Source organism: Leptospira gomenensis (assembly GCF_004770155.1).
Taxonomy (GTDB): Bacteria; Spirochaetota; Leptospiria; order Leptospirales; family Leptospiraceae; genus Leptospira; species Leptospira gomenensis.
In genome coordinates, this window is the sequence record NZ_RQFA01000005.1 from 1 (window position 1) to 46481 (window position 46481).

The following is a 46481-nucleotide window of genomic DNA, read 5'->3' on the forward strand; positions in this document are numbered from 1 at the left end:
GTCCTAAATTGAAATGAGGAGGAAAATGAAACAACAAAGCAAAATATCGCGAAAGTTTACCGGGAATTAAGGCTCGGGGCGCCCGCGATCCATTCACTGGAAACGACGCAAACGAACGAGAGAACGGAAAAGAACTCGAATCGATCACGCTGGAAATATAAGGTGAGAGCGTCTTAACTTTGCGACTTTGCGGAAGGGAAACCAAAGACGAAAAAAGAATTCTCCAAAGACCTTCGTTATCAGGAACAGCAAAGAAGTGAAAATACGAACAAGTCGAAGGTTTTAGAAAATCCTGCAAAAAAGCGGACGTGTCAAAAATCCGATGAAGGAAAAAATCGAACTGAAACGAAAGGAAAGAATTTTCGAAAACATACGACGTGGATTCCGGACTTCGTTGAAAGTCGAAGTCGGAAGTCTCTCGTTTCAAAATCCCAGGAACGAAATTTTGAGCGGAAGACATTCCGAAAGAATCCTCGACGATCTGCAATTCGAAATTCTCCCATTCATATTCGAACTCCGCTTTTTCCATGGGGATATAATGCCTTCTCGATGAAATCGATTTCGCAGGAATCACTTCAGCCTGAAAAAAAGGAGCCGCTAAAACGACAAACCAAATCAGAGGAACGAACAAAACTCCCGCTCGACAAATATGTGGAAAAACATTCACCATTTCCGTTTGGTGGAAATTTTTTACACGATCCGCCTACGTCAAGCGTTCCTTTCACTACCCGATTCAAAATATGATCTCGATTTATATTTTGAAATACCTAGGACGCAAAAATACCGAACAAGAAACGGGCGCGCGCGTTTCGCCGGACGCAAGCGTGAATCGTTTTGTTTCTCAAAATATAGAACAGGGAAAAAAACAAACGGCTCTTCTCGGGAAGAAGAAAAAAAACTCTATCAAATCGATTCGTTTCGAATGAGCTGTACTTTTATTTCTTAAAATTTTTACATCATACGACCTTAGTTTTAATCTTCTTGTTTGTAAGCCATTCAGATCCAATGAATGAGGTTTCATATCGAATTCGAGTTTCCTTAGGTGTTTCATCCGATTGATCGGCAAAAGGCGTTCGCCGGTTAATTTTGGAACCGATCACTTCGATATCTTTTAGTTTCTCTGCAAGCCCGATCTCCTCCAATTCCGATTGTGTCGCAACGGATCGTATGGAAATACCGCTTCCGGAAATTCTTAGGAATTTCAGTTTAAGATATCGATCCATTTTTTCGATTTGATCGCTTTTGAACCTATAAAATGAAAGGGATTTAAAATTCGGCAATTGACTGAAACAATCCAAGTTATCGACCGCACCGAATCCATTGAATATCAGACTTAGAGAGTGAGTTTTCGGAATCGTCAATAATCGGCGATTGATCGGAGATCGGACCGAACGTTTTATCGCCCACATCAAATCGACGGCTGAATGAATACGATTAAGTTTACCTGACTTTAAAATAGTTTTGCGATCCGCATCAGTCAAGATATCGAAGATATTCACCACGCCGTGGATCAATAATGAAAAATTCGAAGAGTAAAGAATTGTTGAGGACAGAAGAAAGTGCGGACGAGAACCCAAGATTTCTTTCTTAATCTTTTTCATTCCATTTATAAGCGAAATTCGCGATCGGTCGTTTTTCAATCAATGACAATCAAGACGTTCGAATATTTTACGAAATCGGTAAAAAAATAAATCATCAAATCGGGAGCGAAGAAGTTAGACGATCATTCACACGTTTTATTTTATTTAAGATGGATCCGCTTTCGGTTGCTTCCGGCCGTTCCGGAGTTAGATTCGTTTATCTTGATATAATGCCGTCAAACTCGTTTTCACAACTCCGTTCATTCTAACTATTATCCCAAAAAGCAGAATCATATCCAAAACATGGATCGTCTCAAGGACAAAAAATACCATTCTCTGGTCGTATATAACCGTAAGAAACCGAGAAAGAATACTGAATCGATCGCCGAGTTACTTCAGCGACTTGCGTATGAATTCCATTCTCAGACCAACGATTTTTTCCCGTACGTTTCACTTCGTATCCTTAACCCTTTTAGAACGATCGATACTTCTAAAGTCCTTGTAGTATCGTTCCATCCAAGGAATGTATTCATCCGCAAATAAAGGAACGTTTTCAGGTAAAAAAATCGAACAAAGATTGAAGCGTTTCTTGTTTCTGATCCGGAACGGAACAACGGATCAACGGAATTTTTAGAGAATGTCCACGGTTAGGTAAGTAAGATCGTCGGGAATTTTGGATGAGGAAAACGATCGCACCGTGGAAAGGATCTCTTCGTTTAAATTCCGAGGGTTTCTGGAAAAATTATTCTTCAAAACTTCAAGCAGACGTTGTTCACCGAAAATTTCCCTTTCAGGACTCAGAGCTTCCGTAACCCCGTCCGTATAAAAGAAAAAACGATCCCCCGACTTGAGCGAAATCGTATACGTGGCCGGTTCGATTTTTTTCACCATTCCCAAAATCATCCCGCGACCCTTGAGAAATTCAGGTTCCGGAACGGATTCACGAAGCAGAACGGGAGGAGGATGGCCCGCGACGGAATAACGAAACTCGTCCTTTTCCAAATCGTATAAACATACGAATGCGGAAATAAAATTCTTTTCCAAAACCTGGAACATACGATCGTTCAACTCGGAAAGTATCTGGGAAGGTTCCTCCCACTTACGACTCAACTCTAAAAAAGAAACCTTCAACATGGAAGAAACCAAAGCGGAAGCCACACCGTGACCCAAAACGTCGCAGAGAATAAACATTATCTTTTTCTCATTTAGAATATGATAATCTAGAAAATCTCCGCCGACCTGGTCCACGGGAATATAAACCGAATTAACCGAAAGACGATGAATCGTACCGTCCAACCTCGGAATCAATCTGGTTTGAAGATTGGCGGCCATTTCCAATTCCTCGTGAAGGACTCGGTTTTGACGTTTCAACTCCTCGGTCCTCTGATCCACTTTCGCTTCCAAGGTCAGATTCAATTTTTTCAATTCGGAATGCGCTCGCGCGTTCTGATAGGAAATACTCACCGCGCCGGAAATCAAAAGCGCGAAAAAGCCGTATTGGGAAAGAAACATATTCCTGCCGGTCAAGTTGTCCAAAACGATGTCGATGATCGCGAAAACGGCGAGAAGACCGACGCCCCCGACCATGATCATCGCTTCCATGACCTTTCTTCTTAATTCCGTATAAAAAATCGGAACCAGAAGAATCCCCAAAAGAACGAGAATACCTTCCCAAACATAAACCAAAATCACTCGGTGGGTTCCGTTCAGTTCGAGAAGATGTAGAACGGCGACCGCGAGACTGGATTTGAGAATCAGCTTCGCGGTCCATCCGGTTTTCCTCCGGAACAACGCATACAAAAAATATAATATACAAGAGGGGAAAACCGTCTGCGAAAAAAAGAACGATCTCGATAGGAAACCGAACGGGATATCCACGTAATGAACCTTGTGTAAAAGAGGTAATCTCCAAAATACGAACAAAAACGCGGACAAGGAAAGGAAGATACTCGCTCTCGAATAACGGTTGAGGGAATATGAAATGGATTGTTGTAAAAAAACGCCCAGAAACAAAACGATCAAAACGAGTTGAAACGCGTCCTCTTGGATCAACATGTCCTTGAGTTCGTCGAAATCCCCCAACTTCGGAATCCCGCGAAATATACCGCAATGAAAACCGTATTCTTCGCAACGGATCTCAACGCGAATAACGTTGGTTTTACCCCGTTCGATCCACTCCAAAGGAATTTTATAAAGACGGCTTCGAAACCATGCGGGAGAATACGGATCGATTTCGCCAGTTCCGCCCAACAGCTTATCGTTGAAGTAGACCTTATCCGCGGATTGGATCCGATCCAGAAAAATCCCCTGCGAACCGGAAGGGAAGGATTCGGGATAAAGAACTTCTATTTTATAAAAACCTCGAATCGGAATTTCCAAACCTTGATTCGTTAAACCGACACCGATCAAAATCCCGGGCAATTTGGAGCCGCTCGCGTCGTAATACTCCCAACCTTCGTTTAACGATTCTATCCTTTGAGGATCGATCGGACCGGCAAAAACGTCGGATACGATCAGACATAATAGAAAAATTCCGGATACGATCGTCTTCATATGGGGAGGAATCAAAGTATTCGTTTCGCGAGTCGTGTAAAGTGAAATTCGAAATACGAAACCGAAAGAAAAGAAACTAACGTGGAAAAACGAAACCCTCCGTTCAAACCGGGGAAGAAAACTCGGTCTCGACCGAAGAAGAGGTTGGATCCAGAGCGGAAGCGGAAAGAACTTCCGCTGCTTCCATTAACAACGTCGAGGAATAATCCGAATACATACGTTCCGTGAGAATTCTACGAAAACGTTTTCCCCCCGGCTCTCCGTGAAACAGACCGAGAACCGCGCGCAACGCGTGATGCGGTTTGCCGATGCCCGGTTCCACGATTTGTTTTTCGACGTATTCACCCATACGAAATAAAATCTCGCGTCTACTTTTAGGAGAATCCTTTTCTCCGAAAAAGACGGAATCCACTTTCGAAAAAAGAAACGGAGTTTCGTACGCAGCCCTTCCGATCATAACCCCGTCGGTTGTCTTAAGGCGTTCGCACATTTGTGGAATCGTCCTGATCCCTCCGTTGATTTCGATCAGCAGATCGGGAAAGGAACGTTTGATCGATTCCACGTCCTCGTATCGTAACGGAGGAATTTCCCGATTTTCAGCGGGAGAAAGTCCGCCCAAAATCGCTATCCTAGCGTGGACAATAAATCGCCTAACGCCCGCTTGGCGGACACATTCGATGAATCGATACAAATCCTCGAGACGATCCTTTCCCGGAATACCGATCCTGCACTTTACGGTTACGGGAATCGAAACGGAGGCGTTCATTGCGTCCGTCAACTCCGCGACCTTCTCCGGAGTACGCATCAAACAGGCTCCGAAATTTCCCTCACGCACTCGATCGCTCGGACAACCCACATTCAGATTGATTTCGGAATAACCGTAATCTTCTCCGATCTTGGAACACTCCGCGAGGGAAGCCGGATCGTCTCCGCCTAGTTGCAGGGACAAAGGAAATTCGTCGGGATGAAACTGCAAAAACCGATGACGATCCCCTCGCAAAATCGCACCTGTATGAACCATCTCCGTATAAAGAAACGTATGTTTGGAGATCAATCTCAGAAAATAACGGAAATGACGATCGGTCCAATCCATCATCGGCGCGACGGACACGGGATATCGTTTCGGGAATTTGGGATCCGTTTCGGACATACGTATCTACAAGAATTTTTTTTCAACCTTGTTCAGTCAACAAACCTCCGTGCAAACGACAATTCCGACTTGGATTCGGGAAAGAATCCGGAAAGAATGTCCGTAAGACGGCATCGACATTGAACCCGAAAACTGTATATTCCGAACTTCGAAACCTCATACTAGTCGCGGCCATCATCGTTTGCGCGATACTTTTGTCTTCCTGCCGCACTTTGGAATCCTTCTTCGAAACGATCGTCTTGACGGGAGGCGTCGATTCCACGCGTCTTTCGTTTTCCACGAAGTACAGTCCCGTTCAGGAATTCATCCGGAGCAACGGAGGAACCAAGGAACCGGCCAATCCGGACCGGGCCGTAAATCAAGATCCGTTCAAATCGGTTCCGTTTTATACGTTAGGCTCCATACCGAGACGGCTTTCCTCGACGCCCTTCACCGGATATCTAAAGTTTTTGAACTTCGTCGCCTACGGATTCACCGTCACCGCTCCGAGAACCTTTCGCGGAAATTTGACCAACTTTCCGGACGACGGAAGAATTCCCTCGAACTTCACCGAACACGTGTTATACGGATTGTATCCCTTGCCCGAGCCGTTCGGAAGAAAGGCGGAATATCTCTACGTCGATTATCAGGTATATACTACCTTGTATCTTTTGTTTTTGGGACTTCAGAATTGGAATCTCGGTCTCGGTTTGAACTTCGGTTTCAGCGTCTACGACTTCGACGTTTTGGAACGGGAGCTCCGCGTTTCCTCCACACGGAACAAATCGAGGATGATCACCGGAGTGAAGTTTCTTTACGAATACAACATAGGACAATATTTCGAGGATTCCATCTTCTATAACACGTATTTGTATTTCGAATTTTCGAGTCTTGGAACCGTCGATCGTGATCCCATCAAACAGACCATACCGACCTCCGTGGGAAGCGTGCCCGATCTTTATCTAACGATGGATACGTTCCGCGTGGGAGTGAGAAAGGAAATTCAACTTTCCAGACCGACCTCGGAGGATCTACTTCGGGGAGACAGTTCTCCCGGAAATCCCTCCTCACCGTCCAAACAAACGGACCCGGTTCCGCCGAGACTCTGATGTTATCCTGGAAGGAAAACGGAACTCCCGTATCCGAAGAGTTCGACGACATATATTTTTCTCCGGAAGACGGATTGTCGGAAACCAAACACGTGTTTGTCGAAGGGAACAAACTACGCGAACGATGGAAAAACCCGGAGAAAAAAAGGTATTTCTCCGTACTCGAACTCGGCTTCGGAACCGGACTCAACTTCTTCGCGACGTGGAAGGAATACGCGGACGAAGAACGCGACTTCGAACTACATTACGTTTCCGTTGAAAAGTTTCCGATCAAAAAGGAGGAGATCGAAAAAGCCGTCTCCGTCTTTCCGGAACTCGGTCCATTTCTCTCGGAATTCGTCTTAGTTTACCGGAACCTTCTGCCAGGGATCAATCGTTTCACCTTTGCGGACGGGAAGGTCCGTTTTTCCCTGTTTTACGCCGACGCAGCGGATGCGTTAGACGAAATATCTGGTACGTTCGATGTTATCTACTTGGACGGATTCGCCCCTTCCAAAAATCCGGAGATGTGGAGCGAAACTCTGCTGCGTAAATTGGGGCCTGTTTCCCGAAACGGAACCACCTTCGCCACATTCACGGTCGCAAGATCGGTCCGAGATTCGATGACTTCCGCAGGATTTATTCCGGAGAAAAAGCCGGGTTTCGGTAGAAAGCGGGAAATGTTAACCGGGACTTTTGCCCCTAACGGGGAAACGGATGCGGACGTAGATCCATCGTCTTCTCCCGATAAAAAACCTTGGTGCCGAAGAGACTCGCTCCCGACAAAAGCGCATAACGTTGCGATCGTGGGAGCGGGGATCGCCGGATCCGCACTCGCCTATTCCCTCGCACAACGCGGAATTTCGGTCGTCCTATTGGATCCGAACGGAATCGCCGGCGGAGCCTCCGGAATACCGGGGGCGGTTTCCCATCCACATCCGACCAAGTATCCGAGTCCGATCAGCCTGTTCACGTTACGCGCCTTTGCATACGCCGTTCGATTTTTAACCGGTTTCGCGTCTCCGGAACAATTTTCGCCGGTCGGAGTTTTTCACGGAGTCACGGAGGAAATGGACTCGGAACGACTGCGGAATTCGATCCGAACGCATTCGTTGACGGAAGGGATCGCCTTTTGGTCCGAAACCGGAGTTCCCCAAACGCATCCGGATCGAGTTTCTCCGACCCAAGAAGGCGTTTTTTATCCCGAAGGATTCTGGAGCCAGCCGGGTTCCCTCGCACAAAAAGCAGTCCAACGAAACGGAATCCGTTTTTTACGGGAAAAAGCCGCTTCGATCAAACCCGAGGACCAAGGTTGGGAATTAACCCTTTCGGAATCCGATGAAAAAGTACATGCAAATTCCGTTATATTCTGTAATTCTTATTCCATCAACGAACTATTGTATCCTATCCTAGGCGAGGAATTTCTCCCGATCCGGAAAGTGCGCGGACAATTGATACGACTGCGGGAACCCCCCGCGTCCCCTACGATCCGAAACATACTCTGTGCGGAACACTATCTCACTCCCTCGATCGACGGAGCGCATATCCTCGGATCGACGTTCGACGAATTCGACCTGAATCCGAAACCCCGCAAAGAGGATACGGATCGACTACTCGCGTATGTACTGGAAAAATATCCGGCGATGAATTGGTCCGAACAAAACGTAGTTTCGGAAGTCGTAGGATTTAGGGCGCAGACCCCGGATCGATTTCCGGTGATCGGTCCCGTATTCGATCCAAAACGATTCCGAAAAGAATATTCGGGAATCGATCTACATAAGAACCGCGACAAAACGTATCCGTCCCTAAAAACGATCCCGGGGTTATATGTCTTCGGCGGATTGGGATCACGGGGAATCATCGGTTCTTTTTTGGGTGCGGAGATTCTCGCTTCCCTGATACTGGATGAACCGGCTCCCGTGGAGAAATCCCTTTTGGAAGCGCTCCATCCCGGTCGATTTTTATATCGTAAAATCAGAAAGGTTTCGGAAACGGAAAAACTTTCCTACGAAACGGATAAAAATCTGGAACGTTGATCGATGAATTCCGAACACGAAACCTATATTCAAAATTTAGAATCCGCCCTCAAGAACGTCTGGGGATTGTCCCGATTCAGACGGGGTCAAAAGGAAGCGATCGATTCAGTGCTCGCCGGGAAGGACACGTTAGTCGTCCTTCCGACCGGCGGGGGAAAATCTCTGATCTACCAACTTCCTTCCGTTTTGGAACAATCCTCACTGACTCTCGTCATATCTCCTTTGATCGCTTTGATGAAGGATCAGGTGGACTCACTCAAAGCCAAGGGAATCTCTGCGGAATATTGCAACTCCACACAGGACGATTTGGAACAGTTGAGAATTCTAAGCCGTGCCGCCACCGGAAAGATCAAAATCCTATATCTATCTCCCGAAAAGGCTTTGAGCCGACAGGTGATCGAAATCCTACCTAAACTTCCCTTACAACGGATTGCCGTGGACGAGGCGCACTGCGTATCCCAGTGGGGGCACGACTTTCGACCCGAATATCGGAAACTCTACGAACTCAGGGATCGATTCCCGAAAAAAATTCCGGTGATCGCGTTAACCGCCACCGCAACGGAACGTGTGGTCAAAGACATCTCCGATTCCCTGGGTTTAAAGGAACCCGCACTGATCAAAGGAAGTTTTTATAGGGAGAACCTTAGATTTTCCGTTCGATATCCGCAAAACGAAACTGCGAGAGAAAGCGACCTATTGGAAATTTTGATCCGCGGAAACTTTCAAAAAACCGCAAGCGGAAGAGCGATCGTATATTGCGCCACTAGACAAAAGGTGGAATCGGTCTACGAACTTCTTAGAAAAAACGGATTCAAAGCGGGAAAGTATCACGCGGGCAGAACCGATTCAAGTCGCGAAAAAACGCAGGACGGATATTCCACCGGAAAGACGAACGTACTCGTGGCGACTAACGCGTTCGGAATGGGATTGGACAGCCCCGACGTTCGTCTGGTAGTCCACTACCAGACCCCCGCCTCTTTGGAAAGTTATTATCAGGAAGCGGGACGCGCCGGAAGGGACGGAAAAAATTCCGACTGTATTCTATATTACCATCCGTCGGACTTGGTTACACAAAGTTTTATCATAGGGAAGGAATCGAATCGAAAAGGAGGGGAAACACTACTCTCATACGTGAAAGAATACGCGTTATCCGCTCATTGCAGACAAAAGACGTTATGCTCCTATTTCGGAGAGGAGATAAAAAACTGCGGAACCTGCGACGTATGTTCCGAAAACGATTCCGTCGTCTCGCGGTTTTCTGGACGCGAGGAATTTCTAAAACGCGAAGAAGAGAAAAAAAATAAAAAGGAACAAAAGGAAAAATACGATTTTTCGGACGAGCAAACCCAAACGATCGAACGTCTCCTCGAGTTGATTCCCGGAAAATTCGGCAAACGTATGATCGCCGGAATTCTACGCGGATCGCGTTCCAACGAAATCCTCCGGAAAAAATTGGATAAACTTCCCGTATACGGCGCGTTACGCGCCGTTCCCGAAGAAGCGATCCTCCGCATCTTGGACGAATGGATCGCCGAAAAAAAAGTGCGTATCGTAGGGGACAAATATCCCAGACTGATCCTCGCCTCTACCGTGATCGTACGCGCTCCGAGAAGAAAAAAAGAGCCCGGCGACGAAACGGAAAAAAAACAAATCCCCGGAAAAAACCTAATCCAAGAATTAAAAAATTTCCGAGACAGGGAAGCGAGACGGCGCAAGTGGAAGAAGTTTATGGTGCTTCAAAATCCTGTCATTCTTCAGATCGCAAAAGCGATGCCGGAAACTCCGGAGGATCTTGCGCTCGTAAAAGGAATGGGTTCCGCCAAGGTGGAGAAGTTCGGAAACGAAATCCTAAGAATCTTGGAAAAATGGAGATAACTCGGACGTATTATCCTTCTTCTCCAAACCCGCTTAAAACCTTTCTTCTCTGAACCCGTTAACACCCGTTTCGATCGACTCGTTTGTTTCCGAAAAACTCCGTTTCATCTTCTGCCAACGCCGCCGCTCCATCACGACTTTGATCCAACGGAAAAAACGACTTCCTTAAAATGGAAGGATATCAATTTCGTCTAACGTGAATTGCATACACCTCCCTCCGCGGAATAAAACCCCTTTTTCAAAACGTGAAAATCGTAAATTTTTGGTATTCTTTTGTCTCACTAAGATTCGATGAAGCGTATTTTTATCCGTACTTTTCAAAAATATCGTATGAAACGTTTCGGAAAAATCAATCAAGTCTTGTTGCTCGTTCTCGTAGTCGTTCAAGTCACGTATTATCTGATTCCTCGGTCTTCGTTCACGGCAGACAGTTTGATCAAAGTTCTTCAGGCAAAAGGTTGGATCGAATCCGATTACAAATCCGAAGAGATATTTTTTTTAGGGAAAAACGCGGATCCTAATTTCGAGTTCTTTCCGATTCGAACCGCAAGAGCGTCCGACGGATCGGTGATCGGCCCGTTTCCGTTCGCGAACACGTTGTTCACGGCTTTGTTCGTAAAAATCGGACGACCCGAACTTTTGATTTATTTTTGCGGTCTGCTTTTTTGCGCGTATATATTGTTATTGTACAGAATGAGCGATCGTGTTTTCGTTCCTACGTTAACCGCTCTTGCAACACCTTTGTATCACCATTTTATAGGATTTTCGGACGTAGCCATTGCCTCTTTGTCGATACTTTTATCTTTCTACTTGATTTCGGAGTCGCATTTTCCGAGGAACGCCGACCACAAAACGCCTGATCGGAAAACGAACGAGGGAACAGAGTTTCCGATCCCCGAAAACGAATCGTATGCCAGAGACGATCGGAAGACGTTCGGAGCGGGAATTCTATTCGGAACCGCCTGCTGGTTCCGCCCCGAAGCCTTTCTTTTGTTCGTTTCCTTGTGTGCCGGATTTTTTCTGATTCGAAAAAACGGAAACTTTGGTTTTGATTCTATAAGAAAAAAATTTTTGATACGATTGATATTCGGATTTTCGATCCCTTTTCTTCTTTTTATGATTTTCAACAATATTCAATACGGATCCGTATTGGGATCAAGGATCACTTCCGAATCCAATCGGACGATATTCGAATTCGACGCGCTCAAAAAATTATCGGACGTAAAAAGTCTTTTGTTTTTCGGAAACCAAAGGATCGGCTTTTTCGGATTCAGTCCTTGGTATTTATTTATGATCCTTTTTTTCCCGTTACGATGGTCCTACGTCCGTTTTTTCGATAAGGTGTTGTTCGTAACGTTCTGTCTTAATTTGGTCGCGGTCTGCGTTTTGACGCCTAACGATTCCAACATAGACTGGGGCTCGAGATATTTAACGTGCGGAACAACCGTGCTCTTTCTTCTTTTGGCAAAATGGAACGACGTCCTATATAAAACGCCGAAGACGAGATTTGCGATCCGTATGTTGTTCGCGATTTTGATTATCTATTCCGTGATCGTAAACGTAAAAGCAGTTCGAACGTTACGCGAAATATCGATCCGACTCGCGCGGATACAATCCGAAATACCCTGGAACAATTACGACGTGATCGTAACGGGTCAGCTTCAAATCGCCAATACGTTCGGACTTTTTTATCTGACTCATTCCATCTTCTACGTCCAAAACGGACAGGATCTGAAAAAAATCGCACAAAGTATCAACGAAAAGAAAATCCTATTGGTCGAGGACGTTCGTAATCCCGTTCTCACGAATCAAATCGACGGAATTTTAGGCGGCCCGTCCAAGATCGTCGTATTAAAACGCAAACCGGGACGCCTACTTCGTTTATCGGAATTAATCCCTTAAACGGAAACGCGATCGGCGTCTTCCCGATTCGGACAATCAAAACCTTCCTCTCCAATCGCAGCCGTAATTCGTAATCTTAAGATCGCTGCAAATTCAAAGTCGAACCGGCTCGAACCTGCCTTTGTCTTGCCACACAAACGAACCGAATTTTCCCCGAATCAAACGCGTAAAAATCGTTTTTTTCGAAAGAACCTGTCTGAGTTTCCCTCCGGCCGAGGAATATTGTCTCCGTATTTCATTGGAGGTTACGATGAAACAAAACGAAACAAAAGGAAAGGCCCTCAAAGCGATTTCCTTGTTGATGATGACTTTTTTTCTTATGATCGACTGCGGTTCCAAGAAAAAAGACGAAACGGTAAATAATTTATTGCTTGCACTTGGGATGTTCGGAGGACCTGGCTCCACAGCCGAATTCCGTCTTACGAATACGGTCGGTCTCAATAACGCGCGTATGGCTCGATCCCAAGCGTATCGTATGATACCGCGCGGAGCGACTCAGTTGACCGACTTAGGCGGGGAAGATCCGGAAAACTACGGAGACGGAGCGGGAGACGGATTTACCGATAACTTTCTTACTCCGGCCGCGGTTTCGATGGAAGTATGTCAATTGGTGGCGTACAAATCCGAAGCGAACGGAGGCCCTGCGAGAGGAGCGGAAACATTAGAAAATGCTAATTTTACTCTGATGAAACTTTCTTCTCCGTATATGGAAGTAAGCGATATCTGTTCCGGATTTACGCCCGTAGCGCTCAAGGGAGGAGATTCGACCAAATCCAGTTATCAGCTCCCGATCTTAGCTCTCCCCGAGGAAGGAATGGAAGAATACGATCGAATCGGAATCGTACTGAGAAGTTTTTCCTATTACTTCGATCCGGCGGACCTCCCCGAAAACTCGTATCGTTACGTGGATCTGATTTTAAATCATCCTCAAACTCCGGTCGTTCAAAATATGATGGTAAAACGCGGAGACGTTGCGGTTAAACTTTTCAGCATGAATTCAAACCCGCTGTATGCGACCACGCCCGCCATGTTCTTTCCAGATCTTTATCTGAATCCGGGAGAAATGTCCAGCTTCGGGTTTTCGGTCCAACTGATAGACATCGTGACCGGCGGATTCTTATACGATAACGGGGACGCAAACGTCGGATTTAACGGAATCAATGCGTTCGAAATTCCGGGCACCGGATTTAACTCCGAAATGCAAAAGCTCAAGTTCAAAGGCCCGGCCACTTTGGAGGCACAGGACGAAAAAACTCCGTATGTTCTCGTGGTGGACTTTACGCCCGGAACTTCCGGAGAAAACGGATCTTCCGCTAAACTCGGCTTCGACGTCTCCGTGGACAACGTATTGTTCTGGGATTCGAACGACGGAAACGGAGTTTATTCTCCGCAAAGGAACGTAGCGGACAGAACCAACGCAGTTTCAGGAACGGATAATCTCACGAACGCCGCAAGACAAAACGTGATCTTTCATCTTCCGACCATGTTGGGAAATTCTGAATGACGAGTTTTCTGAGATAAACGATTCGGAACGGGCTCGAAAGATCCCGATAAGAATCGATTCGATCCCTAAAACACGGAAGCAACGAAAGTTTTTTCCGTGTTTTTATACTTGTAGGCGCTCGGAGGAAAGTTATTTTTACGGATTATAATTTGAACCGTGTCATTCGTAAAATTTTCTGTTCTCAGAAATACGGAAAATTTAAACGGATAAAGCACAAAAAAAGAGAAATAAGGGAATCGCCCCAATCGTCGAATGGATTGCCTTCTCAAAAGACTTTCATGAAATTAGAACACGATCACGGCTTTTCCGTCTTTTACGAGAAATATAAGGATTCGATCTACAAGGTAATCCGATTTATATCGATGAATTCGGAAGACGTAGACGACATCGCACAAGAGGTTTTTTTAAACATATATCGCTCTTTTCCGAAATATTCGCAAGAAAGGGGAAGTTTCTACACCTGGGCGGCGGCGATCGCAAAAAATACGTATTATACTTATAGAAAGAATCGTATGAAAGAGCGGGAAAGGATATTCGAAGGCGAAACCGGTTTTGAAACGTTCAGCGCCAAGGACGACTTTATCGAGACCCTGGAAAACAAAGTCGTAGAACAGGAACTCAGAGAAGCGATCGAAACCCTACCCGAACCGGAAAAAAGCATAATACTACTCAAGGAAATAGACAATTATACTTTGGAAAAGACTTCTCAAGTCTTGAACATATCTTCGAGGACCGTAAGTAGAAAACTTTTAAAGGCTTTGGATCTTTTGCGGGAAGAATTAGAAAGAAGGAAAGTGATTTTGTAATCATGGATAACAAGGATCTACAGGAAGAATTCGAAGAGTTAATGGGTCCGTATCTGTACGGAGAATCCTCTCCCGAGGAAACCAAACGACTTATCGAAATTACGGAATCGGAACCCGCGCTCAAACGAAGATACGAAAACTACGTAAAGATGCAAAGCGGTTTAAAATCGCATTCTCGATCCTTGAAACAAAACCCTTCTTCCTATTCAACCGAAACGCTGGAAATCGAAGAAACTGGGGAAACCGGAAAACCGGAGAAAGAAAACCCGTTTCTAAAACCGATCTACGGTTTCCTGGCGCTCGCCGCGGGACTGTTGATCGTTTTCGGACTTTACCGATTCAACTCCGACAAAGGAACCCGCAGCGATTTCTCCGTACATACATTAGGAAATTGCGATTTTCAATCTTTGGAATCCGGCTCCGTTTCGATCGGAGAAAGACAATTCTGCGATTGGGGATATCGTAGTCCGATCGGATCGATCAATTTTAGAATATTCGAAAATTCTAAAGTACAGATATTATCCTTGCCCAAATCCGAAACGGCGCACGGAATCGTATCCGTGTTTTTGATAAAAGGAAAAATCCTCGTAAAGGAATCCGTCGATTCCGAAAATAAAACCTCCCTCTACGTCGATGGGAAAAAAATCCAACTTTTGGGAACCAAAGTCCTACTCGAAAAAGAAAACGGAAAATTCTCCCTCAGCGTTTGGGAAGGTTCCGTGAAGGTCCGATCCGGAGTGGAATATCTCCTTCCGTTCCTTTCGGAAAAAAATTCCTTCGAAAAAATGTTAAGCGACATCGATCCGAACCAAGCGCGCGTATTGCGCGAGACCGCGTTCGAAACCGTGCTTTCCGGCTCCAAATTAGAAGGCGATTCCGGGCAAGACGTTTCCGAAACTCTGCCTACCCTATCTTCCGTTTTAAAGGATTCCGCTCTTCGAGAAAAAACGATCGAACGATTGAAAGAGATCGGAAGAAATTTGCAAAAGGATTCGGCCTCACTTCGTAAAAAGGAATTGGATCCGGCCGAATCGGATTTTCTCGAAAAAGAATCGGAACATCTAGGAAGCGAGCACGAAGTTCGAGTTCCTACGTATCGGAATTCCGACGACGGCAAAGCCGCGGAGCCGACGATCTCCGCCCCGAAAAAGAAATCCGAAAACGACTCCGAGGCGAAGGATGAAAACCGGAATCCGAATTCCTCCGAAAAAACCGAACCCATTCGTTTAGGGAACAAAACCGTACGTCTCAAAGACGGCACCGAATTAAAGGGAAATCTCATTCAATACGAAAACCGATATACGATAGAATCGCAGGGTAAAAAAAGAACACTTCGATCGGAAGAAGTGGAATCGATTTCGTTTTAGCGGAGCGCGGACATGTCCCGGAATTTTCTCTTTGTAAAACCGTATCGGCTTCTTGGAGCGATCGTATTTTTATACTGTTTCCAAAAAACGATTTCGGCCGATACGGTCCTTTTGAAGGACGGACGTCGTCTGGAAAACGTAAAGACCGTGTTAAAAGAGGATCACGTTCTCGCGGAGGACGAATTCGGCAAAACGGAAAAGATAGATCCGACACAGATCGAAAAAATCACGTTAGGCGAAATCAAGAAAAAACCCGTTGTCCCGGAAAACGAAAAAAAATTCCGCGTATCCGCATGGGGAACGGCTTGGAACGCGGGCGTACACGAGGATCCGAATTTACAAAGGGTTTATAGCACCTCCGAAATACTACAAATGACGATGTATGTGGATCCTTATGTGCAGCGCGATTATCGGGTGAAGGTCCGGACGATCGCGTTTCAGATCGACTATAAAAAGGATGCACGAAACGGTTTTTCCCTGGCTCTCGAGCAGAGTACGTTTTCGTTTCCTGCCCGTGGGGTGAATCCTCTTACGGCTCTTTGGATCAATATGAACACGATAGGAAACCAAACCTACGCCGAACTCACCCTACCGGCGACGCTGGCCTTACTTACCAATCCTTCCTGGGACGAATACGACGTATCCCGCGAGCAGAACGAAAAGTTCTCCTTAAAAACCTTGTCTCTTTCTCCGAGTTATCAGTATTATTATCCGATCACCGAATCGATCCGTTGGTTCTCTCAGATCGGGTTCGGGATCGGCAGAAGTTATCAATCCGGAATTTACGCGAAAGCCGTATTACAGGACGCGGCCTTTTTGGGAACCGGTTTTCAGATCGAACTCGATCCGTATTTTTTCCGGATTACGTTTCAATATCGGGCGACCACGTTGCACGCGGGACCGGACACGTACCGATTTACGGAACCTCAGGTGTCGGCCGGATTGGGAATCGGACTTTAGATTCTAAATCGTTTTCCCGAAGAAGCCCTTCTTAATGCCTGGTCGTCCACCGAACCGAACGCAACTCGTAACGCGGAATCGAATGAAATCCGGAAGATAAAAAACAAGTTTTTTGAATATTAAAAATTTGGAAATAACTCCGGCTCTTTCTCTTGTTCTTCCGGATTCGGATGCGAAAGACTGATTCCCAAAAGACGGATCGCCTTGGAGGAGAAAAAACCCTCCCCTTTTTTTTCGAAAAATTCCCCCAAAAGATCCTTGGCCACGGGAAACAAATCCTCGGCCAGGTAAACGGGTTCCGCGAGCGTTTTGGATCTCGTTTTTAAGGTGAAGTCGTGGAACTTTACCTTTAACGTAAGGGTTCTTCCCGAAAAATCCCTTTTTTTCAATCTACGTTCCACTTCATCCGCGAGATATTTCAACTGAGTCAAAAGATCTTCGGACTCGATACGATCCCGATCGAAGGTGATTTCCGCGCCTAAAGATTTACGCTCCCGGAACGGCTCGACTTCCCGATCGTCCTCACCTCTGGAAATTTTATGATAATAAATCCCGGCTTTTCCGAAATGTTGTATGAGTTCGTTGAGACTTTTTCGACGCAGATCCCTACCGAAACGGATTCCGAGATCCTCCATCCTTCTTGCGGTTACCTTACCGACTCCGTGAAAACTCGAAACGGGCAAAGGATCGATGAACGAAAGAACGTCTTCCGGAAGAACGACGGTCAAACCGTCGGGTTTGTTTTTTTCGGAGGCGAGTTTGGCGATAAACTTGGAATTTCCGACGCCCGCCGAAGCCGTTAAACCGGTCCTTGCGAGAATTTCCTTTCTGATTTCCTTCGCAATACTTACAGCAAATGGAATATTCTTTTTATTGAATGTAACATCCAGATATCCTTCGTCCAAGGAAAGCATTTCCACACGATCCGTATATTCCAGAAAAATTTCGCGGATTTGCCTGGAAACCTCCTTGTAAACCTCGAAACGCGGAAAAACGAAAATCGCACGCGGAGCGAGTTGTGCGGCTTTGGCGGAAGGCATCGCGGAACGGACGCCGAATTTCCTCGCCTCATACGAAGCCGCCGCAACGACCGATCTGCTGTTCGGAGGACCTCCTACGATCAAAGGTTTTCCCTTGTATTCCGGAAAATCCCTCTGTTCCACGGAGGCGTAAAACGCGTCCATATCCACGTGAATGATCTTACGCGGGCCCATATCCAACCTATGGTCAGATTATAACATACTATACATTTGTAACGTCTTTTTAATGCGACGAATTCCGATTTTTTCCTTCGGTGCGGATCAGAGTCAAAACTCGTACGGAGGCCGCTCCGTTTTGCAAAAGAATTTTCGCGACTTCGTTTGCGGAAGCCCCCGTGGTGAACACGTCGTCGAGCAACAAATAATTTCCGGACAAACGGTTCCGGAATGTTTCTTTTACTCGAAAGGAAATTCCCGCGTGAAAAAAACGTTCCGCAAAACCTTTACCCGCCTGTTTTTCCGGGCTGATTTTTTCCACCGGTTCCGTGATCGGAAACGGAAGAATACTCCGCAGACGTCGTATCGCGAAGTCACAAGAGGAAAAGGCGCGTTCCCCACCGGGTTTGTACCAAGGCGCGCGGTACGAAGGCAAACGTACGATTGCCGAAAAACGAATTCCTTTCCAAGAACGAAGCTCCCGTTTCATTCCGAGACAAAGATAGATGGAAAGGGAATAAGCTGATTCAAACTTGATACGATTGATCGTCTTCGCCATAAACTCGGTTCTGTTTCGGAGAAATTTTAATTCCTCGAAAAAAACGTTTCTCGAAACACAATACGGACATTCTTCCTCTCCGACCAAACGTTCATTACAAAGTTTGCAACTTCGGTCCGACACAAATCGAACGTCCCGGTTTTCGTTGTGACAGGATTTGCATACCCCGACCTTGGAGGAGAAAAAATCGTATCTACCGCAGAACTCGCAGCAACAAGGAAGAAAATAATCCAAGAGTTTTCGAACGTCCATACCGGAAACGGTTCCCGTACGGATCCGATCGAATAAAAAAGCCCGGATAAAAACCGGGCTTTTTCGAAAAAGAAACAGTTCCTACGTTCTTATTTTCTAGGAGCGCCGGAAGGAGTGGAAGTTTTCGCAGGAGCCGGAGCGGGTTGAGACGCAGGCTGTGCGGGTTGCGGGTTGCTTCCGTTTCCGGACGCATCCACTTTGCGGATTTGAGTCGTAGGAGGATTTACGTCCACGGAAAAACTCACGCGTTTTGTTTCGCTTTCGTTCCCCACGTTATCCACTGCTTTCGCTTCGATCGTATGTTCGCCCTGAGCGTCGATCGTGATCGATTCCACATACGGAACGAAATCGGGAGCGTTATCCACTTTGATCAGAATACGTTTGATTCCGGATTGTCCGTCCACGGCTTTGATCGTAAAAGAGTTTCCTTTTCTGGAATAAGTCTTTCCGTCGATGATGACCAAAGGAGTGTTTCCTTGGATTTCCACTTCCGGTTTTACGTCGTCCAGAGTAACCACCAAAATCGCCTCGGAAGAGGAATTACCGGAGTTGTCCACCGCGGAATACTTGATAAGATTGACTCCCGCCTTTTCCAATTTGATCGGTTGATTGTCGTACGGTCTCAGATCTCCGCCGTTGATGGAATACTTCACTTCCTTAACACCGGAAAGAGCGTCCGTAGCCGCGATGGAATAAGTTACGTTCTTGGAACCGTAATTGTAACCGTCCAGATTGTAGAGGATTTCGCTCGGAGCGATCTTAACGGTAGGAGCGGTATTGTCCACAACGACGACTAACGCTTTTGCTGGTTCCTTGTTTCCGGCCTTATCCACGGCGCGATACGTAAGACGATTGACTCCTTCTTTCAGAATCGCGATCGGGGAAGTATACTTCACGTAATCTGCTTCTCCGATTTTATACTCGATATAATCCACAGTGCTGGAATCGTCCTTTGCGGAAATTTCGAAAGAACTTTTGGAATTCACATACAAGTCCGCGTTCTTCACGTCGTCTGCCGGAGAGGTTCCCGCGGGTTTGGTCGTTGCGGGTGCGGAAGAATTTCCAGGGTTTGCCTGGGTGTTCGCCTGAGGATTGGAAGTTTCGTCCAGATCTTCCTGAGCGATCAACACGCTAAGGGACATGGACAGAAAAAAAACGATCGCGAGTTTTGCAAGGTACGAACCTTTCATTTTACACTCCTGTGAGGTTTGGTTAATTAGTTTTTTGACGATATTCGGATAGTGGAAACCCTTGGAAGGAGCGTGTCAACCGATTCTATGAAAAAAAAACGTTTCCTCCTCGTTGTGTCGTCGATGCGACGTTTTCGCATTCGATGGACGTTGATCTTTTTTTTCGTCTTCCTTCATCCGTTGTACGATCAGGAAAAAACTTCCGCGGAAATTTGGAAAGAGGTCGTGGTGGAGAATTTTGAAACCAAGGAATGGAGCGCTCAAAATTTAAAGACGCGTCTCGGAAAGGAATATCTTCCGGACATAAGGACTTCGAAACTTCTACTCAGTCCCGAGATCGATTCTTCCCGAAGTCTCTTATTGGAAGTGCCCGCTGAAAAAAATCAATCCTTCGAAATTCTTTGGGAACAACCTTGGAAAACGAAAGGTTTCGTCCGCGAACTCAAATTCCAGATCTATTCCTCCGGATCCGGCGCGTCCTTGTATGTTCTGCTTCGCGATTCTAGTTTAGAAGTTAAGAAAATTCTAATCACCCATCTGAATTACGAAGGTTGGAAAAACGTTCGGATCAATCTGGTACGGAAAATCCGTCAGGACGACGTGGTGTTCACCAAACAGGCTTCGGTGGAATTTTTAGGGCTATTGTACGAAGCTCCGTTCGAGATGAAACGGGGAACAAGGGATTTATTCGCCATCGACGACATTCTCGCGGTGATACGGGACAAAAAAAGGATGTTTTCGGACGAAAAATCGCTGATACGATAAGCCTACGCGCCCGTCCTAAAATCCTCCGCAAAACAACGATCCAACTACATTAGAATATTAAGATATCGGTAAGCTGACCGTAAAAACGGTTCCGGAAGTAGAGGAGGAAAAACGGATCGAACCTCCGTGCGTTTCGATGATTTTGCGGGCGATATCCAAACCCAGACCAGAACCTTCTCCGGGAGCCTTGGTCGTGAAAAAAGGTTCGAAAATACGATCTTGAACCTCCGCCGGAATTCCGGGACCGGAATCGGAAATCCGGACTTCCGCGTAAGATCCTTTGCGAAGGATTTCGATCGTCAAAACACCTTTAAACGACATCGCCTGTGCCGCGTTATAGATTAGATTGGTCCAAACGTGGATCAGATCGTCCGCATAACCGTAAATAGGCGGAACCTCCCCGTAGTTCTTTCTAATTTCGACTCCGGCCTTCAACTGATTCTGATAGATGGTAAGAACCGTCTCCAGACTTTCCTGAAGAACGACCGGAGTCTTCGCTCCTTCCGAACTCCAATGAGTGAACTTCCGCAACGCGTAAACGATCTTGGAAGTGCGGTTGACGGACATATCGATGAGTTTTGAACTTTTCGCCGCGAGGATTTCCTGAAGTGCGAAATTGACGATCGTCTGCGCGTTTGGAACGGAAAATAATTTCGGAAACTCTTCGGTCGCCGATTCCAAACCGCATTCCACAAGATCCTGGGCCGCGGTGTGGGTGTTTTCGAAACCGAGCGACTTTAACTTCGTCTCCAACGCCTTGATTTTCGATCTCGCTTCTTTGGGAGAAATCATATCCCGATCCGACATCCCTTTTCGGAACAACGATTGGAATTCCTCCAATTCCCCCTCGTTTAGCGATTGAATTCTACCGGAAGCCTGCGAGATTCTCGTCGATGCGGTTTCGAAATAACTCCGTATCGAATCGTTGGAGGCCTTGATGACTCCGATAGGATTGTTGATTTCGTGCGCAATCCCGGCGACTAACTGTCCTAAGGCGGCCATCTTTTCCGAAACGATCAGTTGATTCTGCGTTTTTTTCAGATTCTGAAGCATCGTCTCCAATTCTAGATTCTGTTTTTCGATGAGCGCTTTCTGATCGGAAATTTCCCTGTTCAGACTTCGCAAAGCCTCGGCTTCCTTTTTTTCGGAGATGTCTTTCACGAGGTTGATGACGCAGGGTTTTCCGTCAATCTCCGCGAACATGCTGTAACATTCCGCGTAGATCAATCTACCGTCCTTCGCCTTGAGAATCAGCTCCTGATCCGAAACGACACGATCGTTTTTCAGACGTCGTAAATACTCCTCTCTGGTTTTTTGATCCGGACATATATCCAGTTCGAGACTGGTTTTACCGATCGCCTCTTCTCTCGTATAACCGAACATCTTCAGAAAGCTGTCGTTCACTTCTATATATCTTCCGTCGGTTACGGTAGAAATGCTCGTGGAAATAGGACTCATCGTGAACACCGTAGAATAGATCTCGCGTGTGGGACGGATCGCCTCCTCGGCGAGGTGTTTCTCCGTAACGTCCTGACCGGTTCCGAAACCGAGGATCGAATCCCGGAACTTTCCTTTGGTCAAAAGGAAACGGCTCCTACCGTCGATCGTACGGATCTGATAGACCAACTCGGTCGTAAAATCGGGAGTCCGACTGTTACGCAGACTTTCTTCCAGCGCGTTTAAAATCCTGGATTTGTCCGGTTCTACCACGAACGAATTCAAATATTCAGAAAGCTGCATGCTCTTGGATTCCCTCGCTCCCTCGTCTCCGAGCAAAAACAGGAATTCCTTGGTGAGAGTAAGCTCCAGCGTCTGCGTATTCAAGCTCCATCCACCAAGACCCGCATAACGTTGAGTTTCGGAAAGTTCCTTTTTTACCTCGTTAAAACCCAACAAAGAATAACGCATCAATATCGCGATCAGGATGAACGCGCTGATTTCCCCCATGAGAACCGCCCAAGGACCGCCCGTTTTTTCCACGGGAACGAGAAACCCTTTTTCGATGAGAAAAAGGCTTAAGACGGACAAAAACACCGAAAGAAAGGAATAGATATAAACCGCGGTTCTGCCGAGTAACAACGCGGAAATAACGATCAAAACGAGGGAGATGGGAAAAACGACCGTCTGTGTCGCGCCTTCGCGCATGAGAATGATGAAAGTCGCAAGCCATTCTATACCCAACATCACGTGAGAAGCGAGAAGAATCCTCCCGGTCTTGGCGATGACGTGACATATCAGAGCGGACAAGGGGATCAGATAAGCCGCAATGTAGATGGACTTCGGTTTCTCCGCGAGAAGCGGATGAAGAACCCGATAGAAGATCGCGACGAAAACGCAGGCCACCATGATTCCGTACATAAGTTTAACGGAAAAATCCTTCTCCGTATCGGAAAACACGGGTGGTTTGAAGTAGGCTGCGATTTTAGAAAGAATCATAAAAGGATCGAAGTCGGGTTACCATCTAACCCGAAAAAAATGCGTTTGCAAAGCCGATTTCGGAGGAACGCCTTTTTTTCGACGAAAATCTTCGACGACGTCTCTCAAACAAAGGATTCTATTTTTAGAATATTTCTTTTTTTGAATCTTTCACAATATGAGAACTAAGTCGCAAACAGGGACCGCATAAAATTTTCGGAACGACGCGACCCAACCGTTCCTTGTCGTATTATTTTGACATAAAAAAAACAAAAAGAAACCAAAAGAAAACGTATCGATGGGAAACTCGACGCAAGGAATTTTAGAGATCGATTTCGCGGAATCGAACCGTCGTATGTACCACCCTCGAAAGTTTTATTTTCGCCGAGCCCGGGAAATTTTCGTTAAATTCTTGAGCCGTTTCCGAAGGCGGGCTATTCCAGGAAAAAACATGACCGGCAGTTTCGAAACAGAAATACACGAGCGAATCCGATCCGATCGGGAAATATATTTCTGGCTACAAAACGAAGCGATGGAAGGATTTTGGATCTTCGATCCGGGATCGGAAAAAAATTTCTGGTGTAACCGAAACTTCCTGAAGCTGCTCGGTTTCGAAAAACGGGAGCGGGAATCATTCTTCGAATTCGATCGGATCCCCACTCCTCAAGTGACGGCCCTTTTAAACGAGTTCGTCCTCCGAGGCGGATCGCAGGAGATGAATCTTTCCTTTTATCGGAAAGATCGATCCTCCGTAACCGTACGCAACAAGTTGAAACTTTTGCCGTTCGGAAACGGTAAACCGGCATTCGTATTGGGAGCCGTATCGGACGTCACGGATTCTTCTTTCGAAGACGATTCGGAGATACATCTACGCGCGCTTCTCGACAGCCTTCCTTCCGCGATCGGCTACTGGGACAAGAATCTAATCAACCGTTTCGCGAATCACATCTATTTGAATTGGTTCGGAATAGATCCGAGCAACGTGAAAGGAAAACACATCCGCGAAGTCATCGGAGAGACGTTGTATCAACAGAACATTCCCGCCTTGGAAGGAGTTCTCCGGGGAAAGGAACAGAAATTCGAACGAAAACTTCCTCTCGCGAACGGCTCCGACTTTCTCTACGTTTTGGGAAATTATATTCCGGATATACGCAACGGAATCGTGGAAGGATTCTATGTGATCGTAAACGACATCACTTCGGTCCGGGAAACTACCGAACAACTCAGAAAAAACGAAGTGGAATTAAACATGCTCTTCGAAGCTCTTCCGGTAGGAGTCACTCTTTTAGATCACGAACACAACGTGGTGAAAACCAACCCCATGTTGGAGCGGATCCTCTCCATAAACCCGGAAGGACTAAAGAAAGGACTTTATAAAAATAGAATATACTTTCGATCGGACGGAACCCGATTCGCCCCGGAAGAACTTCCCAGTCATTTGGCGCGTGAAAAGAATCGGCTGGTCAAAGACGTTGTCGTGGGAATTCAAAAGGAGGACGATTCGATTACATGGACGAAAGTCACCGCGATTCCCTTGAACCTTCCCGATTATTCCGTGATGATCCTGACTCACGACATCACCGAAAGTAAAACCTTCGAAACGGAATTGATTCGAGCGAAAGGACTTTTGGAACAAACGAGTAAACTCGTGCGAATCGGCGCTTGGGATATGGATTTCAAAAAGGGCGTGGGCACTTGGTCGGCGGTGACCAAAGAGATGCACGAAGTAGGTCCGGATTTTATTCCCGATATGAACAAAGGACTCGAATTCATCAAGGAAGGCGAAAGTAGGAATAAAATTCGAAAGGCGCTCGAAGACCTGATTCAAAGCGGAATTCCTTACGACGTGGAGATGCAACTAGTCACCGCAAAAGGAAACGAACTCTGGGTAAGATCCGTGGCGGACGCGGAGTTCGAAAACGGAGTTTGTACGCGGATCTACGGCGCCATCTACGACATAGACGAACGAAAAAAAACCGAGATCGCGCTTTTTAAGGAACGCTCCCGTTTACTGGCTTTCGTCGAACACGCGCCAGCCGCCGTCGCCATGTTCGATACCGAATTGCGATATATCGCTTATAGCCAAAGGTGGGTGATGGAGTATCACCTAACGGGAAAAAACGTATTAGGAATTTCGCATTACGAAGTTTTTCCGAATATATCGAACGAATGGAAGGAGATCCACAAAAGATGCCTTTCCGGGGAGGTTGTCAAAAACGAAGAGGACGTTTGGAGGCCGGCGGGCTGGGAAAACGATCAATATCTCCGCTGGGAAGTGCGACCTTGGTATCAAATCGACGGATCGATAGGCGGAGTAATGATGTTCACGCAGGACATCACAGAAAGTTGTCTTCAAAGGGAGGAAATGAAAAAATCCAAACTGATAGCGGAACGCGCCAGCACGGCTAAATCCGAATTCCTCGCAAATATGAGTCATGAAATCAGGACTCCCCTCAACGGAATCATCGGCTTCACCGACCTTCTCCTAAGAACAAACCTGGACTCCACGCAATATCAATACATGCAGACCGTATATCAATCCGCCGGATCCTTACTGGACATCATCAATGATATATTAGATTTTTCTAAAATAGAAGCCGGAAAGCTGGAACTGTCCTACGAAATGACGGACGTATTGGAATTGGGAAGTCAGATAATAAACACGATAAAATTCCAGGCTCATCAGAAAAACTTGGAGGTATTGGTCAACATATCTCCGACGGTTCCGAAATACGTCAACACGGACAGCGTGCGTCTCAAGCAGATTCTCGTAAATCTGCTCAGCAATGCGGTCAAGTTTACGGGCGAAGGTGAGATCGAATTCAAAATCGAAACACGGCAAAGGAAAACGGATCACGCCGCCTTTTTACGTTTTTCCGTACGCGATACCGGCATCGGAATCGCGTTGGAAAATCGGAAAAAAATCTTCGATGCGTTCTCGCAGGAAGACGCGTCCACGACGAGGCGGTTCGGAGGAACCGGATTGGGTTTGACGATCTCCAATCAGTTGTTGGCGATGATGGGGAGTAAATTGCAACTGGAAAGTGTTCTCGGAAAGGGAAGCACCTTCTATTTCGATCTTACCTTGGAAGTTCTGGAAAACGGAGAGGAATCGAACGCGGATTGGAGCGGACTTTCGGAAATAAAAAACGTGCTCGTAGTGGACGACAACGACAACAACCGACAAATTCTCCAAGAGATGTTGGCTCTTAGATCGATCCCATACGAACTCGCGAAAAGCGGAACGGAAGCGGTGGAAAAACTCGGGTCCGGGAAAAGATACGATCTCATATTGATGGATTATCACATGCCGAATCTCGACGGATTGGAAACCGTAAAAATCGTACGCAAAAAATTGAATCTATCGGAGAACGAACAGCCGGTGATATTATTGAGCAGCGCTTCGGACGATTCCGCTCTCATAGAGGAATCCAACGCGCTCGGCATTCGGGAAGTGATCGTCAAACCGATCTATATACGTCAACTCTACGATCTTTTGGGGAGAAATCGATTGGTCCGCGAACCTTCCTCCGAAAAAACGAAACGGGTTTTCTCGAACGAGGCTCCTTCTTTCGAAAAGCCCGTCCGAATACTCATCGTCGAGGACAACCCGGTCAATATGCTTTTGACCAAAAGTATCGTGAAGAGAATTTTACCCGCCGCAAAGATACTGGAAGCACCGAACGGAATGGAAGGCGTCGAAAAAAACCGGAGTTTTACCCCGGACCTGATTTTTATGGACGTTCAAATGCCGGATATGAACGGATACGAGGCGACGAAAGCGATACGAAATCAGGAAACGGAACGAAAAAGGGTTCCGATCATCGCCTTAACGGCGGGAATCGTATCGGGAGAACGGGAAAAGTGTATAGAAGCGGGAATGGACGACTACGTAAGTAAACCCGCCGTCCAGGCCGATTTCACCAAAGTAATCCTAAAATGGCTGAAATAAGACTATACATTAAAATATTATAATTTAATATTATTCGAATATTTTCTTTTTGGCGACAGTCCTAAGACCTTTAACGAGAGCCTTCCATTCCGCGCCGCCTAGATTTTGAACAACCTTGTCGTGCGCTTCCTTCCAAACGGGATACGCAGCCCTGAGCGCTTCCCAACCCGCTGCGGTCAACGCCACTTTTCTCGCGCGTTTGTTGTCGGAAGGAACGTCCTCTATATAACCCAGGGATTCGAGAGGTTCCAAATTCCTTAAAAGAGTGGTCCGATCCAAAACCAAAAGGTTTGCCATAGGAGCGAGTTCCATTCCCTCGGAAGTTCCCAACGTCATCAAAACGTTGAAACGTTGGGAAGTTAATCCGACCCGATCCAAAACGTGATCGTAATAGTTGGATACGGCTCGGGAAGCCCGTTTCAAATTGAAGTTTAGACAACCCAAACCCACCGTCAGCAATTCCTCTTTGGTCGGAACCGGAGATTCTTTGCCGGAAGACTTTTTGGAAATTGTACGATCCGTTTTCGCTGCCATAAAAATTCTCCCAAACGATTAGACGGGAAGCGCTTGTGTTCCCGGAGCCAAGGTACGTTTCATCTCGCGAACGCGCTCCTCAAAATTTCCGTTTTCGGAGCCGGCATCACGATAAAGAACAGAATCGAAAAACCGCATCAGATCCTCACCGTGACGGGTCGGCCTTCCCCTTCCCAAATCCACGTAGGCGAAATCGATCCAAAGCATCGCCTTCAAACGTTTTCCGGTTTGGTCGTACATCAGATCCTCGTTACGGATCGAACCTTCGGTTCGGGAAGTCAAACGGGTCGTAATCCGTACTAGATCGCTTTGTTTCGCAGGCTCAAGATAAGCGACCTGCGTTCTTGTAACGACCCAGGACTTACCTTCTTTCGAAGCGTGTTCAAAAAGATCGAAACCGTAAAAATCCCGGAGGTGATCCTCCCTCGCCTCCAAAAAATAGTCCATATAACGCGCGTTATTCAGATGACCGAAAGGATCACAATCCTGAAATCGGATTCGGTAAAGACCGGACGGCGAAAATTCGCGAAGATCGAAAGTAGAAAGCATAAACGTCTCCCTGATACAATGCATGCAATTACACATGTGTATCTACATATATGCTATTACACACATCCTAAACCGAAAGTCAATCCGATTTTAGAGGTTTTCATTCCCAATTTTTGAAAATCGGCTAAACTTCGTTGACAAGCACCGCTCAAAAGTCCGTTTGAGAAAAACGTTTAGAACCTCGGTCGCGAGTCGTTTATGGATTCCATCAACTCCAAAAAAGAAATCAAAACGATCCTTTCCGAACTTTGGGCGAGCTGCGATTCGGAAAGGGACTTCCTCGCAAAGGTGGAATCCGAACTACTTTTAAAAAAGACGAGGTTCCCTCTGCTCGAATTCGCGGCCCTCGAAATACATTCCCGCCTAACAGCGGAAAGACGAAACGATCTCCTCGAAGAAATCGGCAGGCTGCGCCACATGGGCGGGTACGTGATCGCGGGTATGATGTTGCAGCTCGATCTGGAAAGCGGTTTCGAAGAAGCGCTCGCCAAAGCCGGCGAACTGATGATTTCCGGTGACGAATGGTACGTATGCGACATCGTAGGGGAGAGGGTTTTCGGACATTCCCTTCTCTTTTATCCCGAGCGGACCATTCCCATCCTTAAAAAATATCTCAATCACGAAAACGGATGGATCGTACGTTCGGTCGGCGTCGCCTCCCACTACGCAGTTAAAAAGGGATTGGAAAAAAAACACGTGGAGACTTTGTTTTATCTTCTATTAGAAAAATTGAATGCGACGGATTTCCACACCAAAAAAGGTATAGGATGGGGAATCAAAACGATCGCGAAATTCCATCCGGATCTTGTGCGAAAAATTTCGGATCGGCTGGAAGACGATCTATCGGTAAACGTTTACTTTAAGAATAAGATCCGTATCGGACTCGGAAAATCGGTCAAATATGCCTCGAAACGTCCAAATCCAAAGCGTCCTTAACAAAACCAAACGGCGTGATCCTTGGTTTTTGGACGATTATACGGTCAATCCGTACAGCGGATGCACCTTCCACTGTCTTTACTGTTACGTGGCCGGCAGCAAATACGGTTATAACGTCGAAGATAAATTTTCCGTAAAGCAAAACGCGGTCGAAGTCTTGGATCGGCAGTTGAAAAATCGGGCGGCCAAAAAACAATACGGAATCATCGCGCTTTCCTCCGCGACCGATCCTTATCTTTCCTTCGAAGAGGAACGCGGACTGACTCGGGAACTTTTGCAAACGATCCTAAAACACAGATTCCCCGTACACGTACTAACGAAATCGGATCTCGTCCTGAGGGATTTGGATTTGATAAGCGAAATAGAATCCGCCGCCATCCTACCGGAGGATTTGGAAGGAAAATTAATTAGAAAATCGTTTATTACGTTTTCGTTTTCCACTTTGGACGACCGGGTCGCGAGGATTTTCGAACCAGGAGCGGTTCCACCGAGCAGACGTCTCGCCGCGTTATGCGAAACCTTAAAACGGGGACTTTGTTCGGGCGTAAGTTTGATGCCTCTTCTACCGCATATCAGCGACACGGGGGAAAATCTGGAGACGATATTCCGTACATTCGGAGAAATCGGAGTATCGTATATTTTCCCCGCTACGCTTACCCTTTTCGGTTACGGACCGTCCGACGGCAAAAGCGAGGTCTTTCAAGCGGTCGAAAAAAACTACCCCCATCTTTTGGAAAAATATCGGAAATTCTTCTCGGGCGGATGCGAGATGCCCGCGTATTACAAAAATGCACTTTCGATAAAAACGAAGGAACTGTGCGAACGTTACGGAATCCGTAAGGGAATTCTGCAAGACTCGTCCGGCCCGATATAAAACGCCGCTCCGATATACAAAATTCGGACCCGCTTCGAACGAACATCCTTCTTGACGAAAGGAAAAAAACGGATTCAATCGCTCCATGCCCGAACTACCCGATTTGGCGATTTTGCGGGACCGATTGTCTCCCGAATTGTTAGGCCAGAAAATACGTTCCATCGAAATCGTGGATCCGATCGTCGTCCGCAACCTGATCGGCGCGACCCCGGACGAAGTTTACAAGGAATTACCTCTGTTGTCACTGGAAAGACGCGGACCTTTTTTGAATTTCATATTCGAAAAAATGAATATAGTAATTCATCCCATGTTGTCCGGCCGTTTTTCTCTGGATCCTAAATACAAAAAAAAGGATCTCTGCGTCAGGATCGTCACCGAAGGACCGGTCCTCAACTACGCGGACGATACCAGGATGGGAAAGGTTTATTTTCTAAACGAAGGGGAACTCGGTCGGATCCCTAAATACGAAGAACAGGGGATCGATCTTCTTTCCGAAGAATTTACCCTTGCGGCGTTTCTAAAAACGATCGAAAAATCGCGTCAGCAGATCCGCGCTTTTTTGATGGATCAAAGCAAATTGAGCGTATTAGGAAACGCTTATGCGGATGAAGCGTTATTCGCGGCGAAGCTCCACCCTAAAACTCCCTGCAACCGACTATCCCTCGGGGAAAAAACCTTCCTCTACGAGAGTATCAAAAAAGTAATCGCGGATTCGATCGAATATATAAGGGCAAAAAACGCCCCCCTCGACGTCAAGGTCAGAGATCACGTAAAAGTAAGAAACCGAAAAAACGAACCTTGTCCCGTATGCGGAACGACGATCCGCAGGGCCAACGTGCTCGGCTACGATTCCTTTTTCTGTCCGGTCTGCCAACCGGCCAAAGGGGAACAGTTCATTCCTTGGGGCACGCAGGATAATTCCACCCAAGTAAATTAAAATATCCTACTATACTAAACCTATATCCAGACGTATCGGGTAGGAATTCCTTCTCCTTTCGAAATAACCCGCGTCCCCCTTTTTCCAAGCGGAGCGAAGGGCTGCGTCCTCCTCGGTTAAAAACGTTTCCGTGCGAAAGCCGCCTTCGTTTAACAAAAAGGAATCCAAAGGAGGCAAAGGACGTTCCTTATAAAGGATGGAAAGTTTTTCGGCCACACGATACGTACCGCTAGCCCTACCTATCTGACTGTAACCCGCAATATGCGGCGTAAATACGGAATCGGGAACCTCGGCCAGACGAGATCCGGATTCGACCGAAGGAGGTTCGGGATCGAACACGTCTATGACTTTGTAAAGATCGTTTCTCCCCAACAAAAGCGAAAAGGCCTCCGGAGAAAAAATCTCCCCCCGACTCGTGTTGATCAGAGCGGTTCCCGGTTTCAAGGACGAGATCAATTTTTCACCGATCATTCGGTAGGTAGAATCCGCACCTTCCCTGGTCAATGGAACGTGATAACTCAGAACGGAAGAGCGGAGAACCTCCTCCAACGGAGAGGATTCCGCCTTGTAAAACGGATCGTAAAACACGGAGGAAATTCCCTTTGACTTTAGAATTTTATGAAATGCTTTTCCAGTATTTCCGTGACCGATCATCCCGACCTTCATATTCTTCAATTCGCTTAACGAAAATCTGCGTATAAGCGAAACGTAACAATATTCCGCGACCGAACCGGCGTTGCAACCGGGTGCGTTCAAAAATACGCGGCCGTTGTTTTTGAGCGAGTTGAAATCCACGTGATCGGTTCCCGAACTAACGGTAGCAAAAATTCTGACGGAAGGGAAGGTTCGCACCGCGTTCTCATCCACTTTCAATCTCGTGTTCGCGATCAAAATCTCCGGTTTTTCGGAAATTAGATTCGAGATAGAATCAGGCGCGTAACTTCGTACTTCGATTTTTTCGAAATGAGCGAAAATTTTTTCCGCGTGGGAAGTCCCTTCGGGATAATACAGAATCGGTCTTTTCTGTTGCACTACTTTGTCATTTCCTATCGGAACGCTTTTCGGAAAAAACAAAAAAGGTTTGCACGGAGAAAGTTTTTTCTAAAAATCACAGGTCCATGAAATCGTTAAAGGAAAGAGTCACGTTCCCGGTTCTCGTAGGCCTGATCGCCGCGACATTGATCGTTTTGATATGGTTCGTTTTTTTCAACCCGAGCTCTGGTTCCCAAGGCTCTTCCGTCGATTCGGACGCGGAATTCACGTTACAAAGATCCGAATCGGGAGAATGGGTCCTCAACCAGGCGGTCGTAGATACTTCCCGCAGAATCTTCGACGAAAACGGCGACTGGCTTTCCTTCGACGAACTGATACGATTCGCTTCCACGGGCGAGGTCAATCTCGTTTCGGAACTCTGGGCGTTGCGCAGACAATGTCCGGAAAACTCGGGTTTCGAACAATGTAACGAGATCATCCGGGCTTTTATAGCGGATCATTACTCGGGCAAAGACGCCGAATATCTGATGAAACTATTTTCAGGATATCTAAAATACGAAACCGTAATGCGTGAATACGAACTTCCCGAAAAACTGAGTCGGGCGGAAAAATACGAACTAGTGAAAAAAAAACGGCGTGAATATTTTTCCGAAAACGACGCGAAACTTGTATTCGGAATGGAGGAAGCCGAGGAGAGTTTCCGCGATTCGCTCGGAGGTTTTTTAAAGGAAACGGAAACTCTGAGCGGAGACAAACGTATGGAACGTTACGAAGAATTCCGTAAAAACGTCTACGGACAATATTACAATACTCTCCAAAAACGAGAGCCCAAATTCAACACCTACGAAACCGAAATGTTTCTTAGGGAAAAAGAATTAGAAAAAATGAATCTATCCGATAAAACCGGAAAAACGCGCTCCATACGGGAGAAATATTTCGGCAAAGACGGAGCCGATCGTATCGACGCCGTCTACAGAGAAATCGAGGAGCGGGAAAAAAAAGAGAAGTCGTCCCAAAACGAAGAAGCGGAATGGATCCGAAAAAATTCGAACGTTAAGGGAGAAGCTCGGGAAAAAGCGCTTATGGAAATCCGTATCCGGAATCTCGGACCGGAAGAAGCGGAGGAATATTCAAGAAGACTCAAATACGAGGAAGAGATTAAAAAACAGCAAAACTGATGTTCGATTCTTTTTTTCAGAAAGACTCTTCCGTATATCGACTTTCCCTCTGTGTCGGAGTCGGATTGGGAACCCTTTTCGCACTTTCTCCGTATTCCTTCCTGAGCGCCGGCATCTTTTCAGGCTCGTCTTGTCTTTTACTTTTCCTATCATTGAACAGGACGTCCCCGTTCAAAGCGGCGCTCTGGCTATTGGTCTTATCCCAAATCCTGAACTACACTACCTTCTGGTGGATTCCGGGCGCCGTTTCCAGAATCGCGGGAGTCGGACCGTCGGCATCGGTTTCAATTTTTATAATATACGGAATCGTTTCCCATTTGAAATTCGTGCCGTTTTATTTCCTGTTTAGAACGGCGAAAATAAGTTCCGCATCCGATCCTAAACTTCTATTGTTGTTTCCCGCCGCCGGAACCTTGGCCGATCTAGTCGCGTATCAGATATTTCCTTTGTATTGGGGCAATCTACTTTCGGGATCGATCGTCTTGGAACAATCCGCTTCCTTGATCGGAGTTTACGGACTTTCCTTTTTGTGTCTGTTCCTAACGTCCGCAACGGCGACCTTCCTACTCAACTTCAAAAAAAGAGGCTCCAGGGAATTTAAAATTTCAGTTTTCGCCTGGATCCTCGTCGTTTTTGTCTACGGTTTCGGGTTATATAGGATCGGATACGGATTCGGACCGACGAACATGGAGAATACGAAAAACATTTCCGTGGTTGTGATTCAACCGGACACGTCTCCCGGAACCAAGGAACTTCAAGCGGACGAAACCTTCCTTTCGAATACCATGAGTAAAGTACTTTCCCTTTCCTTACGGGGCGCCTTGTCTTCGGAACAACCTCCCACGTTAGTCGTCCTTCCAGAGTCCTCCATTCCGTTCCACGGGACGTTGGACTCGGAGGAAAACCGCGGAGAAGGCATCTATTCCTCGACCATGGAGGCGCTAGTACTGTATCTTTCCGAAAAAACGGGAGCGGACGTATTATTCAACGAGCTCAATATGGACGAAGGAAAACTTAGGAATCAGATCACTCTTTTTCGTCACGCATACGGAACTTTCGAACGTTATGATAAACGGCGTCTTCTGGCTTTCGGAGAATATCTCCCGTTCGAATCAGCGATTCCCTTTTTAAGATCCGTCTTTCGGGAAACTTCCCGTTACGTTCCTGGAGAAAACGCAAAACTTCTCTTAGGATCCAAACTGATCGGAGACAACAGAAAAAGGAAGGTCCCGAACGAAGCTGTGGAAGGATTTCCGGAACCGTCACGACTACGTCCGGTGTTTTCTTCCCCGAAGTCCGTAGCCGATAAAATTAGAAAATTAGAATATTCGTATTCCATACTTCCATTGCTCTGTTACGAGGCCATGTTTCCCGAACTCGTTCTGGATTATTTTCCTAAGGATCCGAAACCCGAAATCATGATCAATCTCACCAACGATTCCTGGTTCGATTCCGAACTCGAAGCGCATCAACATTCGGGAACCGTCCGTATCCGTGCGATAGAAACCGGCCTGCCCTTGATCCGTTCCACCGTATCGGGAATAACCGAGGTTTGGGACCAACGCGGAATTGCGATCGTATCTCCGATCGGTTTTCACGAAACCGGGATTCGTACGTTTACGATCGATCTGAATGTTCCGCATAACACCGTTTACACGGAGATGGGAAACCTTCCCGTATGGATCTTCTGCGTTTTCGTACTTTCGATTTCGTTTTGGACGGGATTCGGAAACGGAAAGGAATTTTGATGCTCGAACACACGTTTTGTCATCTTCCGGGAATCGATTCTTCGGAGGAAAAAAGGCTTTGGGAACGGGGGGTTTACGATTGGAAGGATCTCAGGGATTTCATAATTAAGGAATCGATTCCGACGAAAAATCTTATCTTAGACGCATTAGAATTTTCTAAAAAAGAGTTGGAACGCGGAAATTTTTTCTATTTCTTCCACGTGTTTTCCTCGAAACATCACTGGAGATTATTTCCCGCGATTCGGGAAAAACTTCTGTATCTCGATATCGAAACCACCGGTTTGGGGGACGACGACAGAACTACGATGATCGGCACCTTCGACGGAAAAAAATACGAATCTTTTGTCAGAGGTTCCAATCTGGATTTTTTTCTGGATCGAATCCGGCCCGACCACGTTTTCGTTTCGTACAACGGGATCGCGTTCGACGTTCCGTTTTTGGAAAGGGAATTCAACCTGCGTTTCGGCAACAACCACGTGGACGTCATGTATCTGCTCCGTTCCCTGGGAATCAAAGGCGGATTAAAAGGATGCGAAAAGGCGCTCGGAATCCAAAGACCCGAAGAGGCCGCAATCACCGGACTGGACGCAGTAAAACTCTGGAGGCAATACGTCGAATACGACGACTCCGACGCGCTCAAAACTCTGGAGAGTTATAACAGGGAAGACACGGTCAATCTCGAGATACTTTTCGTCAAGGGTTACAACCTCAAAATCAAGGAAACGCCGTTTTACGGGGAAGTCATCCCCGAACCGGAACGTTTTTCGGAACGATAAAACATTAGAATATTAAAAATTAATAAATTATTAAAATAATAAACCGTTCCGAAGCGGATTCCCCTAAACGGTCATTCTCCGCCTATCCAGCGGTATTTTTCGTACGGAGGATCCACTTCCAGAACCCCGACCTGCCCCTGATCGATGAGTTTCCGGATCAAGGAATGGATTATCGCCAAAGCGGTGTTATAGTAACCGCTGTTCGCCACCTTTTCCCCCATCGCCTCCAAAACCAAAGTGGAAAGATCCTGATCCCCTTCCTTAAGACGACGAACCACGCCGCGTTCCAAAAGATTCAACGTCTTCGAAAGGAGTTTGATGGCTCTCTGCGGATCTTCCGGTTCGCCTCCGTGCGCCGGCAACAACCTCCGAATGGGAAGTTTGGAAAGACGATCCAGGGACCGGTGGTAATCGTAAAGATTACCGTCTATCTCGGCGTAGATGGAGGAGATGTTCTGCAAAACGAGATCCCCGGTAAAATAGATCTTTTCCCCGAGAATATACGGAGTCAGGTGCCAGCGGTTATGCCCAGGAGTATGTAGAATCCCGATTTCGCGACCGCCGGCCACGATCACGTCGCCTTCCACGAGCTCCACGTCGAAATTGAGATAAGGATCGACGCGCTCGGAGTTGTTTAGAGCATCATGAAATTCGAATATTCCAGTATCCACTCGTTTTAATTCCTCGGCTCGCACCGCGTTGTCGTGATGCCCTTTGTAGACGAGCCTTCTCATCGCTCTTTGAAAGACCTGGACGAATTCGACGTAATTGTCGATCCCCGCGGCCATACCCGCCATCGCGTACAACTTCGCGTCCGTATAATAACGAAGCGTCAGAGCGGCGCTCATATGATCCAGATGATTGTGCGTGTAAATGATGTGTTTGATCTTGCCGAGGGAAAGGCCGATTTTCTTAAGCGCCTTTTGCAAAAGCCCGAGATTTTCGATGTAACCGGAATCGATGATCGTTGGCTCCCCGTCCGGAAGTATATAGATGTTATTGGGAGAATAAAAAGGCTGCGGAATTTCCGTCTTGAAGATCCCGTCCCCGATGTCTTTCACTTCGGGAATCGAATCGTATCGATGAACTTTCATTAGATTTTCCTTATAAAGGAACGGATCCTCTATTAGTTACAGATTTTTCCGGATGCGCCGACCGGTAAATGAAAATTAAGAACCTATGTGAGCGTACGTTGTGTTACGGTCCGTGTTCAACTTTTAGCGCAACAAACCCGGACCGCATCCATGAGTTGTTTCGGATCCCACGGTTTGGGAAGAACCGCATACGTCCCCGCTTCTTTTTTAACCCGTTCCACTGCGTCCTCGTCCACGTGTCCCGTGATCAGAATGGATCGAATCTCCGGATATTTTCGATGAACCTGGATCAAAAACTCATCCCCTTTTATGCCGGGCATACGCCAATCCGAAAGAATAAGAATCACCTTCACACCCGAAACGGCCAGTTCGTCCACTGCCTCCATCGCCTCCTTTGCGTTAACCGCCGTTTCGTATTGAAACTCGTTCCCGAATTGTTTTTTTAATTCCTGTTTCAACGCGATCAGAATGATCGGCTCGTCGTCCACGCATAATATGGCGTCGTGTTTCATGTGACTCCCTCGTTTTCTCGCTTTGCCGCCTTCAACCAAACGCTGAATTTGGTTCTTCCCGGAACGCTTTCGAACTCTATCCTACCGCCCATCTTTTCGACGATATTCTTACAGATGTCCAGCCCCAAACCGATTCCTTCTCCTTGTTTTTTAGTCGTGAAAAAAGGTAAAAAAATCTTATCCTTCACCTCTTCGGGAATCCCGCCTCCCGAATCGGTAAACGACGTTATAATCCACGAATCCCTTTTTTCAAGACCGATTTCGATTCTCCCCTGATAATTCATCGATTGTAAAGCGTTGTTGAGAAGATTGATCCAGACCTGATTGAGTTTGTTTCCGTTGCCGAGACAAAGTTCTTCCGTTTTGTAATCGGTGACTATTTCGACTCCGTATTTGATTTTCGTATGATACAAAGTTAATATTGTTTCTATCTCGGAACGGACGTCCACGGGAAGGATCGTATCGTCCGAATCTCGTCCGCCTGGATTGAGATAATTTTTCAGAGCATCGACTACGTGTGAAGCCTTACCGCTTGCGATGGAGATAACGTTGCTCAAACGAACGATCGTGGAAAAGGAAAGAACGACGTTGAGAATGTCCGTTCTCCGATCGGAACGAAGCAAATCGCGAAGACGATCTCCCAAACGATAAACGCCCGAATCCAAAACCGCGTCCGTCACTTCCTCGTGATTTTCGAAACCGTATTCCTGAAACGCCGCGAGCAAATCCTTTTTCAAGGTTCGGTTGGGAATGATCTCCGACTGAGAAGCGTCGTTCAGACTTTCTTCGAGAAGAATCCGGAAACTTTCCGTCTCATCTGAATTAAAACCAGAAATCAGATGTGGAATCGATTTCATCTCCTTGGAAAGAATTTCCAAGATCGCTCGGTTGGAGGAGACGATCGCTCCGAGCGGCGTGTTGAGTTCGTGCGTCATCCCCGCGGCGAGTTGACCCAAGGCCGCGAGTTTTTCGGAAAGCAAAAGTTGGTTCTGCGCATCCTTCAACTCCTTCATGATCGTTTCGAGATTGTGAACCGCTTCCTGAAGATCGGAATTCGACTTACGCAATTCCTCCGTTCGTTGATCGATTTTCCGTTCCAGATTCGCGTTCAGATCCAGGATCGTAGCTTCGATCTGTTTTTTTTCGGTGACGTCCACCATCACACCGCGTAACCATTTGGGTTTTCCGTCTTGGACGATCACCTTAACCAGATCCCTAAGCCAAACGACGTCTCCGCCTTTGCCGATAAAACGATATTCGAAGTCGTGCGCTTCCATTCTGCCCGTATATGTGATGCAGTAATTCATGGCCCATTCTCGATCGTCAGGATGAAGATGCGAACTCCAAAAACCGGGCGTCTTCCATTCCTCCACGGAATAACCGAGAACGTCCACTACCTGCTGACTTACGAAGGTAAAATCGAAAGTGGACGCGTTCGCTTCCCAAACGATCCCTGGCGTCGTGTCCACGAGGTCGCGGAATCGTTCCTCGCTGGCTTTCGTCCTACGGAAGGATTCCTGCAATTGTTCAACCATATGGTTGAACGAAGCGGACAGGATTCCCAGCTCCTCCAAACGACTACCTGGAACCCTTTGGGAAAGATCTCCGCGCGCCATTGCTCCGCTTGCGTCCGAAATTCTTCGGATCGGAGCCGTTACGATTCCCGCAAGAAAAGCGGCGATCAGAAGTGAAACCGTCAAAGCCACCGCAAACACCATCGCGGAACGGCTGCTTCCCGTACGAACTCCTTCCAGATAATACGAAGCGGGAATGGAGGTGATCACGATCCAATCGATGTTTCCGCTGTTGTCCTGATACGGAGTGGCCTGCGTAAGCCAGGTTTCCCTCGACAAAGGTTTTTCGGTGACAACGTCGAAATCGAATTGGATCGCGGTCCTAAGGGAACGAAGATCGCCTAACGTTTGTTTGAGATTTCGGACCGCCTGTTCCGCGACCGAATCCTCTTTCAAGTTCGATTCGTTCGTGGAAACACTCTGAGACTCGGAGGAGGCGATCTGATTTCCGAAACGGTCGATGATTAGAGCGTGTCCGTGTTCGGCGATACCGAGCGAGGCAAGCAGAGGAATCATACCTTGAAAACGGGAAACAACCTTCGGATCCGAATTTTTTTCCAGATACGAATCCAACCGAAGATTGATGTTTTCGGAAATTTCCTGATGAAGCCTTCCCGCCAATTTGTCCGCGGCCTGTTCCGAACTTTGAAGATTGAGATACGCTGTCACACCGACCATCACCAAAACGAGTAAGATAAACGGAGTAACGAGAAACATGCGGATCGGCAAACCCTGCGGGTTTCCTTCTCCCTGGGAGGCTCCGTTCCAAACCCGTTCCTTATAACTCAGATAAAATTCCTTAACGTGACCCGGAATATCCGCCCAAAACATCCCGTATCGTTTCGCCGCCGGATAAGCGATCGACATCGCCAAAGGAGCGATCAACCAAGTGAGCGACGTCGTAAAAAAAAGAGCCGGTGTTATGTTTCGATACGAAATGGAAGGCGTGAATTTATCGGAACAGATAAAACCCCAGAGTTGCGGTTCGATCGTCATAAAGACGAAAACGAAAACGAGATAACGAGGCCAGGTTTTGATCTTCCGAAAATCCGGATCCCTTCCGATCAATTGATAAGCGACCCAAAAACATGCAGGATTTATAAAATACCCGAGGATCCAATCGTACAAAAATAACGGAGGAACTCCTTCGATCAAATCCGAAAGTCCGTACGCGAAAGGCACCGCTATCAAAGCGGGATAACCGAAAAGGACGATGCACAGAAAAACGGAAAGATCCTTCAGGGATTCGAACGTTTGTGCGCCCGGAACCAAAACCGCGAACGAACCCAGATAACCCGTGATAAAAATCAGAACGAACGTGAACGGAACGCTCATCAAAGCCTGTGTGTCCCAAGACTGACGTTCCCTTCCCAAACCCCAACGACCTCCGGGGCGAAACGTAAAGCCTCCGTACGCCGCGACCATCAAAACGAGTCCGACGATAAAGCCGAACCTCCCCCACACTTCCAGAAGAGGAAGCGGAATCGATCGGAAAAGAGATTCGAACCATAGGACCGCCGATTGCATTTTAATACCGTTACCGAATCTTCAACGAGGATAACTCCTTCGCTTCATCCAAATCCCCATTACGAATCGCGGAGGCGAGACGTTCCATCCAACGCAGCCGATCTTCGGATCGTTGACCGAAAACGAGGGGAAGATGTTTTTTTTCGAAGGAGGAAATTTTACCATCGAAACAACAGGTTACGCTTAAAATTTTTAGACAAAGTTCTTTTTCCGAATCGTTCAAAGCGGGAAGAAGCAGTTCCAGGGATTCCCATTCGTCCAAACGGAAATGGTAGTTTTCGATCCGGAACGCCTTATGCAGTTTGATGAGAATGAATTCCAGATTCGGATGAAACCTCTGCGTGAACACTACCGAATTACCGACCGCGGTCATACAGGCTATTTTCGCATCTCTTCCGAGGGAATCCTGAATCTCCAGGATTTCTCCGACCAGATTCTCAGAAATCGCCCTCGTCAGAAGACGGGTCCGCAACTCCTTTAGAATAATATAAAGTACGATTGCGTCCCAAAAAGCGGTCACTGGGGCAGCCACGAAATCCGCGTAAACCCGAAACGAGTTGCGCGCCAACAATTTCCGGATCACGATCTTTGCGACCACATTGGAAAGAAAAACTTTGGCCTTATACAGAAGAGTCGTAATAAAAAGACTTCGTTTGTTCGTGAGACGATACGGATCGATTCCCAGAAGTTTAAGATCTGGGTCCGGAATCTCCAAAGCCAATCTGGAAAGAAGATTACTGATCCCAGTGATCAAATCCGGATCCTCTTTCAGATCGAAACCCGCGGTACGAGTCAATTTGTAAACCGAGGAAAGACCCAGTTTATACAAAAGATAAAATTCGACGAAGGTTCCGACCAACAGCGCGGCACCGGTCCAAAACCATTTTTCGAAAAAAACGGAGGACCAAAGTTCGGGAGATTCCGGAAATAATTTTTCAACGAGAAGAATGAACAACGTGGTCCACAGACCGGTCTGAAACGCCCAGAACACGGTCCAAGCGATGATCTTCCGCGAAGAGGACCCGAATTCTTCTTTGGTCCATTTTCCGAGGGACGTTTTGTCTCTTTGTGATAAATCGGAAAGAACGCGAATTCCCCAACGTTCTAAAATTCCCGGTTGGTAATCGACCGAGTCGGATTTGTTTTCCATCGCCCGGATTTCATCGGAGACGATCGGATCTGTCAAAACATTCTTTCAATTTTTGTTTTAGAAACACCCCTCTTCGGAACGATCTTTAAGAGAAAGGGTTCAAATCGAAAAGAGGAAAAACCCTAAATCATTCTTGACCGGATCGTACGATCGACCAGAATGAGAATACGTTCTTCAAGGAAATATATGAAACGCGCTCTTGTTTTTATCGTCTGCATTTTATCGTTTGCAAATTGTGCCAACCAAAAGGATCAGAACAAAGTGGATCTCAAGGTTCTTCTGAGCAACGGAGACGTCATCTTCATCAACGGAGAAGTCGATTCGGAAAAAATTTCCTCTTGCGGAGTTGCAGTCCCCGGAACGACCGGCACCAGCACGGGAACGACGGGGGGTACAACGGGAACACCTACCACAGGCGGGGGATCGACAAGCACGCGTTATACGGTAACGAGTCAATTGATCATGAAAGACACGGGAGAATCCTTGGTCCTTCGGTTTTAGTTCGACTCCAGCCAATACCAGGGTTCCGTGGATCCGCAACAAGGTTTCAGTTATTCCGGAGGAACGTTCGGTAAAACGGTAACGGGTAACGTCGGAAAGGTGGAATGGGGTGCGTCCGGAATTCCGGTATATCCGGGCAGCAGCGGCGGCGCCCAACAACAAACGCTTCAATATATGGAGATCGATCTTTCCCTAACGGGAAAACTGCTCACCAGCTCCACGAGTACGGGAATTCTCAACCAGTGTTATACTTCCGACAACGTGAATTGTACTTCCGTCACGACCACACAACAATGTTTCACTCAGGACAATCAGACCTGCGTATCCACCGCGTCCGCGACCGGAACTTCGGTGACGATCACGGGAAGTATCAATTGCAATTCTCCGAACGTAATTCCGGGCGGCTCGACGACCCAGTGACACGAAATACGTGACGTTCCTTTCGAACGTTTGGAACATACGTGGATCACTTCACTCTTCCAGAAGTTTCAGGATTTGTTCCTTCAAAAGCGACCGAATGGACGATTCAGGAAAGCTATTTAAGAATTTCATTAAGTTCTCAGCGATCCTTCTGAATTCCGCGTCCATCTGTTCGCGGATCTGATATCGGGAAAGAAGACTGAGAATTACGACGCCGTCTCCGGGAGAACGTTCCGTTTTTTCGAAAAGGGAATGAACGAGTTTTTTGTCGTTCTTGTCCGCCTTTTCCAAAAGCAGTAGAATCGGATACGTATACAATCCGTTGTGGAAATCCTTGAGAGGCACCTTACCGCTTTTGCTCGCAGGGGAAAAATAGTCGATCGCGTCGTCCTTTTTCTGAAAAAAGGAACCGAGTTCGACGCCGAATTGTCCCAACTTTTTACGGTCCTTGTCCGAAGATTCCGCGAGAACTCCCGCCGCGGAAGCGACCGCTCCGAAAAGCGAGGCGGTTTTACCGTAAACAACTCTATTATAAATCTCTAATGTGATTTTCGGGTTTTTCTCCCATTCCATCTGGATCAATTCGGAAACGGAAAGATCCTTGATCACCTGCGTGAACAGATCCATCAAACTCGGATAACCGAGACCGTTGAGATGATCGATTCCGCACGCGAGAAGATAGTCCCCCGCGAGGATCGCGGTTTTATTTCCGAACTTGGAGCCCACACTTTGCAGACCGCGTCTCGTTTCCGCCTCGTCCACGACGTCGTCGTGCAAAAGGCTGGCCGCGTGGATCAGTTCCGCGATGGCCCCCACGTCGAGCCACCGTTTGCCTTGATATCCTAAAAGTTGACAGAGACAATAATGAAGGATGGGACGAATCCGTTTTCCGCCGGAGCGGATCGTATAGGATTTGATTTCGACGAGAATTTTCAGATCCTCGCGGATGATCGCTTCCAGCTTTTTATCGAACTTACGAACTAAAGAATCTTTGAGTACAGACGCCTTCACTGCACCTTCCCGTGGGGCCAGTATGGAAAATAACGGTACAGGCTCAAGCAGAACTCACAGAGAATCGCTCAGGCTTTGAGTTTGTTTTCGAGAATCAAAAGTTGTCTGGCGAGAATATCCTCCATATCCCGAAATTGTTCCTTTCGGTAGATATGAATCAGATTTCGATACATCCTTTTAATAATGGAAAGTGTGCTGGCACGCGTAAAATATCGCTCGCTGGGAGTAAAACTGTTCGCCTCCAAAAAACGGATACAAGTGGACTTGTCCAACAAAACACCGCCGTGAAACGGATCGATAAAGGTTTCGTAATCGGGAGAATCGAAATGCAGTAGAAAATGAAGCGGCATATTTACCCCGTACAACGGAAGAGAAAGCCTTTGTCCGACGAGCAGATAAATAGCGGATAAGGAGATGGGAATCCCCCTTCTCGTATGAACGATTCTTGTGACGAAGGAATTATTCGGATCGTCGTATTGATCGTTGTTTCCCTGAAAGTTCTCCTCCGCGGAAAGGACCCTGGTAAGAAAATGAACCTTCAATTCCTCGGAGACGTATTCCGGATTGAGATCACAGAGTTCTTCCACCCGCAAAGCGAGACGGTCCAAGTATATCTTAAAATCGTGATACGACGCGTCCGGATCTCCGACGCTGGAAAGAAGAAAAACGGCTTCCTCCAAATCGGCATAATCGTTCACGTGCCCCTTTCCGGCGAGAATCATATAACGCGCGTTAATACGCTCCAAATGGATAATGGAGGAAATGGAACGCGCAAAAACCCGCAAAGTCGGGTCCTTAAACTCTTCTACGAATTCGCTGATGCGGAATTGCCAGGGAACCATATCCGCGATCTCGCGGATCACTTGGATTTTTTCCTCCGAACCGGCGAATTCGAGCTGATAAAACTTTTCTTCGAGCTTAGCGGGAGGAAAGGAAAGAGAATCGAAATAAGAATCGGATGATGGCATAAACAATATAATTTTCCTAAAAACGAAATAGGTCAATTAGGATTGAAAATCGGGAGTTGAAAAAATAAAATGCGATCGATAAGTTACTATGTCTTACGGCCGTCGCGTAAAAGCGCCGAATATTTGAAAACAGGTTTCGTGAAACGATGGAAAAAATAAAAACCTCCTCCGAAAGAAACTCCGGAGAAGGTAATGCTCGATTAGGAAAGAGCCGAAAGTTCTTCGAGAGCCTTTTTTTCCTCCTCCGGTTTTGGAGGAGTTCCGTGCCATCCGGGATTGTTTTCCATAAAGGAAACTCCCTTCCCGAGAACGGTGTTAAAAAGAATGATCGTCGGCGAACCCTTGTGTAATTTCGCTTTTTCGAATGCGGAAACGATCTGTTCGATATCGTGACCGTCCGCTTCCAAAACGTTCCAACCGAAGGAAAGAAATTTCTGATTCAGGGGTTCCAGATTCATCACGTCTTTGGTGAAACCGTCGATCTGAATTCCGTTTTTATCCATAAACGCGATCAAGTTGTCCAACTTGTAATGAGCGGCGGATTGAGCGGCTTCCCAAGTCATACCTTCACCGCATTCTCCGTCGGAAATACAAGTGTAGATCTTATGATTCTGTTTTTTGAATCTAGCTCCGAGCGCAAGACCGACGGAAACGGAAAGGCCTTGTCCCAAAGAACCGGAAGAACTTTCGATTCCCTTCATATAACGCGTCGAAGGATGACCTTGAAGTTTACTCGTAAGTTTACGAAAGGTAAGAAGTTCTTCCACGGGGAAATAACCGGAGTGTGCCATCGCCGCGTAACGGATCGCGCAAACGTGACCGTTGGAGAGAATCAATCGATCGCGTTCTTCCCAATCCGGATCGGAGGGTTTATGGTTTAGAATTTTCTTATATAAAACGGCGTAGATATCGGCAAGTCCCAGAGGTCCGCCCGGGTGACCGGAGTTTGCTGCGGTAACCATACGGATAACGCTCTTTCTGAGTTCGTTTGCGAAACTCTTGAGTTCTTTGATCTCGTTCATATTTTTCCTAAGTGAATGAATTGTCTTTTTCCAACCTCGCGGGAGGTGCCGAAACAAGGTCAGTTCGCCGAGCGAAACAGAACCAAACCGGAAAGGAAAATCACAGTGTATAGAGGAAGAAAAATATAGTGTAGTTTTCTGTGGAATTCTTTTTTTCGGAAGATTCCGGACCACACCATCAGAAGCATCAAAACCAAGGCCAACGCGGCAAACGCTCGATGAGTGTCTATGACCCAACGATCCGCGTTCGGAAGAATCCCCGCGGCTTCCAGACCTCCGCCTACGTATTTGACAAACAGAAGACTGAGCGCAGTGGTTAAATTGAAAGCTGCACCGATCAAGTTTACGATACGATGGATTCGGTTTTTGCGGAATCGAAAGTAATAACCCGTGTAAAAACAAAGAACGGACAAGGCCATACCGAGATTGATAAGGGTTAAAATCATGACGGCCTATTCTACGGAAACGGATCCGGTTCGAAACCATTTTTCTATCACAAACGAACAAAGAAGGTAAAAACGGTCGGGATGGATCCGTGCGAAGATGGATTCCTCGATTCTCCTTGAGGTTTTTTATTTGACCGAGGGGATCCGTACGAAATACTGGTTTCGATAGTAAATTGCTGCCTTAGCTCAATTGGTAGAGCATCTGATTTGTAATCAGACGGTTGTGGGTTCGATTCCTATAGGCAGCTTTCCCCCGGGTAGGTACTCAAGTGGCCAACGAGGGCAGACTGTAAATCTGCTGACTATGTCTTCGAAGGTTCGAATCCTTCCCTGCCCAATTTCATTTCTTTTCTTTCTCAATTTAATTTTAAACGATCAAAAGAATCCCGGAAGGATTCGAAGCCGAAGAGCGAAAGCGTTTTGAGTTTCCATAAGAAACGAAAAACGCGACACGAGCCATGGATGGCGAAGTGCGCGAGGCGGACGCCGTGGAGCCAAATCGAGCAGGACGCGAGATTGCGAAACGGCGAATCCTTCCCTGCCCAATTTCATTTCTTTTCTTTCTCAATTTAATTTTAAACGATCAAAAGAATCCCGGAAGG

32 protein-coding genes, 2 tRNA genes and 3 pseudogenes are annotated in these 46481 nt (G+C 46.8%); 19 read left to right on the forward strand and 18 right to left on the reverse strand.

Annotation, left to right across the window (positions count from 1 at the left end):
- The 3 genes and pseudogenes from EHQ17_RS19910 to dusA form a co-directional block, all read right to left on the reverse strand.
- Positions 1-667, reverse strand: a pseudogene (locus EHQ17_RS19910) (hypothetical protein); the annotation flags it as partial.
- A 1543-nt stretch (positions 668-2210) separates the two neighbouring features.
- Positions 2211-4148, reverse strand: a complete 1938-nt coding sequence (locus EHQ17_RS00245) for a PP2C family protein-serine/threonine phosphatase (protein WP_246057290.1) — start codon at positions 4146-4148, stop codon at positions 2211-2213.
- An 88-nt stretch (positions 4149-4236) separates the two neighbouring features.
- Positions 4237-5283 carry a tRNA dihydrouridine(20/20a) synthase DusA gene (dusA, locus tag EHQ17_RS00250; protein WP_135595663.1) on the reverse strand — a complete coding sequence of 349 codons (1047 nt, stop codon included), beginning with the start codon at positions 5281-5283 and terminating at the stop codon, positions 4237-4239.
- Positions 5284-5402: 119 nt separating this feature from the next.
- On the opposite strand from dusA, the gene EHQ17_RS00255 reads away from it, so the two are divergent.
- From EHQ17_RS00255 to EHQ17_RS00290, 8 genes are all read left to right on the forward strand, one after another.
- A complete protein-coding gene (locus EHQ17_RS00255; protein WP_135595664.1) occupies positions 5403-6371 on the forward strand; it encodes an LIC10647 family lipoprotein in 969 nt (322 codons plus the stop codon).
- Complete coding sequence (mnmC, locus tag EHQ17_RS00260) at positions 6371-8386, forward strand: bifunctional tRNA (5-methylaminomethyl-2-thiouridine)(34)-methyltransferase MnmC2/FAD-dependent 5-carboxymethylaminomethyl-2-thiouridine(34) oxidoreductase MnmC1 (RefSeq protein WP_135595665.1); 2016 nt, start codon at positions 6371-6373, stop codon at positions 8384-8386. The genes EHQ17_RS00255 and mnmC overlap by 1 nt, the downstream gene beginning before the upstream one ends.
- 3 nt (positions 8387-8389) lie before the next feature.
- Complete coding sequence (locus tag EHQ17_RS00265; RefSeq protein WP_135595666.1) at positions 8390-10261, forward strand: RecQ family ATP-dependent DNA helicase; 1872 nt, start codon at positions 8390-8392, stop codon at positions 10259-10261.
- A 330-nt stretch (positions 10262-10591) separates the two neighbouring features.
- Positions 10592-12163 (forward strand): hypothetical protein, encoded by a 1572-nt coding sequence (locus tag EHQ17_RS00270; RefSeq protein WP_135595667.1) that lies wholly within the window; start codon positions 10592-10594, stop codon positions 12161-12163.
- Between the two features lie 250 nt (positions 12164-12413).
- Positions 12414-13667, forward strand: a complete 1254-nt coding sequence (gene srpA, locus EHQ17_RS00275) for a sigma factor sigX-regulated lipoprotein SrpA (protein WP_246057291.1) — start codon at positions 12414-12416, stop codon at positions 13665-13667.
- A 278-nt stretch (positions 13668-13945) separates the two neighbouring features.
- Positions 13946-14473 carry an RNA polymerase sigma factor gene (locus tag EHQ17_RS00280; protein ID WP_135595668.1) on the forward strand — a complete coding sequence of 176 codons (528 nt, stop codon included), beginning with the start codon at positions 13946-13948 and terminating at the stop codon, positions 14471-14473.
- 2 nt (positions 14474-14475) lie between these two features.
- The gene (locus tag EHQ17_RS00285) at positions 14476-15840 is read left to right on the forward strand and encodes a FecR domain-containing protein (RefSeq protein WP_135595669.1); all 1365 of its coding nucleotides are present in this window, start codon (positions 14476-14478) and stop codon (positions 15838-15840) included.
- A gap of 12 nt (positions 15841-15852) precedes the next feature.
- Positions 15853-16800 (forward strand): hypothetical protein, encoded by a 948-nt coding sequence (locus EHQ17_RS00290; protein ID WP_135595670.1) that lies wholly within the window; start codon positions 15853-15855, stop codon positions 16798-16800.
- A 119-nt stretch (positions 16801-16919) separates the two neighbouring features.
- Here EHQ17_RS00290 and dinB read toward each other — a convergent pair whose 3' ends face one another.
- The 3 genes from dinB to ompL47 form a co-directional block, all read right to left on the reverse strand.
- On the reverse strand, positions 16920-18014 hold the full coding sequence (dinB, locus tag EHQ17_RS00295; RefSeq protein WP_135595671.1) for a DNA polymerase IV: 1095 nt from the start codon (positions 18012-18014) through the stop codon (positions 16920-16922).
- A 49-nt stretch (positions 18015-18063) separates the two neighbouring features.
- Positions 18064-18807: a ComF family protein gene (locus tag EHQ17_RS00300; RefSeq protein ID WP_135595672.1), complete on the reverse strand. Its 744-nt coding sequence runs from the start codon at positions 18805-18807 to the stop codon at positions 18064-18066.
- An 89-nt stretch (positions 18808-18896) separates the two neighbouring features.
- On the reverse strand, positions 18897-19997 hold the full coding sequence (gene ompL47, locus EHQ17_RS00305) for a multi-beta-barrel domain surface protein OmpL47 (protein ID WP_135595673.1): 1101 nt from the start codon (positions 19995-19997) through the stop codon (positions 18897-18899).
- Positions 19998-20189: 192 nt separating this feature from the next.
- Between ompL47 and EHQ17_RS00310 the strand changes: the two are divergent.
- A pseudogene (locus EHQ17_RS00310) lies at positions 20190-20762 on the forward strand (flagellar filament outer layer protein FlaA); the annotation flags it as partial.
- A gap of 57 nt (positions 20763-20819) precedes the next feature.
- Here EHQ17_RS00310 and EHQ17_RS00315 read toward each other — a convergent pair.
- Positions 20820-23198 carry a PAS domain-containing sensor histidine kinase gene (locus tag EHQ17_RS00315; protein ID WP_135595675.1) on the reverse strand — a complete coding sequence of 793 codons (2379 nt, stop codon included), beginning with the start codon at positions 23196-23198 and terminating at the stop codon, positions 20820-20822.
- Between the two features lie 430 nt (positions 23199-23628).
- Between EHQ17_RS00315 and EHQ17_RS00320 the strand changes: the two genes are divergently transcribed.
- Positions 23629-27129 (forward strand): response regulator, encoded by a 3501-nt coding sequence (locus tag EHQ17_RS00320; protein ID WP_135595676.1) that lies wholly within the window; start codon positions 23629-23631, stop codon positions 27127-27129.
- A gap of 30 nt (positions 27130-27159) precedes the next feature.
- Here EHQ17_RS00320 and EHQ17_RS00325 read toward each other — a convergent pair whose 3' ends face one another.
- Both EHQ17_RS00325 and EHQ17_RS00330 read right to left on the reverse strand, forming a co-directional pair.
- Complete coding sequence (locus tag EHQ17_RS00325; protein WP_135595677.1) at positions 27160-27663, reverse strand: MarR family winged helix-turn-helix transcriptional regulator; 504 nt, start codon at positions 27661-27663, stop codon at positions 27160-27162.
- 18 nt (positions 27664-27681) lie between these two features.
- Positions 27682-28212: an acyl-CoA thioesterase gene (locus tag EHQ17_RS00330; RefSeq protein ID WP_135595678.1), complete on the reverse strand. Its 531-nt coding sequence runs from the start codon at positions 28210-28212 to the stop codon at positions 27682-27684.
- Between the two features lie 198 nt (positions 28213-28410).
- Here EHQ17_RS00330 and EHQ17_RS00335 point away from each other — a divergent pair, with 198 nt between their 5' ends.
- From EHQ17_RS00335 to EHQ17_RS00345, 3 genes are all read left to right on the forward strand, one after another.
- On the forward strand, positions 28411-29148 hold the full coding sequence (locus EHQ17_RS00335; protein WP_135595679.1) for a DNA alkylation repair protein: 738 nt from the start codon (positions 28411-28413) through the stop codon (positions 29146-29148).
- On the forward strand, positions 29114-30022 hold the full coding sequence (locus EHQ17_RS00340) for an SPL family radical SAM protein (protein ID WP_135595680.1): 909 nt from the start codon (positions 29114-29116) through the stop codon (positions 30020-30022). Before EHQ17_RS00335 ends, EHQ17_RS00340 begins: the two co-directional genes overlap by 35 nt.
- Positions 30023-30107: 85 nt before the next feature.
- The gene (locus EHQ17_RS00345; RefSeq protein ID WP_135595681.1) at positions 30108-30959 is read left to right on the forward strand and encodes an Fpg/Nei family DNA glycosylase; all 852 of its coding nucleotides are present in this window, start codon (positions 30108-30110) and stop codon (positions 30957-30959) included.
- 9 nt (positions 30960-30968) lie between these two features.
- On the opposite strand, the gene EHQ17_RS00350 is transcribed toward EHQ17_RS00345, so the two are convergent.
- On the reverse strand, positions 30969-31991 hold the full coding sequence (locus EHQ17_RS00350) for an NAD(P)-dependent oxidoreductase (protein WP_135595682.1): 1023 nt from the start codon (positions 31989-31991) through the stop codon (positions 30969-30971).
- Positions 31992-32077: 86 nt separating this feature from the next.
- Here EHQ17_RS00350 and EHQ17_RS00355 point away from each other — a divergent pair, with 86 nt between their 5' ends.
- The 3 genes from EHQ17_RS00355 to EHQ17_RS00365 are packed head-to-tail and all read left to right on the forward strand — an operon-like array spanning position 32078 to position 35654.
- The gene (locus EHQ17_RS00355) at positions 32078-33130 is read left to right on the forward strand and encodes a lipase secretion chaperone (protein ID WP_135595683.1); all 1053 of its coding nucleotides are present in this window, start codon (positions 32078-32080) and stop codon (positions 33128-33130) included.
- Entirely contained in the window at positions 33130-34878 is a 1749-nt protein-coding gene (locus EHQ17_RS00360) for an apolipoprotein N-acyltransferase (RefSeq protein ID WP_135595684.1), read from the forward strand. Before EHQ17_RS00355 ends, EHQ17_RS00360 begins: the two co-directional genes overlap by 1 nt.
- Positions 34878-35654 (forward strand): ribonuclease H-like domain-containing protein, encoded by a 777-nt coding sequence (locus EHQ17_RS00365; RefSeq protein WP_135595730.1) that lies wholly within the window; start codon positions 34878-34880, stop codon positions 35652-35654. Before EHQ17_RS00360 ends, EHQ17_RS00365 begins: the two co-directional genes overlap by 1 nt.
- Before the next feature lie 71 nt (positions 35655-35725).
- Here EHQ17_RS00365 and EHQ17_RS00370 read toward each other — a convergent pair whose 3' ends face one another.
- The 4 genes from EHQ17_RS00370 to EHQ17_RS00385 all read right to left on the reverse strand — a co-directional run bounded on the left by EHQ17_RS00370 (position 35726) and on the right by EHQ17_RS00385 (position 41547).
- Positions 35726-36748 (reverse strand): MBL fold metallo-hydrolase, encoded by a 1023-nt coding sequence (locus tag EHQ17_RS00370; protein WP_135595685.1) that lies wholly within the window; start codon positions 36746-36748, stop codon positions 35726-35728.
- A 116-nt stretch (positions 36749-36864) separates the two neighbouring features.
- Positions 36865-37260 carry a response regulator gene (locus EHQ17_RS00375; RefSeq protein ID WP_135595686.1) on the reverse strand — a complete coding sequence of 132 codons (396 nt, stop codon included), beginning with the start codon at positions 37258-37260 and terminating at the stop codon, positions 36865-36867.
- The gene (locus tag EHQ17_RS00380; RefSeq protein ID WP_135595687.1) at positions 37257-40361 is read right to left on the reverse strand and encodes a HAMP domain-containing sensor histidine kinase; all 3105 of its coding nucleotides are present in this window, start codon (positions 40359-40361) and stop codon (positions 37257-37259) included. Before EHQ17_RS00380 ends, EHQ17_RS00375 begins: the two co-directional genes overlap by 4 nt.
- A gap of 10 nt (positions 40362-40371) precedes the next feature.
- A complete protein-coding gene (locus tag EHQ17_RS00385; protein WP_246057292.1) occupies positions 40372-41547 on the reverse strand; it encodes an LBF_2804 family protein in 1176 nt (391 codons plus the stop codon).
- A 150-nt stretch (positions 41548-41697) separates the two neighbouring features.
- Here EHQ17_RS00385 and EHQ17_RS00390 point away from each other — a divergent pair.
- Positions 41698-42432 (forward strand): annotated as a pseudogene (locus EHQ17_RS00390) (LIC10920 family plasminogen-binding lipoprotein).
- Positions 42433-42483: 51 nt separating this feature from the next.
- Here EHQ17_RS00390 and EHQ17_RS00395 read toward each other — a convergent pair.
- The 4 genes from EHQ17_RS00395 to EHQ17_RS00410 form a co-directional block, all read right to left on the reverse strand.
- Positions 42484-43443, reverse strand: coding sequence for a polyprenyl synthetase family protein (locus EHQ17_RS00395; protein WP_135595689.1), 960 nt, complete (start codon positions 43441-43443; stop codon positions 42484-42486).
- A gap of 68 nt (positions 43444-43511) precedes the next feature.
- A complete protein-coding gene (locus tag EHQ17_RS00400; RefSeq protein ID WP_135595690.1) occupies positions 43512-44411 on the reverse strand; it encodes a transglutaminase-like domain-containing protein in 900 nt (299 codons plus the stop codon).
- A gap of 200 nt (positions 44412-44611) precedes the next feature.
- Entirely contained in the window at positions 44612-45433 is an 822-nt protein-coding gene (locus EHQ17_RS00405) for a transketolase (protein ID WP_135595691.1), read from the reverse strand.
- Between the two features lie 59 nt (positions 45434-45492).
- Positions 45493-45879 carry a hypothetical protein gene (locus EHQ17_RS00410; protein ID WP_135595692.1) on the reverse strand — a complete coding sequence of 129 codons (387 nt, stop codon included), beginning with the start codon at positions 45877-45879 and terminating at the stop codon, positions 45493-45495.
- 175 nt (positions 45880-46054) lie between these two features.
- Here EHQ17_RS00410 and EHQ17_RS00415 point away from each other — a divergent pair.
- Together EHQ17_RS00415 and EHQ17_RS00420 are read left to right on the forward strand one after the other, a co-directional pair.
- Positions 46055-46127: transfer RNA gene (locus EHQ17_RS00415), tRNA-Thr, on the forward strand.
- Between the two features lie 7 nt (positions 46128-46134).
- Positions 46135-46216, forward strand: a tRNA-Tyr gene (locus EHQ17_RS00420).
- The last annotated feature ends 265 nt before the right edge of the window (positions 46217-46481 follow it).

Coding starts and splice junctions, on each gene's coding strand:
- dusA (WP_135595663.1), bottom strand. CDS start 5,283: ATGTCCGAAACGGATCCCAAATTCCCGAAACGATATCCCGTGTCCGTC.
- mnmC (WP_135595665.1), top strand. CDS start 6,371: ATGTTATCCTGGAAGGAAAACGGAACTCCCGTATCCGAAGAGTTCGAC.
- EHQ17_RS00265 (WP_135595666.1), top strand. CDS start 8,390: ATGAATTCCGAACACGAAACCTATATTCAAAATTTAGAATCCGCCCTC.
- EHQ17_RS00270 (WP_135595667.1), top strand. CDS start 10,592: ATGAAACGTTTCGGAAAAATCAATCAAGTCTTGTTGCTCGTTCTCGTA.
- srpA (WP_246057291.1), top strand. CDS start 12,414: ATGAAACAAAACGAAACAAAAGGAAAGGCCCTCAAAGCGATTTCCTTG.
- EHQ17_RS00280 (WP_135595668.1), top strand. CDS start 13,946: ATGAAATTAGAACACGATCACGGCTTTTCCGTCTTTTACGAGAAATAT.
- EHQ17_RS00285 (WP_135595669.1), top strand. CDS start 14,476: ATGGATAACAAGGATCTACAGGAAGAATTCGAAGAGTTAATGGGTCCG.
- EHQ17_RS00290 (WP_135595670.1), top strand. CDS start 15,853: ATGTCCCGGAATTTTCTCTTTGTAAAACCGTATCGGCTTCTTGGAGCG.
- dinB (WP_135595671.1), bottom strand. CDS start 18,014: ATGGGCCCGCGTAAGATCATTCACGTGGATATGGACGCGTTTTACGCC.
- EHQ17_RS00300 (WP_135595672.1), bottom strand. CDS start 18,807: ATGGACGTTCGAAAACTCTTGGATTATTTTCTTCCTTGTTGCTGCGAG.
- ompL47 (WP_135595673.1), bottom strand. CDS start 19,997: ATGAAAGGTTCGTACCTTGCAAAACTCGCGATCGTTTTTTTTCTGTCC.
- EHQ17_RS00315 (WP_135595675.1), bottom strand. CDS start 23,198: ATGATTCTTTCTAAAATCGCAGCCTACTTCAAACCACCCGTGTTTTCC.
- EHQ17_RS00320 (WP_135595676.1), top strand. CDS start 23,629: ATGACCGGCAGTTTCGAAACAGAAATACACGAGCGAATCCGATCCGAT.
- EHQ17_RS00325 (WP_135595677.1), bottom strand. CDS start 27,663: ATGGCAGCGAAAACGGATCGTACAATTTCCAAAAAGTCTTCCGGCAAA.
- EHQ17_RS00330 (WP_135595678.1), bottom strand. CDS start 28,212: ATGCTTTCTACTTTCGATCTTCGCGAATTTTCGCCGTCCGGTCTTTAC.
- EHQ17_RS00335 (WP_135595679.1), top strand. CDS start 28,411: ATGGATTCCATCAACTCCAAAAAAGAAATCAAAACGATCCTTTCCGAA.
- EHQ17_RS00340 (WP_135595680.1), top strand. CDS start 29,114: ATGCCTCGAAACGTCCAAATCCAAAGCGTCCTTAACAAAACCAAACGG.
- EHQ17_RS00345 (WP_135595681.1), top strand. CDS start 30,108: ATGCCCGAACTACCCGATTTGGCGATTTTGCGGGACCGATTGTCTCCC.
- EHQ17_RS00355 (WP_135595683.1), top strand. CDS start 32,078: ATGAAATCGTTAAAGGAAAGAGTCACGTTCCCGGTTCTCGTAGGCCTG.
- EHQ17_RS00360 (WP_135595684.1), top strand. CDS start 33,130: ATGTTCGATTCTTTTTTTCAGAAAGACTCTTCCGTATATCGACTTTCC.
- EHQ17_RS00365 (WP_135595730.1), top strand. CDS start 34,878: ATGCTCGAACACACGTTTTGTCATCTTCCGGGAATCGATTCTTCGGAG.
- EHQ17_RS00370 (WP_135595685.1), bottom strand. CDS start 36,748: ATGAAAGTTCATCGATACGATTCGATTCCCGAAGTGAAAGACATCGGG.
- EHQ17_RS00375 (WP_135595686.1), bottom strand. CDS start 37,260: ATGAAACACGACGCCATATTATGCGTGGACGACGAGCCGATCATTCTG.
- EHQ17_RS00380 (WP_135595687.1), bottom strand. CDS start 40,361: ATGCAATCGGCGGTCCTATGGTTCGAATCTCTTTTCCGATCGATTCCG.
- EHQ17_RS00400 (WP_135595690.1), bottom strand. CDS start 44,411: ATGCCATCATCCGATTCTTATTTCGATTCTCTTTCCTTTCCTCCCGCT.
- EHQ17_RS00405 (WP_135595691.1), bottom strand. CDS start 45,433: ATGAACGAGATCAAAGAACTCAAGAGTTTCGCAAACGAACTCAGAAAG.
- EHQ17_RS00410 (WP_135595692.1), bottom strand. CDS start 45,879: ATGATTTTAACCCTTATCAATCTCGGTATGGCCTTGTCCGTTCTTTGT.